The 57,671-nt window shown below is 59.6% G+C and carries 57 protein-coding genes (1 of these 57 only partly in view); 9 read left to right on the forward strand and 48 right to left on the reverse strand.

Annotation, left to right across the window (positions count from 1 at the left end):
* Window positions 1–66: 66 nt before the first annotated feature.
* Entirely contained in the window at window positions 67–837 is a 771-nt protein-coding gene (locus DW211_RS05455) for a hypothetical protein (RefSeq protein ID WP_117716874.1), read from the reverse strand.
* The gene (locus tag DW211_RS05460) at window positions 834–1,562 is read right to left on the reverse strand and encodes a lantibiotic protection ABC transporter ATP-binding protein (protein WP_118259719.1); all 729 of its coding nucleotides are present in this window, start codon (window positions 1,560–1,562) and stop codon (window positions 834–836) included. The genes DW211_RS05455 and DW211_RS05460 overlap by 4 nt, the downstream gene beginning before the upstream one ends.
* A 396-nt stretch (window positions 1,563–1,958) precedes the next feature.
* Here DW211_RS05460 and DW211_RS05465 point away from each other — a divergent pair, with 396 nt between their 5' ends.
* From DW211_RS05465 to DW211_RS05490, 6 genes are all read left to right on the forward strand, one after another.
* Complete coding sequence (locus DW211_RS05465) at window positions 1,959–2,663, forward strand: CDP-alcohol phosphatidyltransferase family protein (protein WP_089573364.1); 705 nt, start codon at window positions 1,959–1,961, stop codon at window positions 2,661–2,663.
* A gap of 66 nt (window positions 2,664–2,729) precedes the next feature.
* On the forward strand, window positions 2,730–3,164 hold the full coding sequence (locus DW211_RS05470) for an FHA domain-containing protein (RefSeq protein ID WP_199573636.1): 435 nt from the start codon (window positions 2,730–2,732) through the stop codon (window positions 3,162–3,164).
* A 3-nt stretch (window positions 3,165–3,167) separates the two neighbouring features.
* Window positions 3,168–4,052, forward strand: a complete 885-nt coding sequence (locus DW211_RS05475) for a MerR family transcriptional regulator (RefSeq protein WP_117759889.1) — start codon at window positions 3,168–3,170, stop codon at window positions 4,050–4,052.
* 36 nt (window positions 4,053–4,088) lie between these two features.
* Entirely contained in the window at window positions 4,089–4,619 is a 531-nt protein-coding gene (locus DW211_RS05480; RefSeq protein ID WP_199576696.1) for an adenine phosphoribosyltransferase, read from the forward strand.
* 32 nt (window positions 4,620–4,651) lie between these two features.
* Window positions 4,652–5,773, forward strand: coding sequence for an NlpC/P60 family protein (locus tag DW211_RS05485; protein ID WP_118259722.1), 1,122 nt, complete (start codon window positions 4,652–4,654; stop codon window positions 5,771–5,773).
* 175 nt (window positions 5,774–5,948) lie between these two features.
* Entirely contained in the window at window positions 5,949–6,815 is an 867-nt protein-coding gene (locus DW211_RS05490; RefSeq protein ID WP_118259724.1) for a DegV family protein, read from the forward strand.
* A 73-nt stretch (window positions 6,816–6,888) separates the two neighbouring features.
* Here the strand turns inward: DW211_RS05490 and DW211_RS05495 are convergent, their stop codons facing one another.
* Entirely contained in the window at window positions 6,889–7,500 is a 612-nt protein-coding gene (locus tag DW211_RS05495; protein WP_199570263.1) for a DUF1836 domain-containing protein, read from the reverse strand.
* 154 nt (window positions 7,501–7,654) lie between these two features.
* On the reverse strand, window positions 7,655–8,593 hold the full coding sequence (locus tag DW211_RS05500) for an NAD(P)/FAD-dependent oxidoreductase (protein WP_117736843.1): 939 nt from the start codon (window positions 8,591–8,593) through the stop codon (window positions 7,655–7,657).
* A gap of 118 nt (window positions 8,594–8,711) precedes the next feature.
* Between DW211_RS05500 and DW211_RS05505 the strand changes: the two genes are divergently transcribed.
* On the forward strand, window positions 8,712–10,013 hold the full coding sequence (locus DW211_RS05505) for a glycosyltransferase (RefSeq protein WP_118259725.1): 1,302 nt from the start codon (window positions 8,712–8,714) through the stop codon (window positions 10,011–10,013).
* Between the two features lie 394 nt (window positions 10,014–10,407).
* Here the strand turns inward: DW211_RS05505 and dut are convergent, their stop codons facing one another.
* Genes dut through DW211_RS05520 form a run of 3 tightly spaced genes read right to left on the reverse strand, consistent with a single transcriptional unit; the run spans window position 10,408 to window position 11,800 of the window.
* Window positions 10,408–10,851, reverse strand: a complete 444-nt coding sequence (dut, locus tag DW211_RS05510; RefSeq protein WP_118259727.1) for a dUTP diphosphatase — start codon at window positions 10,849–10,851, stop codon at window positions 10,408–10,410.
* A gap of 4 nt (window positions 10,852–10,855) precedes the next feature.
* Complete coding sequence (nrdR, locus tag DW211_RS05515; protein WP_022093781.1) at window positions 10,856–11,299, reverse strand: transcriptional regulator NrdR; 444 nt, start codon at window positions 11,297–11,299, stop codon at window positions 10,856–10,858.
* A 51-nt stretch (window positions 11,300–11,350) separates the two neighbouring features.
* On the reverse strand, window positions 11,351–11,800 hold the full coding sequence (locus DW211_RS05520; protein ID WP_158551612.1) for a LysM peptidoglycan-binding domain-containing protein: 450 nt from the start codon (window positions 11,798–11,800) through the stop codon (window positions 11,351–11,353).
* A gap of 163 nt (window positions 11,801–11,963) precedes the next feature.
* Here DW211_RS05520 and lexA point away from each other — a divergent pair, with 163 nt between their 5' ends.
* Together lexA and DW211_RS05530 are read left to right on the forward strand one after the other, a co-directional pair.
* Window positions 11,964–12,608: a transcriptional repressor LexA gene (gene lexA, locus DW211_RS05525; RefSeq protein WP_035138488.1), complete on the forward strand. Its 645-nt coding sequence runs from the start codon at window positions 11,964–11,966 to the stop codon at window positions 12,606–12,608.
* Window positions 12,608–13,312 carry a heparan-alpha-glucosaminide N-acetyltransferase gene (locus tag DW211_RS05530; RefSeq protein ID WP_117800112.1) on the forward strand — a complete coding sequence of 235 codons (705 nt, stop codon included), beginning with the start codon at window positions 12,608–12,610 and terminating at the stop codon, window positions 13,310–13,312. The genes lexA and DW211_RS05530 overlap by 1 nt, the downstream gene beginning before the upstream one ends.
* Here DW211_RS05530 and hflX read toward each other — a convergent pair.
* The 41 genes from hflX to DW211_RS05735 form a co-directional block, all read right to left on the reverse strand.
* On the reverse strand, window positions 13,297–14,586 hold the full coding sequence (gene hflX, locus DW211_RS05535; RefSeq protein WP_118227244.1) for a GTPase HflX: 1,290 nt from the start codon (window positions 14,584–14,586) through the stop codon (window positions 13,297–13,299). The genes DW211_RS05530 and hflX overlap by 16 nt on opposite strands.
* Window positions 14,586–15,524: a tRNA (adenosine(37)-N6)-dimethylallyltransferase MiaA gene (gene miaA / locus DW211_RS05540; RefSeq protein WP_118259728.1), complete on the reverse strand. Its 939-nt coding sequence runs from the start codon at window positions 15,522–15,524 to the stop codon at window positions 14,586–14,588. Before miaA ends, hflX begins: the two co-directional genes overlap by 1 nt.
* Window positions 15,524–16,894 (reverse strand): tRNA (N6-isopentenyl adenosine(37)-C2)-methylthiotransferase MiaB, encoded by a 1,371-nt coding sequence (gene miaB / locus DW211_RS05545; RefSeq protein ID WP_118259730.1) that lies wholly within the window; start codon window positions 16,892–16,894, stop codon window positions 15,524–15,526. The genes miaA and miaB overlap by 1 nt, the downstream gene beginning before the upstream one ends.
* A gap of 45 nt (window positions 16,895–16,939) precedes the next feature.
* On the reverse strand, window positions 16,940–17,257 hold the full coding sequence (locus DW211_RS05550; protein WP_006235982.1) for a stage V sporulation protein S: 318 nt from the start codon (window positions 17,255–17,257) through the stop codon (window positions 16,940–16,942).
* 74 nt (window positions 17,258–17,331) lie between these two features.
* Window positions 17,332–18,417, reverse strand: coding sequence for an ATP-binding protein (locus DW211_RS05555; RefSeq protein ID WP_118259731.1), 1,086 nt, complete (start codon window positions 18,415–18,417; stop codon window positions 17,332–17,334).
* A gap of 1 nt (window position 18,418) precedes the next feature.
* Window positions 18,419–19,969 (reverse strand): ribonuclease Y, encoded by a 1,551-nt coding sequence (gene rny / locus DW211_RS05560; protein ID WP_117629182.1) that lies wholly within the window; start codon window positions 19,967–19,969, stop codon window positions 18,419–18,421.
* Between the two features lie 257 nt (window positions 19,970–20,226).
* Window positions 20,227–20,919 (reverse strand): regulatory protein RecX, encoded by a 693-nt coding sequence (locus DW211_RS05565; RefSeq protein WP_118259733.1) that lies wholly within the window; start codon window positions 20,917–20,919, stop codon window positions 20,227–20,229.
* Window positions 20,920–20,930: 11 nt separating this feature from the next.
* Complete coding sequence (recA, locus tag DW211_RS05570; RefSeq protein ID WP_022094695.1) at window positions 20,931–22,079, reverse strand: recombinase RecA; 1,149 nt, start codon at window positions 22,077–22,079, stop codon at window positions 20,931–20,933.
* Window positions 22,080–22,336: 257 nt separating this feature from the next.
* Entirely contained in the window at window positions 22,337–22,867 is a 531-nt protein-coding gene (locus DW211_RS05575) for a CinA family protein (protein WP_117736850.1), read from the reverse strand.
* Between the two features lie 12 nt (window positions 22,868–22,879).
* Complete coding sequence (pgsA, locus tag DW211_RS05580; protein WP_229071689.1) at window positions 22,880–23,428, reverse strand: CDP-diacylglycerol--glycerol-3-phosphate 3-phosphatidyltransferase; 549 nt, start codon at window positions 23,426–23,428, stop codon at window positions 22,880–22,882.
* Between the two features lie 99 nt (window positions 23,429–23,527).
* A complete protein-coding gene (gene rimO, locus DW211_RS05585; RefSeq protein WP_118259735.1) occupies window positions 23,528–24,877 on the reverse strand; it encodes a 30S ribosomal protein S12 methylthiotransferase RimO in 1,350 nt (449 codons plus the stop codon).
* Between the two features lie 27 nt (window positions 24,878–24,904).
* Complete coding sequence (locus DW211_RS05590; RefSeq protein ID WP_118259737.1) at window positions 24,905–25,402, reverse strand: YajQ family cyclic di-GMP-binding protein; 498 nt, start codon at window positions 25,400–25,402, stop codon at window positions 24,905–24,907.
* Window positions 25,403–25,428: 26 nt separating this feature from the next.
* On the reverse strand, window positions 25,429–26,940 hold the full coding sequence (locus tag DW211_RS05595) for a helix-turn-helix transcriptional regulator (RefSeq protein WP_118259739.1): 1,512 nt from the start codon (window positions 26,938–26,940) through the stop codon (window positions 25,429–25,431).
* Window positions 26,940–29,714 carry a DNA translocase FtsK gene (locus tag DW211_RS05600; protein ID WP_233540957.1) on the reverse strand — a complete coding sequence of 925 codons (2,775 nt, stop codon included), beginning with the start codon at window positions 29,712–29,714 and terminating at the stop codon, window positions 26,940–26,942. Before DW211_RS05600 ends, DW211_RS05595 begins: the two co-directional genes overlap by 1 nt.
* A gap of 1 nt (window position 29,715) precedes the next feature.
* Window positions 29,716–31,386, reverse strand: a complete 1,671-nt coding sequence (locus DW211_RS05605; protein WP_117654800.1) for a ribonuclease J — start codon at window positions 31,384–31,386, stop codon at window positions 29,716–29,718.
* A gap of 640 nt (window positions 31,387–32,026) precedes the next feature.
* On the reverse strand, window positions 32,027–34,273 hold the full coding sequence (locus DW211_RS05610) for a polyribonucleotide nucleotidyltransferase (protein WP_117639884.1): 2,247 nt from the start codon (window positions 34,271–34,273) through the stop codon (window positions 32,027–32,029).
* 150 nt (window positions 34,274–34,423) lie between these two features.
* A complete protein-coding gene (gene rpsO, locus DW211_RS05615) occupies window positions 34,424–34,702 on the reverse strand; it encodes a 30S ribosomal protein S15 (protein ID WP_035138510.1) in 279 nt (92 codons plus the stop codon).
* A 138-nt stretch (window positions 34,703–34,840) separates the two neighbouring features.
* Window positions 34,841–35,590, reverse strand: coding sequence for a DNA repair protein RecO (recO, locus tag DW211_RS05620; protein ID WP_118259741.1), 750 nt, complete (start codon window positions 35,588–35,590; stop codon window positions 34,841–34,843).
* A gap of 15 nt (window positions 35,591–35,605) precedes the next feature.
* A complete protein-coding gene (gene era, locus DW211_RS05625) occupies window positions 35,606–36,664 on the reverse strand; it encodes a GTPase Era (protein ID WP_233540958.1) in 1,059 nt (352 codons plus the stop codon).
* A gap of 12 nt (window positions 36,665–36,676) precedes the next feature.
* Window positions 36,677–37,054, reverse strand: coding sequence for a diacylglycerol kinase family protein (locus tag DW211_RS05630; RefSeq protein WP_099431794.1), 378 nt, complete (start codon window positions 37,052–37,054; stop codon window positions 36,677–36,679).
* A 9-nt stretch (window positions 37,055–37,063) separates the two neighbouring features.
* The gene (ybeY, locus tag DW211_RS05635; protein ID WP_118259743.1) at window positions 37,064–37,573 is read right to left on the reverse strand and encodes an rRNA maturation RNase YbeY; all 510 of its coding nucleotides are present in this window, start codon (window positions 37,571–37,573) and stop codon (window positions 37,064–37,066) included.
* On the reverse strand, window positions 37,570–38,556 hold the full coding sequence (locus DW211_RS05640; protein WP_118259745.1) for a PhoH family protein: 987 nt from the start codon (window positions 38,554–38,556) through the stop codon (window positions 37,570–37,572). The genes ybeY and DW211_RS05640 overlap by 4 nt, the downstream gene beginning before the upstream one ends.
* A complete protein-coding gene (locus DW211_RS05645; RefSeq protein WP_118259747.1) occupies window positions 38,537–39,829 on the reverse strand; it encodes a MiaB/RimO family radical SAM methylthiotransferase in 1,293 nt (430 codons plus the stop codon). Before DW211_RS05645 ends, DW211_RS05640 begins: the two co-directional genes overlap by 20 nt.
* 9 nt (window positions 39,830–39,838) lie before the next feature.
* Window positions 39,839–40,987 carry a molecular chaperone DnaJ gene (dnaJ, locus tag DW211_RS05650; RefSeq protein WP_099431798.1) on the reverse strand — a complete coding sequence of 383 codons (1,149 nt, stop codon included), beginning with the start codon at window positions 40,985–40,987 and terminating at the stop codon, window positions 39,839–39,841.
* Between the two features lie 81 nt (window positions 40,988–41,068).
* Window positions 41,069–42,172, reverse strand: a complete 1,104-nt coding sequence (locus tag DW211_RS05655; RefSeq protein ID WP_199576703.1) for a DnaJ domain-containing protein — start codon at window positions 42,170–42,172, stop codon at window positions 41,069–41,071.
* Between the two features lie 58 nt (window positions 42,173–42,230).
* A complete protein-coding gene (hemW, locus tag DW211_RS05660) occupies window positions 42,231–43,463 on the reverse strand; it encodes a radical SAM family heme chaperone HemW (protein ID WP_118259749.1) in 1,233 nt (410 codons plus the stop codon).
* A 2-nt stretch (window positions 43,464–43,465) separates the two neighbouring features.
* Window positions 43,466–44,509, reverse strand: a complete 1,044-nt coding sequence (gene dusB, locus DW211_RS05665; protein WP_118259751.1) for a tRNA dihydrouridine synthase DusB — start codon at window positions 44,507–44,509, stop codon at window positions 43,466–43,468.
* 4 nt (window positions 44,510–44,513) lie between these two features.
* Window positions 44,514–46,325, reverse strand: a complete 1,812-nt coding sequence (gene lepA, locus DW211_RS05670; protein WP_118259753.1) for a translation elongation factor 4 — start codon at window positions 46,323–46,325, stop codon at window positions 44,514–44,516.
* A 96-nt stretch (window positions 46,326–46,421) separates the two neighbouring features.
* Window positions 46,422–46,688 (reverse strand): 30S ribosomal protein S20, encoded by a 267-nt coding sequence (gene rpsT / locus DW211_RS05675; RefSeq protein ID WP_118259755.1) that lies wholly within the window; start codon window positions 46,686–46,688, stop codon window positions 46,422–46,424.
* Window positions 46,689–46,821: 133 nt separating this feature from the next.
* Entirely contained in the window at window positions 46,822–47,784 is a 963-nt protein-coding gene (gene holA / locus DW211_RS05680) for a DNA polymerase III subunit delta (RefSeq protein ID WP_118259757.1), read from the reverse strand.
* 78 nt (window positions 47,785–47,862) lie between these two features.
* Window positions 47,863–50,166 carry a DNA internalization-related competence protein ComEC/Rec2 gene (locus DW211_RS05685; RefSeq protein ID WP_118259758.1) on the reverse strand — a complete coding sequence of 768 codons (2,304 nt, stop codon included), beginning with the start codon at window positions 50,164–50,166 and terminating at the stop codon, window positions 47,863–47,865.
* Complete coding sequence (locus tag DW211_RS05690; protein WP_118259760.1) at window positions 50,163–50,876, reverse strand: ComEA family DNA-binding protein; 714 nt, start codon at window positions 50,874–50,876, stop codon at window positions 50,163–50,165. The genes DW211_RS05685 and DW211_RS05690 overlap by 4 nt, the downstream gene beginning before the upstream one ends.
* A gap of 213 nt (window positions 50,877–51,089) precedes the next feature.
* The gene (gene thiI, locus DW211_RS05695; RefSeq protein ID WP_006235944.1) at window positions 51,090–52,334 is read right to left on the reverse strand and encodes a tRNA uracil 4-sulfurtransferase ThiI; all 1,245 of its coding nucleotides are present in this window, start codon (window positions 52,332–52,334) and stop codon (window positions 51,090–51,092) included.
* Entirely contained in the window at window positions 52,335–52,616 is a 282-nt protein-coding gene (locus DW211_RS05700; RefSeq protein WP_118259762.1) for a DNA-directed RNA polymerase subunit omega, read from the reverse strand. It abuts the gene before it with no gap.
* Window positions 52,617–52,621: 5 nt separating this feature from the next.
* On the reverse strand, window positions 52,622–53,191 hold the full coding sequence (gene gmk, locus DW211_RS05705; RefSeq protein WP_117797771.1) for a guanylate kinase: 570 nt from the start codon (window positions 53,189–53,191) through the stop codon (window positions 52,622–52,624).
* The gene (mihF, locus tag DW211_RS05710; protein WP_006236130.1) at window positions 53,192–53,500 is read right to left on the reverse strand and encodes an integration host factor, actinobacterial type; all 309 of its coding nucleotides are present in this window, start codon (window positions 53,498–53,500) and stop codon (window positions 53,192–53,194) included.
* Between the two features lie 240 nt (window positions 53,501–53,740).
* Complete coding sequence (gene pyrF, locus DW211_RS05715; RefSeq protein WP_118259763.1) at window positions 53,741–54,457, reverse strand: orotidine-5'-phosphate decarboxylase; 717 nt, start codon at window positions 54,455–54,457, stop codon at window positions 53,741–53,743.
* Complete coding sequence (locus DW211_RS05720) at window positions 54,451–55,359, reverse strand: dihydroorotate dehydrogenase (RefSeq protein ID WP_199408852.1); 909 nt, start codon at window positions 55,357–55,359, stop codon at window positions 54,451–54,453. The genes pyrF and DW211_RS05720 overlap by 7 nt, the downstream gene beginning before the upstream one ends.
* 14 nt (window positions 55,360–55,373) lie before the next feature.
* Window positions 55,374–56,141 (reverse strand): dihydroorotate dehydrogenase electron transfer subunit, encoded by a 768-nt coding sequence (locus DW211_RS05725; RefSeq protein WP_117637284.1) that lies wholly within the window; start codon window positions 56,139–56,141, stop codon window positions 55,374–55,376.
* A 116-nt stretch (window positions 56,142–56,257) separates the two neighbouring features.
* Window positions 56,258–57,547 carry a dihydroorotase gene (locus DW211_RS05730; protein WP_117637247.1) on the reverse strand — a complete coding sequence of 430 codons (1,290 nt, stop codon included), beginning with the start codon at window positions 57,545–57,547 and terminating at the stop codon, window positions 56,258–56,260.
* Window positions 57,531–57,671: the final stretch of an aspartate carbamoyltransferase catalytic subunit gene (locus DW211_RS05735; RefSeq protein ID WP_035138537.1), read on the reverse strand. Its footprint extends 804 nt past the window's final position; 141 of the gene's 945 nt are visible here — the last part of the coding sequence; its start codon lies off the right edge, out of view; its stop codon occupies window positions 57,531–57,533. Before DW211_RS05735 ends, DW211_RS05730 begins: the two co-directional genes overlap by 17 nt.

A 57,671-nucleotide genomic window follows, 5' to 3' on the forward strand; every position in this document is an offset into this window, starting at 1 on the left:
CCTCGGAGAGCAGGGCCCGCGGGAGAGTCATGCGCGGCGTCGGGTCGGAGAGTCGTGTCATGGCCATCACCTCTCCTCGGAGCGCGCGAACCAGGCCGCGCCCGCCGCCGTGAGCGCGGCGAACGCGAGCGCGCAGACCGCAAGGCCCGCCAGCGTGAGCATGCCGTCCGCCATGAGCGCCCCGCCGAGCGCCATGTCCGCCGCGAGCGGCTCGCCGCTCGGCAGCACGGGGATGAAGCTCGTGGGGATGACCATGTTCGCCGACGGCGGAAAGAGCTGCGGCAGCGGCACCAACGACCAGGCGAACCCACCTACGAGTTGCGCGGCGAGCGGGCAGAAGATGCCCGCGAGCATGCCGAGCCGCGCCGTGAGGAAGAGCCCTGCGGGGATCATCCACGCCGCGGTCACCGTGTTGGCGAGCGCGCAGAGGAGCATCGTGAGCGTGCCCGCGGCCGTGAGACCCTGCGAGGAGAACGCCGATCCCGCGAGGTAGATGCCGAAGACCACGAGGTTCGAGAGCGTGCAAAGAGCGAGGCACCAGAGCGCCTTAGCCCACCAGGCTCGCCCGAGCGGGAAGCCCAGGCCCAGAAGCCCCCGCATCCGCGTGCGAGCGTCCGCCCGCGCGACGCACGCCACCACAAGCGATAGAGACACGGGCAGGAAGAGCGCGTACCAGTAGTTCCACGCGCTAAAGATCTGCACGCCCCGGTAGGGCATCGCGCCGAGCAGCGGCATCGGCAGCGCCATGAGCACGGCCAGGCGAACCGGTGCCGCGTGGCGCGACTTCAGGGCCTCGGCGCGCAGGCCCGCGAGCAGGCCGCCTTTCTCACCCGTCATGCCGCCACCTCCCCGCGCGCTCGTCGCCCTTCCCGGCAGAAGCTCATGAAGAGTTCCTCGAGGTCCTGTCCGGGACGAAGCGCATCCTCGTAGGCGAGGCGCCCCCCGCAGATGATGCCGATGGTGTCCGCCATCTGCTGCACCTCGGAGAGGATGTGGCTCGAGACGATCACCGTCGTACCCGCCGCCGCGAAGCCGCGGATCTGGTCGCGCAGCTCCTCGATGCCGATGGGGTCGAGGCCGTTGGTGGGCTCGTCGAGCACGAGCAGGCGTGGCCGGGCGATCAGCGCCAGTGCGAGCCCCAGGCGCTGCCGCATGCCCATCGAGAAGCGCCCGGCGCGCTTCTTCCCGGTGTCCGCGAGGTCCACGGCGGCGCGCTCCTCATCTATGCGGCTCTCGGGAAGGCCCAGCAGCGTGGTGCGCACGCGCAGGTTCTCTCGCGCGGTGAGGTTGGGGTAGAGCGGCGCCTCCTCGATGAGGCTGCCGATTGCGTAGAGGTCCTCGCGGCGCCAGGCGTGCCCGGCAAAGAGGATCTCCCCGGCCGTCGGCCGCAGCATCCCGCAGATCATCTTGAGCGTTGTCGACTTGCCGGCGCCGTTGGGACCGAGCAGCCCGTACACCTCGCCCTCGCGGATATGAAGGCTCACATCGGCCACGGCGTCCTGCGCCTGGTCGCCGCGGCCGAAGCGCTTGGTGAGCCCACGCGTCTCGAGCATGTAACCCATGGGTTTATCCTTTCTCTTCCGGGAGCGCGGGCCGAGTCACCGTGCCCGCGCGCCTTACCTTTCGGGTTCACCATCCATGGTGGGGCGCGTTTCTAACGAAGCCGTAACGGCCGTTGGGCTCTTTTGGCGCCAACCCTTCTCGACCCGCACATCATGATTAATTTGCTTAAGGCAACAACTTTCCCGATCGATGTAATCACCGAATCAAAACGTGTACATCAGCCATCAAAGATGCCGAAAAATGTCATATTTGGAGGCTGATGTACACAAATGCAGAATCCCGCACAACCCAGTAGCATCCTCCATATGTCTGGACTCTCTATGCATACGCTGGATAGACATCGCCGGAACGGGTATAGTATCGAAAGTTTTGTCGTTAACCAGCGGGGGAGTCCTGTGGGCATCAAAAAGAAGATCAAAAAGGAGCTTATCGGCACTTCCGATTACCCGTCGAATAAGATCTTTACGATCTCCAATTTCATCACCTTTACGCGCCTGATCCTCACCCTGGTATTTCTGTACCTGTTTGTGACGGATAACAACCGCGTCATCGCCATCGTTATCTACGCCGTTGCCGCCTCTACCGACTGGATGGACGGTCAGATCGCCCGCATGACCAAGACGGTCTCGTGGCTCGGCAAGGTCATGGATCCCATCTGCGACCGTGCGCTGCTGTTCACCGGCGTACTTGGGCTGGTGGTCCGCGGAGAGCTGCCCATCTGGGTCTGCGTGCTCATTATTGGCCGCGACATCTATCTGGGCATCGGCACGCTTATCGTGCGTCATTATCACCGTCGCCCCATCGATGTCGTCTTTCCCGGAAAGATTGCCACTGCACTGCTCATGACCGGCTTCTCGCTCATGCTGCTCGGGTTCCCCGTTATTGACGGCCTGCATCTTTTACCTTCAACCCTTACGGCCTTCCCGGGCCTCAACGGAAGCTCGGTGCCCCTCGGCATCTTCTTTGTGTACGGCGGCGTGATCTTCTCCATGCTCACGGCTGTCATCTATTCCATTAAGGGCGGAGTGGCCATTAAACAGGCTCTCGCGCATCCCGAGGACGAGGACATCGACTTTCTGAACCCTGAAATCGAAGACTGATTCGTTGGGGTATGATTACGTACGGTTCATTATTTGCGGCACGTCCGCGATAAGTTAGGGGTTGTCATGGACAACATGGTTAACAATATGCCTCAGAATGATAAGACTGCTGACGCTACCTGCGTATTCCGCGTGCCTTCAAGCGACGTCACCGTTCCCGACCTCATGGCCAACGTGCGCATCACCGCACCCGTTCTGTCCATCGTCAAGGGTCCGCAGACTGGTGCCGCCTTTGAGCTCGAGGACGATGTGACCACCATCGGCCGCGATCCCGCGAACGGCATCTTCCTCAACGACATGACTGTCTCGCGCAGCCACGCACGCATTATTCGTGAGGGCCTGGGCGCCCGTATTGAGGATCTGGGCTCGCTCAACGGCACCTGGGTCGACGGCGCCATCGTCAACGGAGCTCCGCTACACGACGGCTCTTCCGTTCAGATCGGTACGTTCACGCTCATCTACCACGAGAGCACGCCGGAGCGCATCGAAACCGGTGAGTAGGTAATGGCCGAACGCAACTATCTGAGTATCGGCCAAGTCGTCAACCTACTTCGAGGCGCATACCCCGATCTATCGAACTCAAAAATTAGATTTCTAGAAGATGAGGGGCTCATCACCCCTCATCGTACGCCTAAGGGGTATCGCCAGTACTCCAAGGAAGACGTTGACCGTCTCGAGGTCATCCTGCACCTGCAGAAGACCCGCTACATGCCGCTCAACGTCATTAAGCAGCGCTTGGAAAACGCAACGGACCTGTCCACTTTGGCTTACGAGGTGGGTCTTCTGTCCGATGTTCCGCTTAAGACGGAGCCCAAGGAGACCAAGCAAAAGCTGCACCCCATCGAGACGATCCCCGACATGCTCGGTGTTGAGATTTCGTTTATCCGCTCCCTTGCCGAGAACGATCTTATCCGCATCATCAAGAGCCCGCAGAACCGCGAGCTTGTCGATGGCCGAGATTTCCCGATTATCCGTTACTGCTCGGAGCTGTCGCGTTTCCACATTGAGCCGCGCAACCTGCGTCAGTACGTATCGTCGGCAAACCGCGAGTCTTCGATGTTTGAGCAGGTTCTCGTGAGCATGCTCGGCATGGATACCTCTGATGATGAGCGCGACGCCAAGCTCGAGCGCGCTTTTAAGAAGCTGCACGACCTCACCGAGGGTGTGCATACCGCGCTCCTTAAGAACCGTGTCTTTGAGTCGCTCAACGCCGTGGTCGAGGACGCCGACATTGATGCACTCGATGAGGAGATTGCACGTTCCGAATCCACCAAGGCTAAAAGCGATGGGGCAAGCGTCCCCGCGGTTGCCGCGCACGAGGAGTCGCTCGTGCAACCGTCCAAGGTCGTCGTCCCCTCGCATAACCCGTCTGCTAACACGGGTAAATAATCGCCGTCCACCCGGCAATCCATGAAAGGTCACGCCATGTACGACTTCGAATCTCATATCGTCGATATCCCCGACTATCCCGAGCCCGGAGTCGTCTTTAAGGACATCACACCGCTCTTTGGCAATCCCGAGGCCCTGAGGGCCATGGTGGATGCCCTTGCCGAGCACTTTGCCGGCATGGGGATCACCAAGGTCGTGGGTCCCGAGGCCCGTGGCTTTATGGTTGGCGTACCGGTGGCTGTGGCCCTTGGTGCCGGCTTTGTTCCCGCACGTAAACCGGGCAAGCTACCCCGCAAGACGGTGAGCCAGAGCTATGAGCTCGAATACGGCACCGACTCTATCGAGATCCATGCCGATGCCATTACCTCTAAAGATACCGTGTTGATTCTGGACGACTTGGTCGCGACGGGCGGAACCGTCGAGGCAACAGGTAAACTGGTGCGAGATATGGGCGCAAAGCTTGTGGGCTACGGGTGTATCCTTGAGCTTGCGTTTCTCAACCCGCGCGAGAAGCTCACGCCGACTGACGACGATGTTGAGCTCTTTAGCCTGGTGACGGTGGACTAGCCGTTACCCTTAGTTACTGGAAAGGAAGCTACATGCGCACAGCAAACACGCACAAAAACATGGCACGCTGCGCTGCTACGGCAACCCTCGCTTGTGTTTTGGGCTTGGGCCTCGCGGCTCCTGCCTACGCCGATACCGCATCCGACCTTGCCGCTGCTCGTACGAAACTCGAGCAGATCGGCACCCAAACCCAGCAGATTTACGATGAGCTCGCCACGCAGACGCAGGCGCTCGATCAGACTGCCGGCGAGATCACGCAAAAGCAGCAGGAGATCGCCGATGGTCAGGCCAAGCTCTCGACCTATGTCGCCGGCGAGTACAAAACCGGCGGTCTGAGCCTGCTTCAGGTTTTGACGGGTGTCGATGATCTGAGCGATATGCTCAACCGTCTGTTCTACTACGGCAAAGTTTCCGATAAGCAGGCTCAGACCATTCAAGAGGTAAAGGAGCTTAAGCAGCAGCTCACCGATAAGCAGGCCGAGCAGGAGAAGAACGTCGCCACCACGCAAAAGAAGGTCGACGAGCTTAACGCCCAGCAGGCTGAAGCCCAGAACGTCGTAAATTCCCTGGATTCGCAGCTGCAGGCCGAGCTTGCCGCCGAGGCCGAGGCCAATGCCGCGCTGCAGGCCGGCATCAACGCTAGCACCGCCGAGAAGGCCACGGTGAGCAACGACACCGCCGGTACGAGCGAGAACACCAACAAGGGTGGCGGTACGACCAACGACGGCGGCGGAAACACGCCCGCGCCCGCTCCCACTCCGCAGCCCCCGACGCCCGCTCCGGCTCCGGCTCCGGCTCCGACGCCTTCCGCACCGAGCCAGTCCGTTGACGGCGGTTCCGTTGTTTCGCGTGCCTATAGCAAGCTCGGATACGCTTACTCTTGGGGTGGCATTGGGCCGAACAGCTTTGACTGCTCCGGTTTTGTAAGCTATTGCCTCACGGGACGCTACTGCCGTCTGGGCACCACGGTCGACTTCATGGGTTGGACCCGTGTGTCCGATCCGCAACCCGGCGATGTTGTGGTTAACTCCTACCATACCGGCATCTATATCGGTAATGGTCAGATGATCCATGCTTCCGACTACAAAACGGGCGTCATCATCAGTTCCGTCGCAGCCGGTATGAACAACAACTACATTTTCGTGCGCTACTAAGTCACTCTGTATAGCGAACGAAGGTGAACCTCGTGGCCTTTGAGCTGCGAGGTTCATTTATTTATGACCGTGCTCCATACATGATCCTAATGTGCTAGTTTTCAATACTAGATGCACGCTTCATCGGTGAGCAATATAGCTATAATGATTGAGAAGCATATAGAAAGGACCCTCTATGAGCTGGGCACTTATCTCCGATTCGAGCTGTAACCTCCGCGATTGGCAACCGACCGCGCCCCATACCACCTTTGCATTTGCACCCCTCAAAATTCGAGTGGGGGAGCGCGAGTTCGTCGATGACCTCACGCTCGACGTTCACGAACTCAATTGCGCCGTGCAGGCGGAGTCGAGCGCTTCTTCGAGCGCCTGTCCGAGCGTAGGCGAGTGGACCGAACTCTTTAGGCTTGCCGACAAGACGATTTGTATGCCCATCTCGGAGGGCGTATCGGGGAGCTATAACGCCGCCGCCACGGCACGCGATTTGGTTCTTGCCGAGGAGCCGAACCGTCAAATTCATTTGGTCAATTCACGCGGAGCCGGCGGCAAAATGGACCTGATCTTACTGCTGTTCGACCGGTATCTTGCAAGCAATCCGGATGTCTCATTCGAGGACGCTTGCGCATACTTCAATAGCCTTGAGCAGAACAGCAAAATCCTCTTCAGCTTGTGCAATTACGAAAACCTGGCCAAAGCCGGACGTATCCCTAAGGCAGCCGGCGTCATTGCCAACAAGCTCAATATTCGCATTTTGGGCACGGCGAGTGAGGCCGGTAAAATCGAACTCGTCGGACACACGCGTGGCGAAAAGAAGATGTTCAACAAGATCATCGACACCATGGAAGCCGAGGGTTTTACGGGCGGCGAGGTCGTCATCGACCATGTCGAGAATGAGGCAGGCGCCCAGGCACTTGCCAGCCGCATTGTGGAGCGCTGGCCCGGCTCCAAGACTATCATCATGCCCTGCAACGGCCTGGATTCCTATTACGCCGAGATGCACGGTCTTATTATCGGCTACGGCATGGACGTGGCTTCGGGCCAATAAAGTCCAACCAAGCAAAAATACGGGCGGGACAAAGTGACAGATGACCCTTTGCTCCGCCCGTTTTATACGTCGGCTAGCTATTAAACCCATTAAACTTTAGATAGCTCATCAGGTACGCCTTCGAAACGAAGGATGAAACCGCACTGCGCACAAGCAGCGACTCACGCGTTACCTGATGCGCCGTATCGGGAACCGGCGTCTGCTCGACGGAAAACGCCGAACGAATCGATGCCTCGAGCTGATCGACCACATAATCGAAGGCCGTCGGGGCATCGTAGCTCAAACGCTGAATGTTAAAGAGTGCCTGCACCGCAGCAATAGGTAACACCTGCTTAAAGAGGCAGATAGCGATCAGGCGGGCAATCTGCTCGCGGCCATATTGCTTTTTGACCGGAGCAGGCACCAGGCCGACCTTCACGTAGTTATTGATCATCGATGGCGTAATGACAGGGTGCTCAACGCAAATGGACAGCGGCTCCATCCACAGCGCAACATACTCAATGACCTGGTCGCGGTAGAGCGTCACATTGGGCAACTGGTTATAGCGCGGCAGACTCAACGTATTGAGTTTACGCACGATATCGGACTGAATGAATGCATCGGGTAGCACCGTGGGCTGAATATCCTCAGGCTTAATACTGACCGACGAATCGGACATCGGAATAACGTGTTTAACGTGGTTCATAAAGGTCCTCCGTTCATTTTCTATATTGTATTCTAGGTTATCTAGTTTTGCATACCACATAGCCGGCAAGTAAAAGTGGTTGGACAACACATTGATGCATCGTCCAACCACTTTGTGTAAAGATAGCAACCTTACATAAGATATATTATCGTACTTATCCACGGAGAAACGCGTATGCGCTCGTTGCCGCTATGGCTCCATCCGAAACAGCGGTCACAACCTGGCGTAAACGTTTGGAACGGATATCGCCAGCGGCAAATAGACCTGGCGTGCGGGTCGCCATGGATTCATCAGTCAGAATGCCGCCATCAGGCGCCAGATCGACTAGATGCTCAACAAGCTCGGTATGGGGCTGCGTTCCGGTAAAAACAAAGATGCCAAACGAGCCGGGCTCAAATGACTCGGTATGAGTCTCGCCGGATGCATTGTCCTTAAAGGTAATCGTCGTTGGCATGGCTTCGCCCGATAGCTCCACAATACTAGTTTGGTACCTAACTGTAATATTGTCCTTTGCGAGTACTTTCTGAACAACACCATCGGGCGCACGGAACTGGTCGCGGCGCAGCACGATGGTCACACTGTTGGCAATGTCGGACAGGAACAGAGCCTCTTCGCATGCCGAATTGCCACCACCGATTACAAAAACCTGCTTGCCGCGGAAAAACATGCCGTCACATGTTGCGCAATATGAAACGCCACGACCGCGATACGTATCCTCGCCTGCGAAACCTGCCGGACGCGGCGTGGCACCCATGCAAGCGATAACGCTCGGGGCCAGCGTATCGCCCATATCGTGATGCACCGTAAACAACGCTGCATCGGCATCGTAATCGACACCCGTAACCATGCTCCATGCAACCTGTGCTCCCAGGCCCTCTGCATGCTGCTGAAAACGCTCGCCGAGTTCGGCGCCACTCAGGAGCGAGATACCCGGATAGTTCTCGACCTCATTGGTTGTGGCGATCTGCCCTCCCGACATGCCCTGCTCAATCACGGTCGTCGTCAGGTTAGCACGCGCAGCATAAATGGCGGCAGCATAGCCCGCGGGGCCGCCACCGATAATCGCAACATCGATCGGCTTATCGGTAGTCATGAAGCGTCCTTTCGTCGAAACGTTGTCGTTCTTTGCGCTCATACCCAAATTTACGTGAACGTGACACTCATGCACTACAATGATAAATCCGTATTACAAAGCTGAAGGGGAGTTATCGATGGACCAGGCGCAGACGAGTGACGACGCTCCCCTGCTCACGCACAGCACTCCCCAATCGGAGCAAACCACGCTCCTGGCTCAGCAAAAACCTCTCGTGACCATCGTGCACGCCTCCGTTGGCTCGGGCCACAAGGCCGCCGCAAATGCGATTGCGCAGGCATTCGACCTCATCCGCGGCACCAATGGCATCCCCGAGGATATTGAGATTGAAGTGCTCGATATCCTTGATTTTGGACGTATTAAATTCGATGGCAATAAAACCGCGGCTTCTTTTACGGGAGCCACGCGCCCCATTTACGACCTAACCTGGCGATATACGCTTACGGGGCATCTGCTCTGGGGTGGCGGCACGGCATGGTCGCGAATTATGTTCCCCGCCTTCAACGAATATATTCGTAGCCGCAGGCCCATAGCCGTGGTCGCAACGCACATCACGGCAGCCAATGTTGCCGTGGGCGCTCGCATTATTACGGGTATCGATTATCCGGTCATCTGCGTACCGACCGACTACGAAGTCGAGGGCTGGTGGCCCCACAAGGACACCGATCTATTCTGTGTTGCCAACGAATTTATGGCCGAAACGCTGCGTCCGCGCAAGGTGCCCGAGACAAAGATTCGCATTACCGGCATTCCTATTCGCGCCGGATTCGACACGGATTACGATCGCGAGGAAGAGCTAGCCAAGTTCAACCTCCCAACCGACAAGACCATCGTGCTGGTAATGGCCGGTGCCAGCTTGCCTCAACCGTACGTTCGCTTTCGCGCGGAGATGGACCGCACCCTCCCCTTCCTACGCAGCTTCGAAGACATGCACTTTGTCTTTTTGCCGGGCAAAGACACCGAATATGCCACCCGCCTCAAAACGCTCTTCGACGCCATGAAGCTCGAAAACGTCACGGTTCTGGATTATATCGATGATATGGCAGCGCTTATGCACGGCTGCGACCTGGCAATTCTCAAATCGGGCGGACTCACCGTCACCGAGTGCCTATGCGCACATCTGCCGATGATCCTGCTGGGCAAGTCCTATGGCCAGGAAAAGGCCAACACCACCATGCTCACCGGCATGGGCGCCAGCATGCATGTCACCACCGCACGAGAGCTCATCGTTACCCTACGTCACTTGCACGACCATCCCGAATCACTCAAAGCCCTACTCATCAACGGCGAAGTTCTACGCCGCCCCCACGCAGCCGAAGACATAGCCATCGCAACCATGGAGCTCGTAGGCAAACCCCAAAAGCGCAAAAGAGCCTTTTGCCGCTTCTACTGGGGCGGAAAACCCGCGCATATCCGCTAGCGTCTTTATGTCCGCTTACCTGCGGGAGGCCCCTATATATCATCCCATGCTCAAACATTCTCGCTTCGCTGCGAAACTGCGCGTGGGACGATATATAGGGGCCTCCCGCAGGTAAGCTGCGTTTACGTACTAGCAGCTATACCAGATTCCCCACCACTAGAACCTTCAAAGGCGAAACCGGAAAATCTAAATACAGTAAGCCAATGCGACAAAGGGATTGTTCCTTTGTCGCATTGGCTTACTAGAATGTAAATATTTTTTCAAGCGAGTAGCCGCCCGCCTGCCTCTCACACATATCGTTCCACGCGCAGTTTCGCAGCGAGCGAAGCGACGCGAGAATGTTTGAGCATGGAATGATATGTGTGAGAGGCGGGCGGGAGGGATAAGAGCGTCCCTAGGCGACGCCGCTGGAGCCGAAGCCTCCTTTGCCTCGGTCGGTTTTGTCTAGTTCTTCTACTTCTACGAGGTTGACCGTGGGGACTTCTTGGATGACGAGCTGGGCGATGCGGTCGCCTTTGTTGATTTGGATGTCGTTGGTGGGATCCAGGTTGATAAGGATAACCTTGAGTTCTCCTCGGTAGTGGGCGTCAATGAGGCCCGGCGTGTTGACTATAGACAGGCCCTGCTTGATGGCCAAGCCGCTGCGGGGCTGGACGAAGCCGGCGTAGCCGTCGGGCAGGGCGATGGCCAGCCCAGTAGAGACCAGACGGCGTTCGAAGGGCTTCAGGACGCAGTCCTCGTTGGAGCGCAAATCCAAGCCGGCATCGGTGGGATGGGCGTATTTGGGAAGCTCGACGGTGGGATCGAGACGCTTTATGTTGACGGTAATGTTGGGCATGGAATCACCTTAGCTTGTCGAGCTCTTGCAGAAACTCATCGACGTCTTTGAAATCACGGTAGACCGAGGCAAAACGGATGTACGCAACCTTGTCGATCTTGGCCAAGCGCTTGAGCACCATGTCACCCAACTCATGGGACGTGACGGCCGTCAGCGTGCGAGAGCGAAGCTCGACCTCGATGTCATCGATAATCTCATTGAGCTTCTTAGTGTCGATATCGCGCTTGATGGTGGCGCGCATCAAGCCGACGAGCAGCTTATTGCGATCGAACCGCTGCTTGGTTCCGTCTGACTTAATGACCTCGATTGGGTCTTCGCATCGCTCGAACGTTGTAAAACGATAGTTACACGAGCAACATTCGCGGCGGCGCTTAATGGTGTTATTTGACTCCTGCATACGGGAATCAACGACGCGGGTATGTGCCTTGCCGCATTTGGGACAGCGCATGGTACCTCCTCTTAAACGATAACAAGGGTACCATGCGCAGCGCGATAATGATTACGAACGATCAGGAACCTTAAGATGCGCACCGGCGGCGAGCGAACCATGCTCCAGATGATTGACGCTACGGATCATGTCGGAAGTCTCTTGCGTGGAAAGGCCTTCGATTGGATATTCTTCGGCAAGCGACCAAAGAGAATCGCCAGGCTGAACGCGAATGGTCTCGTAGGTAATGTTGGAAACGGACTCGGCATACGCGGCGTGACGAGCGCTAAAGACCGACATAGCGAGGACAAAGAAGAGCGTAAGCGCAACGGCGACGGCGACAATCGTCGGAACCTTCGGGGCAACGCGGGCCGGCGCGACTACAGCCTGCTGATTGCGCGCAGGCTTTACGGTCAAAGGCTGAAAGCCGGAGCGGCCACCCTGAACAACCGTAAAAGTGGGTTCTGCAGGCGTCTCGAGCTTAAGGGCGAGGTTTCCCTGGACCATATTCGTTACGTTCATCATGTTCTCCTCTCGCGTGTTTTGCTGAGAACAGTTTTATCAAGCCGCGCGGACAAAAATGTCTAGCGCGAGAACGAATGTTCGGTTATTATTATCTTCGAACAGTTGTTCCTGTCAAGCAAAATTCGAACATTTGTTTGACATGGGTAGAGAGGATGCCCTGATGGCTCGCAAAATTACCAAGCGTCAGCAGCAAATTTACGACTTCATCAAGGAATATCAGCAGGAGAAGGGTTATCCGCCCAGCGTGCGCGAGATGGCTTCTGCCGTGGGCCTTTCCTCCCCCAGCACCGTGCACGCCCATCTCTCTGCCCTGGAGGCGCGCGGGCTACTCAAGCGCGATGCCACCAAACCGCGCGCCCTGGAACTCTTTAACGAGGATGGTTCCTCTGTCTCAATTTCTAAATCTGACGAGCCCACCGCACCTCGCGGAACGGTCTCGCTACCGCTCGTTGGTCGCGTCGCGGCTGGGATTCCCATTCTGGCCGAGCAGAATATCGAAGACACGTTTACTATCCCGACCGAAATCGCCACTGATCAGGGTTCCTTTATCCTTGAGGTGCATGGGAGCTCAATGATCAATGTCGGCATCTTCAATGGCGATTACATCATCGTCCGTGAACAAAAGAGTGCCATGAACGGCGAAATTGTCGTGGCCATGATTGATGGTTCGGCGACCGTCAAGACGTTCTACAAGGAGCAGGGGCGTGTGCGCTTGCAGCCCGAGAACGACACCATGGAACCTATCTATGCAACGAATCCCATTATCCTGGGCAAAGTCGTCGGCTTGATGCGCCGGTTCTCGTAATGCAAAAACGCATAACCATATTTGATACCGTCCGCGGGTTTACGATGATTTCTATGGCAGGTTTTCACGCTTGCTATGATCTCGCCTACCTGTACGGCTGGGATATGCCCTGGTTTACCCAGTCAGCCTTTCAAGACATCTGGCGCGCCAGCATCAGCTGGGTATTTTTGTTTATCGCCGGTTGGATGTGCACCCTTTCGCGCAACAATATCAAACGTGCCGCCAAATACGCCTTAGCAGCACTCGTTGTCTGGTTGGCAACAACACTTGTCTCAGTCGACGATTCGGTTAATTTTGGCATCATCTATTGCATGGCCGCATGCACCGGCATCGTGGCGTTGACCGATCCCGTCCTTAAGAAGATAACGGCGAGATGGGGCATGCCCCTATGCCTTATGTTGTTCGCAATCACCTGGAGCATCCCCAAAACGATCTACCCTGTCCCCTACCTGGCGTGGCTGGGATTTCCGAGCCCTGGGTTTATCTCAGGTGATTACTACCCCATCATCCCGTTTATCTTTATGTATCTTGCAGGATACTTCGCCGCACACATAGCGCAGGGAATCGATAAGACCGTCCCTAGCTGGGCCTACGCCAACCCCCTGCCGGCGCTCGCCAGCCTTGGACGTCACGCTCTCCCCTTTTATCTGCTGCATCAGCCCATCATTCTGGGCATTTTGGAGCTCGTCTACTCGGTGCGATAACGCTCGAGCCGCGGTGCAATACGAGCCGGCAACTTCGCCACAATGCGAACGCCGTCCTCGAGATATTCCTCATGCAGAAGGGTTCCCTGCTCATGCACCAGCGTGATGAGAGCGCCCTCACGATACGGGATATCAGCGGAGAGCAACACATCGGTGGCAGCTGCCTCGCGAGCAATCCGGTCGACGAGATCGTCGAGCCCCTCGCCCGTTTGGGCCGAGAACAGAACGGCCTCCGGATAGCGACGACGGAAACTCAATCGATCGACGCTATCGAGAAGATCGATTTTATTGAATACGGTCAGCGTTAAACGCTCTCCGGCGCCGATCTCATCAAGCACGCGGTCGACAGCCTCCAGCTGCCGCTCATAGTCCTCGTCAGACGCATCTACGACTTTGAGAATTAGATCGGCACCCAAAACCTCGGACAGCGTCGATTTAAAGGCATCGACCAGACCATGGGGCAGCTTTTGAATAAAGCCAACGGTATCGGTAATCGTCATGCCGCGACCGCCGGGCAGACGATACGAACGCGTCGTCGGGTCGAGCGTAGCAAACAGCTTGTCCTGCGAAAGTACCGTAGAGCCGGTCAGACGATTGAGTAACGTCGATTTACCGGCATTGGTATAACCGGCTAACGCGACGCGAAACGCCGGTGACTCAATGCGACTCTTGGATTGAACATCGCGACGCTGTTCAACCTGCTTGAGCTCACGACGAAGCGCAGCGATCTTATTACGAATGAGGCGACGGTCGACCTCGAGCTGACTTTCGCCCTGACCAAAACGTGAGCCGATGCCGCCGCGCGTCTGCTCCTTGGCGAGATGGCTCCACATGCCACGCAGGCGAGGCAACAAATATTGAAGCTGTGCCAGCTGTACCTGCAGGCGTCCCTCACGCGTCTGAGCATGCAGGCCAAAGATATCCAGGATCAGTGCTGTGCGATCGATAATCTTTACCGGCTCGCCCACGGCTTTCTCCAAATAGGATTGCTGCGAGGGGGTCAGGTCGTCGTCAAAAATAACGACATCGGCATCCATGCGATGCACCAGGCCGCACAGCTCTTCAACCTTACCGGAACCGATAAACGATTTAGGATACGGCTTTACCAAACGCTGCGACAAGCGTGCCACGCACCGGGCACCAGCTGTGTGGGCAAGACGCTCCAGCTCATCAAGCGAGCGATCGAGCGGCCATGCATTGTCGCGCCACTCAACACCAACTAAAATGGCACGCTCGGGCTCGGGTGCCGTGGGAACAAGGGGGAAACGGGCCATTAGGCAGCCTCAATACGATGCAGGATAACCTCAACGACCTCATCGATCGTACATTCATCCATATCAAACCACACGATACGGTCATCGCGCTTAAACCACGAAAGCTGACGCTTGGCATAACGACGCGAACGCATCTTAATGAGTTCGCGGGCCTCATCCATGCTCATCACGCCATTGAAAGCATCAATGATCTCTTTATAGCCAATTGCCTGCATCGACGTCAGGGCATCTCCCAGACCCTGGGCCATAAGACCGCGGACCTCATCGACAAGACCCTGCTCAAACATCAGATCGACGCGCAGATTAATGCGCTCGTAGAGCACCTCGCGATTACGCGTCAGACCAAACCAAAGGGCATGATAATGCTCGCGCGGAACACTAAACTGACTTTTTTGCTGTGCATAGGAGATACCATCATCATGCATCTCGAGCGCACGAATCACACGCCGCACGTTATGGGGATGAATAACAGCAGCTGATTCTGGATCGCGCTCGGCAAGCAGGGCATGCAGTTCTTCCTCGCCAATACGCTCGGCAAGCTCCTGATAGCCCGCACGGCGATCGTCCTCAAGTTCACCCGAGGGAAAGTCCATCTCATCGAGGGCAGCCTTGAGATACAGCCCCGTACCTCCGCAAAAAACCGGCAGGCAACCCGAACCAAGGAGACGTTCAACATGCGCGCGAGCGTCAGCCTGATAAAGCGCAGCAGAATATGCCACACCCGGCTCTACAATGTCGACGAGATGCAGCGGCGCCGTACACTCATCGGGCGCCATCTTTGCGGTACCGATGTCCATGCCGCGATAGATTTGCATCGCGTCGCACGACAGCACTTCGGACGAAAGACGGGCTGCCAAACGGTCGGCAACATCGCTCTTACCAACCGCCGTCGGACCGACGATTGCAACGGCGGAAAGACCTGCCCCGGGAGCAACCATTAGCGAGGCTCGCCCACAACGGAGCCGGACAAATACCAGGTCTTGGCGACGTCAACGTCAACATCAACGATCTTGCCAACAAGCTGATCGATGCTGTAACCCTCGGGGATAGGCGCGTGCACAGTCTGATTCTTGGGACTCTTGCCCAGCAGGACCGCGTCGTTCTTTTTACTCGTTCCCTCAATGAGCGCCGGAACCACAGTATGAAGCGCACCCTGGTTATACTCGTGTGCCGTGGTCTCGATAACCTTAACCAGGCGGTTGAAACGCTCGAGAATAACCTCATGCGGCGTAGGATCGTCAATCTCGGCGGCCGGGGTACCGGCGCGCTTGGAATAGATGAAGGTATAGGCCTGAGCATAGCGGACCGTCTCGGCAAGTGAGAGCGTCTGCTCAAAGTCTTCTTCAGTCTCGCCCGGGAAGCCAACGATAATGTCGGTCGAGAGCGCGATATCGGGCATGCGGTTGCGAATGCGATCGACCAGGCTCAGATAGTCCTCGCGTGTATAACGGCGATTCATCTCTTTGAGGATCCGCGTCGAACCGGACTGGACGGCCAAGTGCAGCTGCGGCATAACGGCAGGCGTCTCGGCCATGGCGTCGATGGTCTCGGGCAACAGGTCCTTGGGATGCGAAGACGTAAAGAAGATGCGCTCCACGCCCGTATCGCCCACGGCACGCAGCAGATCGGCAAAACGCGGCTTGCCAAACAGATCGCGACCATATGAGTTAACGTTTTGGCCCAGCAGCGTAATCTCACGCACGCCCTGGCGCACCAAACCGGTCACCTCGTCGACAATCTCCTCGAAGAGGCGGCTCTTTTCGCGACCGCGCACGTACGGCACGATGCAATAGGTGCAGAAATTATTGCAGCCCGTCATGATGGGCACCCAGGCGTGATACTGAGTCTCGCGATGCCACGGCATGCTCATGGCATCCGTATCCTCATGCTCATTGGTGCGGATATGACGCTTACCATCAAGGAACGCCTCGGCAATGAGCTCGGCCACATGTGCAATGGAATGCGTGCCAAAGATGACATTGACGTTATCGACATTGGTGAGCAGGCCCTCGCCATCGCGCTGCGCGATGCAACCGCCAACGGCAACCACGCGCTTGCCCGAAGGCGAAGGCGGCAGGCTTTTGCAGGAATTGCACTGACCGTACAGGCGAGTATCGGCGGCCTCGCGCACGCAGCACGTCATGAAGACAACGATATCGGCATGCGCGGGATCGAGCGCCATGAGGCAGCCATACGAATCAAGCAGACCGCTCACACGCTCGGAGTCGTGCTGATTCATCTGGCAGCCAAAGGTGCGGATAAAGTAGGTTTTACCGGCAAGAATATCGCGTACGGAACGCTGGTCCATGTGCATAAGTCCTAACGATGGGGAGCGAAACGAGGCAAGCAGAAGCTATGCCACAGGCTTAACATCATCCATGACGACGTTATCCATAGCAGCTCGATTGATCTGGTGAACGTAGATAGAAAGGCGGATGGCCGTGCGCGACTCCCCGTTAATGAGGATGTCGGAGAACACGGGCGCGCAGGAAATATCAAAACCGGTTGGAATCAAAAAACCGCGCGCGATAGCAACGGCCTTAATGGCCTGGTTGACGGCACCGGCGCCGACACACTGGATGTTGACGGGTACACCATCCTTGACCATGCCGGCGATGGCGCCGGCAACGGACGCGGGCGATGATTTGCTTGATACCTTCAGGCAATCCATGAAGAAACTCCTGCATTTAAAAGTACGTTTTAACTGCAATAACTGTATCGTACCGAGTGGACTCGGTAAAGGCACTATTCCTCTTTGGCAAGATCAAAGGTCACGGTGATTCGATCACGCGAAACACGGATCTTTGGGTCGCCGCAAAGGTTGAGATAGTACCGGGCGGCAAGGTCATTAAAGTCGCGTTCCACAGCGCGCGAAAACTGTGCCATGTCATCCTTGGCAATACGTAGCCCGCGACGATCCTTCGCGAGATCGACAGGAGCCGGCGCATGCGAGGACGAATCACGCTCGCGCAGCAGACGCGCGGCCACACCGCGAACGGGCTTAATCTGCCCCGCCAAAATGCGATGGGCCGTGCGCTCGGACATCTCAAGACCCAAACCCGAACAGATACGGATAAAGTCCTCGGCATCAGAAGCAAGGCCTAAACGATCGACAACCGGAAGCTCGCTCTCGTCATCAATGAACAGGAGACGAGACGTATCAAGCCGGCTTGACGCCTGAGCATAAAGGGTCGCGGCAATCTCAGACGGAGAACCAAGATAGACATCGCAACCACGCAACTCCTCGAGCGCAAACTCACATGCAGCGCGAATAATATTATGCGGACCGCGAGCACAGACATAACGTCCGTCCTCATCCTTGACGGCCTGGGGCCAGCTGGACTGATCGGCACGCTCACTGAGGCGGTCGGCCGCGACGCTCACCTTAAAGGCTGAACCAAGATCGACACCGGACGTGACCACACGGGCCTCATCGGTGTTCTGCTTGATCGAAAACAATGCCATGCCACGACCGTGAACACCCCAACGGTCCATCTTCATGCTCTCGAGCTTGGAGGTAACGCGGGCATCAAAGATTCGCTCTTGCATATCCTGCGGAACGCCAGAACCGTTATCCAGAAAGACAAGCGTGCGGACGCCATCTTCCTTGGTCGTGGCGAGATAGACCTTGTCGGCGCCGGCATCGCGAGCATTACGGAGCATTTCGATGACGATGTCCTCGACATGCTGAATGTCGTGCTTAGCCTGGCGCCGCTCGGCCTCCGAAACGCGGAGGCGGACATACCCCTCGCCAAGGTTCTCCTCGACGCGAAGGTTGCCCTCCCCCGACATCGACGCGATAAATGAGATGAGCTCGTTCGCGTCGCTCATGTTATTTAGCGATATCGACAGCGCGGCTCTCGCGAATCACGACGACGCGCACCTGACCGGGATACTCCATCTCTTCCTCGATCTGATGGGCGATATCGTGAGCCAGAACCGTGGACTGGGCATCGGAAATCTTGTCCGGCTGGACCATGACGTGGACCTCGCGACCGGCCTGCATGGCATAGGTACGTTCGACGCCGTCATGGGAGTTGGCGATCTCCTCGAGCTTCTCAAGACGCTTGATGTAGTTCTCGGCAGACTCGCGACGGGCACCGGGGCGAGAGGCAGAGACAGCATCGGCGGCCTGCACCAGGACATCGAGCACCGTGTTGGGGTCGACATCGGCATGGTGAGCCTCAATAGCGTGGACGATAACGGGCTTCTCGCCATAACGGCGGGCAAGCTCGGCGCCGATGACGGCATGCGGGCCCTCGACGTCGTGGTCGATTGCCTTGCCCAGGTCATGAAGCAGGCCGGCGCGCTTGGCGGTCACAACGTCCAGGCCAAGCTCGGAAGCCATCACGCCGCACAGATCAGAGACCTCGAGGGAATGCTGAAGCACGTTCTGACCAAACGAGGTACGGTAGCGCAGGGCACCAAGGGTCTTGACGATCTCGGGGTGCAGATCGTGGATGCCGGTATCGAAGGCAGCCTGCTCGCCAGCCTCGCGCACGCGCTGCTGAACCAGGTCGGCGGCCTTGTGATACATCTCCTCGATACGGGCAGGGTGAATGCGGCCGTCGGCGATGAGGTTCTCGAGGGCGACACGGGCGGTCTCACGACGGACCGGGTCGAAGCTCGAAAGAACGACTGTCTCGGGCGTGTCATCGATCACAAGGTTGACGCCGGAAACCTGCTCGAAGGTCCGGATGTTGCGACCCTCGCGACCGATGATACGGCCCTTGAGGTCATCAGAGGGAATGTGCACGGAGGTAACGGTGACCTCGGCAGTGTGGTCGGCAGCGCAGCGCTGAATCGCCAGAGACAGAATCTCCTGGGCGGTCTTGTGGCACTCGGCGCGAACCTGCTGCTCGGACTCGCGAATGATCGTGGCGGCCTCGTGGGTGACCTCGCCGCGAACCTTATCGAGGAGCTCCTTGTGGGCGTCCTCGCGGGTAAGGTCGGCGATACGCTCGAGCTCGGAGGTCTGCTTTGCGCAGAGCTCCTCGAGCTCACGGGAGCGCTTCTCGACCTGACCGGCCTGGCTGGACAGCTGATGCTCGCGCTTGTCGAGAGCGTCGTTGCGGCGATCGAGGGATTCCTCGCGCTGCATCACGCGGTTCTCGAGCGTACGAATCTCGTTCTTACGCTGCTTGTCCTCGGCCTCGGCGGCCTGCTTGTTCTTGATGATCTCCTCTTTAGCCTCGAGCAGAGCCTCTTTTTTGAGGGTCTCGGCCTGACGCTTAGCATCACCGATCAGGGACTCAGCCTGTGCGTGTGCCGACTGGATCTTTTCGTCGGCCTCGTGAAGACTACCCTGCTTGGCGGTGCGCATGTAGGCAATGGCGGCGATGGCACCCAAAATGATGCCAACGAGCGCTGCGATGATAGGCATGCTCACTCCTTTTTATGGATTCGTTACACAACAAAGCGAACCGTCCTTACGAACGGCTCGCGACATTTGAGTAATATGGGCGCAGCTTATGCGGGTCGGATACAGATAAACATATAAACAAACTCATCACAGATGAGCACATATCACAAAGCAAATGACAGTGTTTATCGTACGTTGAACCACAACAACTGTCAAATAAATGGCCCCAGCACGGCGGCTAAAACGCGGTGAACGGCAGGGCCACAAAACGCATACGCCTAAACCGCACATTCCTCACGTTCGGCATCGAGACGTGCCTTAACGGCATCGGCGGCGATGTGATACGAGAAGCCCTTGCCCATCAAAAACCGAACCAGTTTTTCGAATCCGCGCGTCTCTGGAACACGCCGCTTGGCGAGCAGGGCTGACGCACGCGCCAAATCGTCTTCGACGGCAAAATAATCCTCGGGATAACCGGGAATGTCATCGAGCACGACATGACGGCGCTTGAGCTCGGTCTCGATTTTACGCTGTCCCCAACCGCGCCGCTTGCGTTCCTCGATAAAGTACGAGCAAAAGCGGTTCTCGTCTAAAAAGCGATACTCGGTGGCACGCTCGACGGCGAAATCGATCGCGGGCTGGCGAAAGCCGTAGCGTGCCAACTTGTCACGGACCTCACCCGTCGCATGGTCGCGTCGCGATAGCATCTCGGTCACCATGGTAAGTGCACATTTACGCTCGATGAGCTGCACCGCTTCACGAAAGTTATCCCAATCACAGGGAAGATCGGGGCGATTTTTGACATACAGGCGCGCGACCCGCACGGGAATCCAAATGGACCGCTCAAAACCGCCCTCAAGCTCACAATCGATCTGTGCGCAAGGCTTTTTGGACGCATACCCGCTCGAGAACGAGGAGGCCGCCTTCTTATCGGGAAAGACGACCGTGGCCTCGGTCACCGTATACGACATGAGCGTAACCGCTACTCGTCGTCATCATCGAGCATGGCGGAACCATCGATGGCGTAAAGCTCGTCAAACTCCTCAGGCGCAGGCTGATCGGTCAGCTCGACCTCGGACGGAGCATCGTCATCAAACTCAAGCCCGCAGGCAAGGCGGACCTTATGCTCAATCTCGTCGGCGCAATCGGGGTGTTCGCGCAGGAACGCCTTGGCGGCCTCGCGACCGTTGCCGAGCTTGTCCTCGCCATAGGCAAACCAGGAGCCCATCTTCTTGCAAATGCCGCACTCGACAGCCATGTCCAGAATCGAGCCCTCCTTAGAGATGCCCGTACCGTACATGATGTCGAACTCAGCAGAACGGAACGGAGCTGCCACCTTGTTCTTAACGACCTTGGCGCGCACGCGGTTACCGATAACCTCATCCTTAAGCTTAATGCTGTCGATGCGGCGAATGTCGATACGCACCGAAGAGAAGAACTTAAGGGCGCGGCCGCCCGTCGTGGTCTCGGGGTTGCCGAACATGACGCCGATCTTCTCTCGCAGCTGGTTAATGAAGATGCATGTCGTGTTGGACTTGGACAGCGAGCCGGCGAGCTTGCGGAGCGCCTGACTCATCAGACGAGCTTGCAATCCGACCGTGGTATCGCCGATCTCTCCCTCGATCTCGGCACGCGGGGTCAGCGCGGCGACGGAGTCGACGACGATGGCATCGATGGCGCCGGAACGCACGAGCATGTCAACAATCTCGAGCGCCTGCTCACCCGTATCAGGCTGGGAAATCAGTACCTCGTCGATATCCACGCCAATGCGCGCGGCATACGTGGGATCGAGCGCGTGCTCGGCATCGATAAATGCCACCACGCCACCCATTGCCTGGGCTTCGGCCAGGATCTCGAGCGAAAGCGTCGTCTTACCGGAGGACTCAGGACCGTAAATCTCGACGATACGGCCGCGCGGCACACCGCCGATACCCAGAGCGGCATCGAGTGCCAGAGCGCCCGTGGGGATAGCCTCAACCTCAAGCTCGGGGCCGCCGTCACCATACCTCATGATGGAGCCTTGACCGAACTTCTTCTCGATCTCGGCCTTGGTGGTGGCGATCATCTCATCGCGCTCTTTACCCGTCGTGCGAGCATGAACGGTACGTACGGGACCTGAATTCTTGGCCATGAATAGCCCTCCTCTTAACAACCTGCATCGATAATAAACGAACGGCTGTTCGTGGTCAACCGTTCAGGCCAATCATATGCAGGCAGTCTTTCCAAAACCCAACCAAACGCCGACCAAACACTGACCAAATGCTTGACCACAAAGGGGCAAATAAGAACAAGAAAGGCAAAAATACACCTATGACCAGCGCAAACGCTAAATTCGTCAGGGATCCCTATCTCCACAATTAAGGGGCCCGAAGGCCCCTTAAAACACGTCTATTCCATAGAGTTAAGCACAAGGGCAATGCGCCCCAATGCCTCCGCGACCGCATGGGCACGAACACACGAACGGTCGCCCTCATAGTGGCAGCGCACAGAGTCCACGACCGGCACTTCCCCATCAGCCGCGCGATACGCCCAGCCAATATAGAAAGTGCCAGCCGGATCGTCCTCAGTGCCGCCGCCGGGGCCGGCATAACCCGTTGCGCTCACTGCAATATCGCTCTGGTACAGCTCCAGCGAACGCGCCGCCATCTCGCGCGCGGTCTGATGCGACACCGCGGTATAGCGGTCGAGCGTCTCCTGATCAACACCCAAAACGCGATGCTTGATCTCATCGCAGTAGGTCACCGCACCGCCACGCAGCACCGCCGAGGCGCCCGGGATATCGGCAATCGTCGAGGCGATCATACCTGCTGTCAGCGACTCAGCCGTCGAAACCGTCACGCCCCGAGCGCTCGCGCGCTCGACAATATGACGCGCCAGCTCCTCGTTATGTGCGGAAATCTGCTCAAAAGAGTCCGTCATACCCACCAGAACCTAGACCGAAAAGACGATCTTGCGGCAGTTCCAGAAGTACTGGGCGCCCGAGATAACGGTCAGGACAACGGCAACGGCGTACAGGAAGCGCGACACCGAGTAGATGCCGAGCGTCAGCGCCAGCGGGCCAAGGTGCAAGCCGGCCATCGCAAAGACGCACAGGTAACCGCAGATGGAGACCATCGTGGTCGCCGTCTTGTACTTGCCAAGCTTATCGGCGGCAACGACCACGCCGGCGGCACTCGCAACCATGCGTAGGGCGCTTACCAGCAGCTCGCGGAACAAGATGATGAACACGGACCAAACCGACACGGCACCAAAGTCCAAGAATAGCAGCAGGGCCGAGAATACGAGCAGCTTGTCGGCGATGGGGTCCAAGAATTTACCGAAGTCGGTAATCTCGTTGCGCGAGCGCGCCAGGTAGCCGTCAACCTTATCGGTGCACGACAGGATGACGTACAGAATGAAGGCAGCGGCGGCGAGCGGGCCGTCGAAGGTGCTCCAATCTGTACCGGCAACACTCGTGTGAGAAAGCGCCGACACAATCATGAACACCGGGATAAAGACGATGCGAACGCACGTCACGATGTTGGCGGGCGTCCAAACACTCGTCAGTTCCTTATTGCTCTCGTTTGCCACGACGCTCTCCTACTCCACAACATGGCCGATAAGCTCATAGCAGAAGCTATCGGTAAACTCGACCGTCAGAATATCGCCCACAGATGCCTCGCTGGCATCCAGATGCACCGCGCCATCGGAATCAGGCGCCTGGAACCAGGCATGTCCGATCAGCTCGGCGCCGTCCTCGGTCTCTTCGATACCGTCGACAATCACCTGGGCGCGCTCGCCCACATGTGCGGCAGTTGCAGCAAAACCGAGCGACTCGGCCAGGTCCATGGCCTCCTGGGCGCGCTCGAGCTTGACCTCTTCGTCGACCTGGCCCTCCATCTTGGCGGCCAGGCTGCCCTCCTCCTGCGAGTAGGCAAAGACGCTCGTGTAGTCAAAGCCGACGGTGTCCATAAAGTCGATAAGGTCGCGGAACTCGTCGTCGGTCTCGGTCGGGAAGCCGACCATGGCCGTGGAACGGATCACGATGCCGGGGATGCGCTCACGCAGATCGCGGAACAGGTCCTCGAGCTCCTGGCGCGAACCAGAACGGCGCATAGCCTTGAGGATGCGCGCGTCGCAGTGCTGCACGGGGATATCGATATAGGGCAGCACCTCGGGCGTATCACGAATGGTCTCAATGAGCTCGTCAGTCATGCCCTCGGGCTGCAGGTAGAGCACACGGATCCAGACGTTCTGCGGACGCACGGCCTCGGCGACGGCGCGCAGCAGCTGCGCCAGATTGCGCGGCGAGCCATCGGTGACGTCTTCGTCGGCAAAGTCGGTGCCCCAAATACCCGTGTCCTGGCCGATCAGCACGATCTCTCGCACACCGCCGGCAACCAGGTCGCGTACCTCGGAGATAATGCTCTCGGCATTGCGCGAATGATAGCGACCGCGAATATAGGGGATCATGCAGAAGCTGCAGAAACGGTTGCAGCCATCGGAAATCTTGACGTAAGCAACGGCGCCCTCGACAGTACGCTTGACTTGCGGAATATAGGCAGCGATCTCACGCTCGACACCCAGCACGCCATCGATGACCGCCACGATGCCGTCCTCCTCGTCGGCCTTCACAAAGGCAGCGACCTCGGGCAGCTCATCGGGCAGGTCGTCGCCATAGCGCGACGGCACACAGCCGCACATGACGATGGGACAAGAACGAACGCCGTCCTGAACCTCGTTGGCGAGCTCGAGCGTGGTCTCGATGCTCTCGGACGTTGCGGAGGCGAGGAACGAGCATGTATTGACGATGGCGATATCGGCATCCTGTGGGTCGAATGCCTCCTCGTAGCCCGCGGCGGTCAAAAGAGAACGCATGCGGTCGGTGTCAACCTCGTTCTTAGCGCACCCGAGGGTGATGTAGAGCACGGAGCCCAACGGTGTATCCATGTTGAAGAGCAGTCCTTTCGAATGATATTAGCGGTAGTTGGTGAACTGCAGCGGCTGGCCGTAGTCCTGGTCGCGCAGGAATTGGATAACGGTCTGCAACGCGTCCTTCGAAGCAGAGGAAACACGCAGCTTCTCGGCCTCGATGGTCACCTTGACCTTGAGCTTTTGGTCCTTGATGTTCTTATTGATCTTCTTGGCGGTCGCCTGGTCGATACCCTCGACGATATGGCCGAGCACGCGCACGGTGCCGCCCGATGCCGCCTGCGGAGCATCCCACGAGACAGCCTTGAGGTCGATGCCGCGCTTGATGAGCTTGGAGCTCAGGACATCGATGATCTGCTTGGAGACAAAGTCGGCCGGGGCGTTGATTGTAAAGAGCTTGTCGCCCTTCGAAAGCTCGATCGTGGCGCCGGAATCCTTCAGGTCATAGCGCTGGGAAATCTCGCGCGTGGTCTGCTGGAAGGCGTTGTCGACCTCTTGCATATTGACCTCGGACACGACGTCGAAGCTGGAATCTTTAGCCATGATGTTTCCTTTCGCGTACGAGCGGCTTAGTAGCTATCGTACGAATAGTCAGTAGAATCGGTGGGCGTCTGGCCGTCAGTTGCGGTATCGGCGCCATCCGTGGACTGGGCATCGGTGCCGTCGGTGGTGTCGGTACCATCGGTGGTGTCGGCACCATCAGAACTTTCACCATTCTCGGAATCAGTCGTCTCCTTCTTGGGAACGGTGATCGTCACGCGCGCCACGCCCGAGGTCTTGGTATCGTAACGGACCTTTTCGCCGTTCTTGGTAACGGTGACATCGGAAGGCTTAGACGTGGTGATCTCGATCGAGGACTCGGGCGTGTACTCCTGCTCAAAGGGGCCAGTCGCCTGGGCGCCATAGACCGACTTGCCGTCGACCTTGACCTCAATCCAAGCAGTCTTGCCCTTGGCAACGGAGATCTTGACCTTCGTTACCTCGTTCTCTTCCTTTTTAGCCGTCGTCTTGGAGGCGTCCGAATCAGTCGACTCGTCAGTCGGCTCATCGGTGTCCTCATCCTCGTCGACGATTTCGGTCTTCTTAGAAGACTTCTTGGTCGTCGTCTTGGTAGCAGTGGGCGTCTCGGGCGTGGTCTCGGGCGTCGAAGATGCGCAGCCGCGCAGAAGTACCACGATGAGCACGATCAGCAGCAACGCCACGGCACCGATACCGGCGTAGACGATACGCGGATCGAGCCCGTTGTTTTGAGGAGCACGGGAACCGCCGCGTCCACGACTGGAACTGCTGCGGCCGCCTCCCTGAGGCATACGGCCACGATGGCTATCGGAACGGCCGCGATAGCCACCCTGGCCCTGAAGGCTGCGCTGACCCGATCGGGGCGCAAGTTCACCGCGGCCTTGATAGCCACGCTGGCCCGCACGCGGAGCCGAAGAGCGCTGGCCATACGGCTGTGATTGAGAGCGAAGACGCGGCGTCACCTGCGTGGTATCGGCGTCCGCATAGCCGCCGCGAGCACGACCGGCAGAGATACCACGGTGACCGCGATCGGAATAGCCGCCGTCGCCGTAGCCGGCACGAGGGTCACGCGCCACGCCGCGGGCAGCGGGAAGTGCACGGTCCTCGGGCATCGGCGTACTGCGGAACCGGTCACGCTGCGAGCGAATCTCCTCGCCCGAACCCGTCTCGGTAATATAACCGGCCTGCTGAGGACGCTGTCCATAGCGAGTCGAACGACCGCCCTGAACCATCAGGAAGCGCCCGTTATCGACAGAGGAACGCGAATTGACGTAGCCGGCGGCGTCCTGGAAACGACCGCCCTGCTGCGACGTCTCGCGTTCGTATGCCATCAGTTCGTCAAAGTAGGCATTGACGACCTCGCGCGGATTGAGGCCCAAAAAACGAGCATAGCTCGAAATCATGCCCTGCGCATAGCCGCGCGGCGGCATCGAAGCAAAGTTACCGGTCTCGAAAAACTCGATGATTTGCGGCCTGATTTTGATGGTGTTGGCGACCTGCTGAATGGAAAGGCCCATTCGGCGACGCTGCTCGAGCAGCATGTCACCAAAGCGTGCAGCCATCAGAATCCTCCAAACTCACGATCTTCACGTGCCATCTCGGCGTCGACAGATTCCAGCGCGGCAAGCCCTTCCTCGTCCAACAGGACCTCGCGCGGCTTGGAACCGTCGGGCGGGCCGACGACACCCTTTTCTTCCAGCATGTCCATAATACGCCCGGCACGCGCATAGCCAACCTTCAGGCGGCGTTGCAGGCCAGATGTGGAGCCCAGCTGCGATTCCACCACAATATGGGCGGCTTCCCAAATGAGCGGATCATCGTCTTGCGGCTCGGCGACTCCGGTGCGGACAATGCCGCCACCAGCCATGGACATGGAAGCGGGCGCCACGGCGGACAGAATCTCCTCGTGGTAGTCGGGCTCGCTCTGCGACTTGACGAACTCGACAATCTCGTTGATTTCGTCGTCCGAGACAAAGCAGCCCTGGATACGGCGGGGCTTGCCCCAGTCGACCTTGGAGAACAGCATGTCGCCCAAACCGGTGAGCTTCTCGGCACCCATCTGGTCGATGATGACGCGCGAGTCGATGCCCGTGGCGACGTTAAAGGCGATGCGGTTGGTGATGTTGGCCTTGATGAGGCCCGTCACCACGTTGGAGCTGGGGCGCTGCGTGGCAACGATAAGATGAATACCGGCGGCACGGCCCAGCTGTGCAATACGCACGATCGAGGCCTCGACATCCTTACCGGCGACCATCATCAGGTCAGAGAGCTCGTCAATGATAATGACAAGGTAGGGCATCTTTTGCGGCGGATTGTCGTAATGCTCAAACTCGCCAGCAGCCTGCTTTTCGTTGTAGGTCGAGATCTTACGCACGTTGAGACGCTCGAAGACCTTCAGGCGACGCTCCATCTCGGACACAGCCCATTGCAGAGCGCTCGCGGCCTGCTTGGGCTCGGTCACCACGGGCACATAGAGATGCGGCAGACCGTTATAGCCCGCAAGCTCGACGCGCTTGGGGTCGACCATGATCAGGCGAACGTCCTCGGGAAGGGCGCGCATGAGCAAGGTCGTGATGATGGAATTGATCATCACCGACTTACCAGAACCGGTCGTACCGGCAATCAACAGGTGAGGCATCTTGGCGAGGTCGGCGACAACCGGCGTGCCCTCGGCGTCGCGGCCGATGGCGAGCTCGAGCGGACCGCCCTTCACATAGGGCAGCACGTCGCCCAGATTGACGTTCTGGCGCTTGCGGTTGGGAATCTCGATGCCCACGAGCGAGGTGCCGGGGATCGGGGCAAAGATACGCACCGACTGGGCAGCGAGCGAAAGCGCGATATCGTCCTCGAGGCTCGAGATTTTGCTCACACGCTCGCCCTCACCGGGCTGCAGCTTAAAGGTCGTCACCGTGGGGCCGGCGATCCAGCCGACCACGCGGGCACTGCGGCCAAACTCAAGCAAGGTGGATTGCAGTGACTCAGCGGTCTGCTCCAGCTCCTTGTCCGAAGACGCGGCGGAAGCCGACTGCGGGTTGGCATGCAGGATTTCGAGCGGCGGAAGCTTGAGGCCGTCCTCCTCTTCGCCCTCGTTATCTGCGGCGCCGCCGTCCGCTCCCCCATCACGAGCCGCAGCCGATTCGACAGCACTCGTGGCAGGCGCATCGGCAACCTTGGGATGCTTCAAGAAGTCGGGAATCTGAGGTGCGGCTGAAACAGGGTTCACGGCAAACGGCGGCTCTGACTCGTCAACCTTGTCCGGATCGTCCTCCATCGAAAGCTGTCCAATGACCTGCCCGCGCTTGGCGTGGCGACGCGGCAGCAAGGTTGTCTTGGCGGTCTCGAGCGGAGCCTCGTCGTCCTCGTCGTCACCCTCGGTGAGCTCAATCTCGCTATCGGACCAAGACGGGTCGGGCTCGCTTGTGTTGAGCTTGGGCGCAGCCTTGCCCTTCTTGGCATGGCGGCGCGGCAGCAGCGTGGTCTTGGCGCGCTCGGCTTCAACCGACTCGGATACGTCGACAAACGGGTCATCGTCCTCGTCGTCATCCAAAACCGGGTCGACATCGCCACCCATGACCGTGGTCACCGCGGCGTCAGTCCCCTTCTGGCGCAAAATGCTCAGGTGCGGACGAGCGACGCCGGGAACAGACAGGGCCTCTTCATCGCCCCACGGGCTCGCATTGACATCGGCACGTCGACGCTCGGCAAAATCGGCAGCGCGATCGCGTGCGGAGCGCAAAACGCCACCCACCGAAAAGCCGATAATGACCAAACCAACGACGACAAGCCCCAGCAGGACAACCATGGCGATAGGTTTACCCAAGGCGTTTTGCAAGGCACTTGCGATAAAGGCGCCAATGTAGCCGCCCGACACGGAAAGGTTCTGCGGCGTAAACATAAGGTCGCACGAATCGCTCGTGCCCGGCACCATCAGCGAAAGAATGGAGACGACGGCGATAAAGACCAAGGCGCCGCCCGCAACAGAGCGCACGTTGAGCGGCGAGTCCTCACCCAAAAAGAGCGTGGCGGCAAACAGCAAGATGACGATCGGCAGCACGTAGGCGCCCAGACCAAAGCCCAGGTGGTAGAAACCGGCAACCGCAGCCGTCACGGGCGCTGTTGCCGGAGAGATCACGGCAATGAAGGACGCGATCGCCAAAACGGCGATGACCACACCGGCGATATCGCGATTGGCCGAAGGCTCGACCAGGGGCTCAAACTCATCAAACTCGGACTCGTGGCCCTTATTGGCACGCAGATGGGAACCGGCACCCTTAGCAGATGCCGGTTGGTTATTGGCCTTATTGCCTTTGGCGTTTTTTGCAGATCCGCGCGCCAAACTAAACCTCCATGACGACCGGGATGATCATCGGACGGGTGCGCGTACGGCTCCAGATAAAGTTAGAGAGCGAATCGCGCACGGCCTTGCGAATGGCATCGGAACCGCTGCTGGTAAAGCTAAACTTACCCTTCTCGATCGTCTTCATAATGGACGCGGAGGCATCCTCGGAGAACTGGTCGTCGATGGCAAACGAGACGCCGCGGCCCGAGAACTCGATGGCCTCGATCTTCTTGTGTTTGAGGGAGACAATGGCAACGGCCGTGACCATACCGTCGTTGGCGAGCTTCTGGCGATCGCGCAGGACGATGGGGTCGGTATCGCCGATACGCAGGCCGTCGACGTAAACGACACCGGACTCGACGGGCGTACCGCGCTTGACGATACCACCGCGCATCTCGAGCGTGTCGCCGTTATCGAGGATAAAGATATGATCGTCCTTGATGCCCATCTTGCGGGCCAGCTGCGCATGGGCGCGCAGATGCACGGCCTCACCGTGAACCGGCATAAAGTACGTGGGCTTGGCCATGGCCATCAGGAGCTTGAGCTCCTCCTGGCTACCGTGACCCGAGACGTGGACGAGAGCGCGGTTCTTATCCCACACGTCGCAGCCGAGCTTGGCCAGGCTGTTGACGACCTGCTGGACGGCCTTCTCGTTGCCAGGAACGGGAGTTGCCGAAAGGATAACGGTATCGCCCTCGTGGATGGAGAGCGTCTTGTGCTCGCCATTGGCCATGCGGGACAGGGCCGACAGCGGCTCGCCCTGCGAACCGGTGCACATGACGACAATCTTATCGTCGGGCAGGTTATCGATATCGAAGGCATCGATGATATCGGCGTCATCGATGTTGAGGTAGCCCAGCTCACGCGCCACGCGGGTGTTCGTGAGCATGGAGCGACCGGTCACAACGACCTTACGGCCGCACTTGCGGGCGGCATCGCAGATCTGCTGCAGACGATGGATGTGGCTCGAGAACGACGCGACGAACACGCGACCCGGGGCGTTCTTGATGGCGTGCAACAGGTTGGGACCAACCTCGGCCTCGGACTTGGTAAAGCCGGGAACCGTGGCATTGGTGGAGTCGGAAAGCAGCAGGTCGATGCCCTGCTTGGCAAAACGGCTGATAGCGGCATAGTCGGGCGTGACGCCGTCGATGGGAGTCTGGTCGAGCTTAAAGTCGCCGGTGTGCATAACGGTGCCCTGATTGGTGCGGATGAACACGCCCAGAGCGCCGGGGATGGAGTGCGTCATCGAGAAGAAGTCGAGCGAGATGCCGCCGAGGTTGACATGGCTGCCGCCCTTGACCTCGCGGAACTTAGGCGCGCGGATGCGGAACTCGGAGAGCTTGCCCTCGATAAAACCGAGCGTCAGCTTGCTCGAGAAGATGGGCACCTTGTTGTTGAGGTCCTGCAGCAGGTACGGAAGCGAACCGGTGTGGTCCTCGTGGCCGTGAGTAACGATGATACCGCGGAGCTTCTCCTCGTTCTCCAGAACATAGGTGTAGTCGGGAAGCACCAGGTCGATACCGGGCTGGGAGTCATCCGGGAACATAAGACCGGCGTCGACGAGCACCATGTCGTCGCCGCACTCGAAGACCGTCATGTTCTTGCCGATGCCATCAAGGCCGCCGAGCGGGATGATCTTCAAGGGAGATGATTTTTTAGCTGCCATAGGTGAGTGTGGTTTCCTTTCTTCGAAACGGGTCTGGAACAACCGACGGGGCGCTTCTGGCAAACCGACCGCCGGGAACGTACAAACATGCATCGCAGAGTCGATGCAATAACCACAGTATGATACCCATTTGCACAACAACAGACCACCCATGCATGAAAGCCCCATCCAAACCGGTCTATCCCGCCGGTTTCCCGTGGGGCGGGCACTGATGAAGTTTCCTGCTCTACAGTCCTGCTCACGACGGAGGCCACATTAAGTGGCCTCCTGTTCGTGCGGAACTCGCGATAAACTTCATCAGTGCCCGCCCCACGGGAAACCTGCCAAAAAGGGACAGGTTTATTATGGTCGGTTTTATCTGGGAAGATGCTGCTGCGGCTATCTACAGATCTGAAATCTGACTACTGAATAGACTGTCTAACTAAATAGCGAGCGGCACTAACCAGTCCTTTTGCTTGCGCCCGGGAGGGCCGCATATGAAGTTTATCGCGAGTTCCGCACGCAAAGGAAAGCACTTAATGTGCTTTCCGTCTTGCGCAGGACTGTAGAGCAGGAAACTTCATATGCGGCCCTCCCGGGCGCAAGCAAAAGGGCGACCCCTGTCCGGAGTCGCCCTTGCGGTGCTGGTTATGTACGGCTGTTACTCGGCGTCGTGGTGACGGCGGGGCTTGCGGCCTCCGTTGTCACCGGGACGGCGCGGACGGTCGCTGCGCTCAGAGCGCTCGCGACGCGGACGCTCACGGCGCTGGAAATGCTCGCCGTCGCCCTCGGAGGCACCCTCGGCACGAGCCGGGGCCTCGGGCTTATCAAGACGATCGAGCGAGATCTTGCCGCGATCGTCGACCTCGATGACGACGACCTTGACCTCGTCGCCCACGTTGAGGACGTCCTCGACCTTCTCCACGCGGCCCTTGGCGACGCGGGAGATGTGCAGCAGGCCGTCCTTACCGGGCAGCAGGTTGACGAAGGCGCCGAAGGGCTGGATGGAGACCACGCGACCGGTGTACTCCTCGCCCGGCTCGGGAACCTTGATGATGAGCTTGATGCGCTCGACAGCCTGGTCGACGGACTCGCCGGTGCCGCCGACAAAGACGGTGCCGTCCTCCTGGATGTCGACCGAAGCGCCGGTCTCGTCCTGGATGCCGCGGATGACCTTGCCGCCGGAACCGATGACGTCGCGGATCTTATCGGTCGGAACCTGGATGGAGACGATGCGAGGAGCGGTGCTGCGCGTGGTATGACGCGGCTCGGGGATCACATCGAGCATCTTCTGCAGGATGAAGGCGCGACCCTCCTTGGCCTGCTGCAGGGCGCGGGCCAAGATGTCGAAGGTGAGGCCGGTGGCCTTGTTGTCCATCTGCAGGGCGGTGATGCCCTCGGTGGTGCCAGTGACCTTAAAGTCCATGTCGCCCAGGAAGTCCTCGAGACCCTGGATGTCGGACAGGACCACGGTCTTGCCCTCCTCCTGGATCAGCCCCATGGCGATACCGGAAACCGGGCGCTTAATGGGCACGCCGCCGTCCATAAGGGCAAGCGTGGAGCCGCAGGTCGAAGCCATCGAAGAGGAGCCGTTGGACTCCATGACCTCGGAGACGACGCGGATGGCGTAGGGGAACTCGTTCTCGTCGGGAAGCACCGGAAGCAGAGCGCGCTCGGCCAGATTGCCATGACCGATCTCGCGGCGCTTGGGGCTGCCCATGCGGCCGGTCTCGCCGGTGCAGAAAGGCGGGAAGTTGTAGTGGTGCATGTAGCGCTTGCCCTCGGTGGGCTCGATGGTATCCAGACGCTGGCCCTCGTTAAGCATGCCGAGCGACAGGACGGAGAGCACCTGGGTCTGACCGCGCTGGAACAGGCCGGAGCCGTGAACGAGCGGCAGATAGTTGTCCTTCACCATGATGGGACGGATCTCATCGGCGGCACGGCCGTCGACGCGCTCGCCGGTCTCGACGACCATGGTGCGCATGGCCTTCTTCTCGAGCTTCTTGAGCGCCACGGGGATCTCGCGCTCCCAAGCGGCCTGCTCCTCCTCGGTGAACTCGGCACGGATGGACTCCTTCAGAGCCTCGACCTTGCCGATACGGGAGAGCTTGTCGGCGTCGCGAAGGGCGGCTGCCATCTCGTCGTAGTGGGCGAAGATGCGCTCCTGGACCTCCTCGACGGGCTGGTCGAGCGGGTACTCCTTCTTGACGATGGCGCCGTTGACCTGCTCCCACTCGGCGACAAACTCGTCCTGAGCCTGGCAGAAGGCAGCAAGGGCCTCCTGGCCAAACTTCATGGCGGCGAGCATGTCGTCCTCGGAGATCTCCTCGGCGCCGGCCTCGACCATCGAGATGAAGTCGGCAGAGCCGCCCAGCTCCAGGTCCAGATCGGAGTTCTCGCGCTCCTCATAGGTGGGGTTAACGATAAACTCGCCGGTCTCCACGTTGCGGCCGATGCGCACGCAGGCAAGCGGGCCCTCGAAGGGCACGCCGCCGAGCGTCATGGCCAGGGAAGCACCCATGACGTTGATGACGTCAAAGGGGTTGACCTGGTCGGCGACGAGCGAGGTGGCGACGATGTGCACCTCGTTGCGGAAGCCGTCCGGGAAGCTCGGACGAATCGGGCGGTCGATCATGCGCGCGGTGAGCGTGGCCTTCTCGCTGGGACGGCCCTCACGCTTGAGGTAGCCACCCGGGATGCGGCCGGCGGCGTACATCTTCTCGTTGAAGTCGACGGTCAGCGGAAAGAAGTCGTAGTTCTTACGCTCCTTGGAGACGACCACGGTGTCGAGCATCGTGGTGTCGCCCTGCTTGACCAGACAGGCGCCGGTGGCCTGCTTGGCAAGCTCGCCGGACTCAAAGGTGTAGGTCTTGCCGTACAGCTCAAAGGTCTTGGATACGAGTGTCATTGTTCTCCTTTACCCCACAGGCCCCTTGCCTGCGGGCTTCTCATGTGACGCGGGCCCCCTGCCCCCGCCACGCTTCAGAGCGTGATTGTTCACGCCCTTACACAAAAAGAGCGCCCCGCTGCGCAGGACGCTCTTAGCATGTACAAATCCTTACTGGATGTTGTCGCGGATGCCCAGAGCCTTGATGAGCTCACGGTACTCGACGATGTCGTTCTTCTTGATGTAGGAGAGAAGACGACGACGACGGCCGACGAGCATGAGCAGGCCACGACGGGTGTGGAAGTCCTTCTGGTGGGACTTCATGTGCTCGGTCAGCTCCTTGATGCGCTCGGACAGGATGGCGACCTGAACCTTGGGGTTGCCGGTGTCGACCGGGGTGTTACCGAACTGGGCAGTCAGCTCAGCCTTGCGCTCTTTGGAAACAGTCATTGTTTCACCTTTCGTTTCTTGTCGCCCGCGGGCGACACTATTCGCCTCGGACTGGGAAGCCGCCGGTGGAGCGAGCATCCAAGGTCGAGGTACCAACAGGTCGGTATGTTACCACAAGCAACCCGCGCCTGCGCATCATCACCGACCCAACATGAATTCCATCGCACGGAGGCGCTGATCGGTGTGCGTCGCAGCCCACACATGCGAAAGCCCGAGCAAGAACGCCGCCGTATGCGGATCGATTCGCTCGACCATGAGTGCATCGAAGGTCATGGACATGAGGGCGCGCAGCCACGCGACCTCACCGGTCGACACCAGCTCGGCACCCGGAACGCTCGACGCGCACGAACCGCACATGAGCCCGCCCGCCTGGGGCGAAAAGTACGACAGCATGGGGTCTCCGCACAGCACGCAGGCCGAAAAATCGGGTCGATAGCCCACGTGCGACAGCAGTTTAAAGACAAAGGCCGCCACGAGCAGGTCCATATGTGCCGTGTCGAGCCCGCTGCCCACCAGGGCAAGCGCTCGCTGCGTGATGGCAAAGGTAAACGGGTCCTCGGCGTCCTCGAACGAGCACACGCGCGCAACCTCGGCGATCGCGCTTGCGGCGCAGGTCGTCTCGTAATCGGGCGCAACGCCGAGCGGCGCCTCCATAAGCTCGGCCTGGGAAACCACGTCGAGCGAGCGTCCATGTGCGAGCAGCATATCGACGGTACAGAATAATTCGCAGCGCGCCGCCAAGCGCCCACCGGGTTTGCGGGCCCCCTTTGCCACGGCACGAACCTGGCGACCCCGCTCGTCAAGCATCGTCAGAATCAGATCGGTCTCTTTGAGCTTGGTTTTGTCGAGCACGAGCACCTTCGTGCGATATGTCCGGGAGCCTGCCATGCGCGCTGCGCGTCCTTAGTCCTCGGCGTTGTAGCCAAAACGGCGAATCTGAGCCTCGTCGTCGCGCCAACCGGCCTTGACCTTCACGTCCAACTCCAAAAAGACCTGCGTGCCAAAGATGCGCTCAAGATCGCGACGGGCGTCGATACCGATATGCTTGATCATCTCGCCGCCCTTGCCGATGATGATGCCCTTTTGGCCCTCACGCTCGACATAAATGGTGGCGTGCACACGCAGCACCTTCTTGGTCTGCTCGAGCGCATCGCAAATAACGCCAACGGAGTGCGGAATCTCATCACGGGTGCGGCGCAAGACCTTCTCGCGCACAAACTCGGCAACGAGCGTCTCATCGGAAGCGTCGGTACCCATGTCCTCGGGGAACCAACGCGGACCCTCAGGCAAAAAGTGCGCAACGGTCTCGATAAATGCATCGACGTTGAAGTTCTTGACCGACGACGTCACGATCTCGTCGTCATATTCCATGAGTTCGTGGGCTGCCTTAAGCTGCTCCATGACCTGTGCGGGGTCGGCCTCATCGGCCTTGGTGAGCACCAGGACCTTCTTGGAACGAGCGTTCTTGACGCGCTCGGCAACCCAGGCGTCTCCCCTGCCGATCGGTTTGGTGGCATCAATCAAAAACGCGACAACATCAACATCGTTCAGCTCGAACAACGCGCTCTTGTTGAGCTCGGATCCCAAGCCGTCCTTGGGCTTATGAATACCGGGGGTATCGACAAAGACCAGCTGATAGCCGGGGCGGTTGACGACGGCGCGCATGCGGCGGCGGGTCGTCTGGGCCACCGGCGAGGTGATGGCGACCTTTTTGCCATAGCAGGCATTAAGCAGCGTAGACTTGCCAGCGTTGGGACGACCGACCAGGGCCACAAAGCCGCTGCGGAAACCGGGCTCAACGTCACCAAAGCCCATAGGACCGTCGTCCTCGTCGCACAGGGCGTCGAGTTCCTCATCGCTCATGCCCTCAAACGGGTCGAACTCCTCGACTTCCTCGGTATCCACCGCGTCCAGGGACACGTCGTCCAAAATCTCATCGGTAGGCTGCATATTGTCGGACATGAGAATCCCTTTCTAAATAAAGCCGAGCGCGTGGGCAAATACCAGCAAGCCCACAATCGCGGCGGTGATGGAAAGAACGTATACAGAGGCGGCGGCGATGTCCTTCGCACGCTTGGCCAGCGGATGAAGCTCCTGGGTCGCCAGGTCGACGATGGCCTCCATAGCGGTGTTACACAGCTCGCCGTGAATCACCAGGCCACAACAGATGATAATCGTGGCCCACTCGGCAATATCGAGCCCCACGATGCAGCCGGCAATGACGGTGCACACGCCCGCCACGAGCATGACCTTGATGTTGCGCTCGGTCTTGACGGCAGTGACGAAGCCCTCCATGGCATAGGAGAACGACTTTAAGAAGGACGGATGGTCCTTGTTCGATCCGGGAATCATAGACGGCTCCTAGTCGTGGGCATGGTTGGTGATGGGGCCGACGTGGACTAGTTTGGGGTCCTCGCCGCGCTCGAGCGCCAGATCGCGCAGGATGGCGTCTTCGCAGGCCTCCATGACCTCGGCCTCATCGTCCTCGATGTGGTCGTAACCCAGCAGATGCAGCATTCCGTGCACGAGCATCAGTCGGCACTCATCGGCGGGGCTATTTCCAAAACCGGGAGCCTGACGGGCAATAACCTGCGGGGCCAAGATAATATCGCCGAGCTCGAGCGTCTCGTCGGCGGGAATATCCTCGTCAAAGGCCGAATCGCACTCAAACGAGAGCACATCGGTGGTGCGGTCGATACCGCGCCACTCGTGGTTAAGCTCGTGCATCTCGTCCTCGTCGACATATGAAAGGGAAATCTCGACCTCACGCTCAACGTCCTCGGCGGCAAGCACGACCTCGCAGATGTGCTCCACCTCTTGCGCGTCGAGCAGCGTATCGAGCTCGGCATCGTTGCTGATCAATACACTCAACGGGACTCCTTTCGGTCGCGCGAGCGCTGCTCACGCACGTCATCATAAGCATCGTATGCCTCGACGATACGACCCACCAAGGCATGGCGCACCACGTCGGCACGCTCGAGGTGAGAAAATGCGACATCGTCGACACGGCCCAAAATCTGCTCAACGTCGGCAAGACCGCCACGACGACCCACCAGGTCGCGCTGGCTCAGGTCGCCGGTAATCACGAACTTGGAGTTGAAGCCCAGGCGCGTCAGAAACATCTTCATCTGCTCGGGCGTGGTATTTTGCGCCTCGTCGAGCACCACGAAGGCATCGCTCAGCGTACGACCGCGCATGTAGGCGAGCGGGGCGATCTCGATCACACCACGCTCCATAAGCTCGTCGGTACGTTCACGATCCATCATGTCAAACAGGGCATCGTAGAGCGGACGCATGTAAGGGTCGATCTTTTCCTCGAGGGTGCCGGGCAAAAAGCCCAGGTTCTCCCCCGCCTCGACAACCGGACGCGTCAAGATCAAACGGCCCACCTCGTGGCGCTTGAGCGCGGCAACGGCAAGCGCCATGGCCAGATAGGTCTTACCGGTACCGGCAGGACCCAAACCAAAGGTGATGGTATGCGAGCGGATGGCATCCACATAGCGCTTTTGGCCGAGCGTCTTGGGGCGAATGACGCGGCCGCGATACGAAAGCAGCACGTCATCGCGAAGCGATGTGGCCTCATGCTCGCCGTCGCGCAAGACGGCCAGGCAACGTGAGACATCGTCGGAAGAAAGGGTACGACCGGCCGCCGCCTCGCGAAAAGCGTGTTCAAAATAACGCGCCACGAGTTCGACCTCATCCGGGTCACCGCTCACGGCGATGCTATCGCCACGGGCGACCACGTGAGCGCGAACCAAGCTCTCGAGCGCACGAAGGACGCCGTCGCCGACGCCCAAAACGCGCGAGGGATCAATTCCCTCGGGAACGGTAAGTCTAATCTTCGAGGCTTCCATGGACCTCCCTGCGCGCATGGACCAAGCCGGAATCATCGACTCCGATGATAGCAACATCGAGCAGACACGGGGCTGTAAGTCCACAGGTATCGTCAAGACGGGCATGATGGAACGAGCCGAGCGTCAGGTTGTCACCATACTCGAGCACGGCACGCTCGACGGTGCCCACGCGACGACGAGCATCGGCAATAGCGAGCTCCTGCGCCGCGGCTCGCATACGGCGGCTGCGCTCGGCCATAACCTCGGGCGGCACCTGGTCGGGCATGTCGGCAGCAAGGGTACCGGGACGCTTGCTGTAGCGGAACACGTGCATACGTGAGAAACCCACACGGCGGCACAGCGCCAGCGACTCCTCGAACTCCTCGTCCGTCTCACCAGGAAAACCGACGATGACGTCGCACGAAAGAGACGCCTGGGGCAAGTTGGCGCGAATCATACGCACCGTGTCCTCAAAGGACTCCGCACTATAGGGACGACCCATGCGATGCAAGGTTGCCGTACAGCCGGACTGCACGGGCAGGTGCAAAAACGGGGCAATACGCTGCGGATAGCGCGCCATAACCTTAAGCAGGCGCTCAGAGATATCCATGGGCTCGACCGAGGAAATGCGCACATGCGCAATAGTCGTGCGCTCCATGATGGCCTCGAGCAGCTCATCGATTTCGACATGCTCGTCGGTCGCGCTCTTGCCATCGTAGGCACCCAGGTTCACACCGGTCAGCACCACCTCGGGCACGCCGGCCTCCCGGGCCTCGCGAACTTGCTCAAGCACGGACTCGACGGGCACGGAGCGCTCGGGGCCGCGCGCCTTCCACACAATGCAATAGGTGCAGCGATGGTTGCAGCCGTCCTGGATCTTCACGCCCAGGCGAGAGCGACCGAGCGCATCGACCACCTCGCCATCGCTGCAGGCGGGAACGCTATCGGACTCAACGCCCAGCACCTCGCAGACACGTTCGGCGACATCGATCTTGGACGGCTCGGCGATCACGCGATCCGAAAGCTCCAACAGCTCCTCGGGATGCAAATTGACCACGCAACCGGTCACGAGCACATAAGGCTCGTTTGGATGGGCCAGCGCATGACGGACGGCCTTACGGGTCTTGGCCTCGGCCTCGCCCGTAACGGCACAGGTGTTAATGACGATCAGATCGGCATTCTGGGGCTCTACCATAGCAAAGCCCAAGCGCATAAGATCGGCAGTGATACGGTCAGACTCAACCCGGTTGACACGGCAGCCGAGGTTGACGACGGAAATATGGGGTGCGAGCACGCGGGCTCCTTAATCGAGGATATCGTCGAGGGCACTCTTGATACGGTCGGTCACCGACTTCTTACCGGAAGCGACGTCATCGCCCATCTCATCGGCAAAAGCACGGAGCAGCTCGCGTTGCTTATTGGAAAGATTGGTGGGAACGACCACGCGCAGTTGCACGATCAGGCGGCCACGCGAACCGCCACCGCCAATGCGCGGCATGCCGTAATTATTGACGCTCACGGTGTCGCCGTACTGGGCGCCGGCGGGAACCGTCACCTTAACGACCTCGTCGGGCATAATGCCCTCGACCTCGATCTCGCAGCCGAGCGCAGCCTGCGCAATCGAGATATCGCTCACCAGGTACAGGTCGTCACCGTTGCGCTTAAAGCGCTCATGGTCGGCAACGCGCACGTTGACAATCAGGTCGCCCGAAGGCTCGCCGCGAAGACCGGCCTCACCAAAGCCGCTCACACGCAGCTGGCGACCGGTCGAAACGCCGGCGGGAATATCGATGTCGATCTTTTCGTGCGAAGGCGTGCGGCCCTGACCGTCGCAGGTCTCGCAGGGATGGTCGATAACCGTGCCCTCGCCATGGCAGTCGGGGCAAGGCGAGGAAGACTGAACCTGGCCCAAAAACGATCGCTGAACCGTCGTGACGTAGCCCGTACCGTGGCAGCGGCCGCACTGCTTTTCCTGTGCACCCTCGGCCCTACCGGTACCGTTGCAGTCCTCGCAAGGAGCAAGGCGATCATAGCTGATCGTCTTTTTGCAGCCGAGTGCCGCCTCCTCGAGCGTCACCGAAAGCGAGATGGCCATGTCACGTCCGCGACGACGCTCACGACGGCTGCGGGCGCCACCACCGGCGCCACCGCCAAAGAACGACGAGAACAGGTCGTCCATGCCCATGCCACCAAAGATATCGTTGATGTCGACATAACCAGAGCCACCGGGGCCGTCCGCGGTGCCGTAACGGTCGTAGTTAGCACGCTTCTGCTCATCGGAAAGAACGGAATAGGCCTCGTTGAGCTCCTTGAACTTGGCCTCGGCCTCGGGATCGTCCGAAACATCCGGATGTACGGTACGGGCCTTCTTTAAAAACGCACGCTTAATCGTCCGCGCGTCGGCATCCCTGTCGACGCCAAGCACCTCGTAGTAATCCCTATTTTCCGACACGACCGAATCCTTCCAACTTTCATTATTGTCACAGTGCGTCCTATACCCAAGCTGGGCCGACCGCAAACAAAGGGTTTGATGTTATTGCATTTGATACGGCGAAAGCATGGCCCGTTGCGAGCAGCTCGCGAACCAAACCGACACGAGCGCGAACATGAAGCCGTTGGCAAAACCGTTGGCAAACTGCATCGCACCGCGCTTCCACCACAGCAGGCTGCGATGAAGCACACCGTCCGAAAGCACCATGAACAGGCCCATGGTAAACGGAATAAAGCACATCACGGCAAAGGCCGAGAACACGCCCGAGATGGCCGACAGCACCAAAAACGGCGCCACAATGCCCATCAAGTAAAAGCCAGTACGAGCTTTGCCTTCCAAGCGCTCGGCCTCAACATGGGCGCGGCCGACCAGGTCGCCGCCCGCGGCACCGTTGGTGCCAGCATGACCCATGCCGCCAATGCGGACCTCGTCGCCGTCATGCGTGCCGGCAGGAAACTCAATCGTCTGCTCGGAGGTCACACGGGTTCGCCCGCTGCCACCGCAATCGGGGCAGGGGTCGGCCACGACCTTACCGGAACCGCCGCACTCGGGGCAGACCGACTGGAACGTGCCCGCACCAAACAGGAAGGACAGGTCGACGTCGATGTGGCCGCGGCCACCGCAGCTCGGGCAGGTATGTGCATGCTCGGACGAAACAGAGCCCGAGCCGCCGCAGTGACCACAGGTATCGAAGCGCGTGTAGCGGACGGTCTTGCGGGCACCGCCCTTGGCCTCCTTGGCGTCGAGTTTGATATCGACGACCACGTTGGCGCCGTTCTCGGGATTGTAGGCAGCCTGGCCGCGACGCTGCTGGCCCCAAGCGCTACCAAAGGGAAAGCCGCCCTCAAAGGGATTGCCATAGCCCGTGCTGCCGGCGTAGCCGCCACCATAGGGCGAAGCCGTAGGAGCACCGGCAAAGGGATTGCCAGAACGCATGGCGTCGTAGCGCGCACGTTTTTGCTCATCCGAAAGCACGGCGTAGGCCTCGGAAACCTCTTTAAACTTTTCCTCGGCATCCGGCTCTTTATTGACGTCCGGATGGAGCTTACGGGCCTTTTGCTGGAAGGCCTTTTGAATATCACGCGAGGTGGCGTCCTTGGAGACACCCAGAATCTCGTAGTAATCTTTTTCGTTCATCGTCGCCATGCGCGGCAACCTCCTGCTCACAGCAGCGTATATATTCCGGTAATTCTACCCGAGCGGCCTAAGCTAGATCCCAAAACAGCTCGAACAGAACATTTCCATCGAGCCAGCCCAGATGGGTCGGCGCCAGACGAGCTCGAACATGGCCCGCGACGACATCTGCCGAAGTGAAGGGTCCCTCATGACCCCAGAGTGTCTCGGGCACCCAAGTGGCAAGACCCAATTCGAGCGAGCGATCGCAGGCAGCTGCCAGCTCGCCCGTTGGGATGACGCACGCTGCACGAACCAACAGGTCGGACGCGACACCGCGCGTCATGCGACAAGCGAGCATCAAGTCTTCGGCGACAGCCTCGCGCTGCGACAGATATTCGGCCTCGAACGCCGTCGCGTCATCGTCACGTTGCACCAGACGCACGCGGTACGCATCGCCTCGAGAAGACACGCCGGGGAACAACTTAGCCAGGCGATCGAAATCCTCAGCATCGAGCATGCCCGCGGCAGAGCGTCCTAGACCCAAATAGCCCTGTCCAGTCCAGTAGGCAATGTTATGGGCGCACTCATGGCCGTCGAGCGCGTAGCTTGCCACCTCATACGGATGATAGCCGGCCGTACCCAGGCGCTCACGCGCCGCGTCCATGCACGAAGCCTGAAAATCCTCGTCGGGCTCGAGCGACTCGTCGCGGCACGCCATGCGATAAAGGGGCGTCCCCTCCTCAAGCGTGAGCGGGTAGATCGACACATGATGCGGCGCCGCCGCCAGCACGCCATCGAGCGTGCTCCGCCAACTTGCGGCCGTCTGCCCGGGAAGGCCGCACATCAGGTCGCACGACACATCGAGGCCAGCGTCCTTCACCGTCGCGATAGCCGCAAGTGCCCGATTGGCATCGTGAATGCGGCCAATAGCAGCCAGCTCGGTATTGTCGAGGGTTTGCACGCCCAGAGAGATGCGCGTGACACCCGCCTCGGCAAGCGCGGTGGCGAGCTCAGCGGTCAGGGACTCAGGATTGGCTTCGCAAGTATATTCAACGGGTTTGCACCACATGGAGATACGACGGGCAAGTTCCACCAGGCGCTCCCCAGCAAGTGACGGCGTGCCGCCGCCAGTATAGACCGTGCGGACCTGCGCAAGCGCCCCGGCGTCGCCAAAGGAATCGAGGCGCGCATACAACTGCTCAAAATACGAATCGAGCGCGGCATCCAGATCACACGCAGCAAAGCTGCGCGAGTCAAAGTCGCAGTACCGGCACTTTTGGGCGCAAAACGGCACGTGCACGTACAGCGCGGTAACGGCCACCGTTAGGCCTCCAGCGGATGAGCAGGCACCGACTCGCCGGCGGCAAGCGCGGCCTCGCAGGCCACCACGTCGCGCTCGATATCATCGACCAGCGCCATAAACTCCTCGTACGTAGAGCAACGCACCACCTGAGCGCGCCAGGCGGCGGAATGGGGCATGCCCTTTAAGTACCAGCTTGCGTACGTGCGAGCACGCGACATGAGCGGCAGAAGCTCATGCGTCAACGTCAGGTGCTCGCGCAGAGCCTCCAGGCGCTCGACCGAGGAGCGAGAAGGAACCGGCGTGCCATCGAGTGCAAGGGCTCGGGCATCGCCGAACACCCACGGATTACCGTAGATACCGCGCGCGATAAACACCGCGCTGGCACCCGAGCCGTGCAGATGCTCAGCAGCGTCCTCGGCCGAGAACACATCGCCCGAACCAATCACGGGAATCTCGACAGAATCGGCAACCTCATCGACGACCGACCAGTCGGCCTGGCCCGTGTAGAGCTGCGTGGCGCAACGACCATGCACGGCGACTGCGGCAGCCCCTGCGCCCTCAAGCATCTGGGCAAATGTCGCGGCATTGCGGTCCTCGGCATAAAAGCCCTTGCGAATCTTGACGGTCACGGGCACGTGCGCCGCGCCCACCGTGGCCTCGACGATCTTCTCCGCCAGGTCGGGCGTGCGCATGAGCGCCGAACCCTCGCCCTTGGTAACAACCTTGCGGGCGGGGCATGCCATATTGATATCGATGAGCGACAGGCGATCGCCAACGCGCTCCTCGACGGCGGCAACGGCGCTCGCAAACTGCTCGGGCTTGGAGCCAAAGAGCTGCACGCAAATCTGCTGCTCCTCGTCGGCCGGTAGCACCAGGCGCCAGGTCTTGTTGCTGGCATAGGCAAGGCCCGCCACGCTCACCATCTCGCTGTAGGCAAGGTTGGCACCGCGGAGGCGGCACATGATGCGGTAGGCAGGGTCGGTCACGCCCGCCATGGGAGCCATAAGGAACGGCTGCTCGGCATAAGCACCCAGCAGCCGCTTACTGTAATCAGAAAGCGCCATGGACCTACTCGTCCACCTTGAGGATCGCCATAAAGGCCTCCTGCGGAACCTCGACCGATCCGATGGCTTTCATGCGCTTCTTGCCCTCTTTCTGCTTCTCGAGCAGCTTGCGCTTACGCGAGATATCGCCGCCGTAGCACTTAGCAAGAACGTCCTTGCGACGCGCCTTGACGGTGGAACGGGCGATGATCTTGTTGCCGATAGCACCCTGGATGGGCACCTCGAACAGCTGACGCGGGATGATCTCCTTGAGCTTGTCGCACAGGCCACGGGCCAGGCCATATGCCTTGTCCTTATGGACGATAAACGAAAGCGCGTCCACCTCGTCGCCCGAAAGCAAAATATCGAGCTTCACGAGCTCGGAGGGACGGTACTCGTTGAACTCGTAGTCGAGCGAGGCGTAACCCTTGGTGCGGCTCTTGAGCTGATCGAAGAAGTCCAAGATGAGCTCGGCGAGCGGCATATCAAAGCGCATCTCGACCGATTTGCTCGTCAGGTGGATCATGTCGGTCGTGACGCCGCGGTGCTCGATGGCGAGCTGCATGACGGCACCCGTGTACTCAGGCGGGCAGATGATCTTTGCCTTGAGGTAGGGTTCCTCAATACGATCGATGCGGGTGGCCTCGGGAAGGTCCTGCGGACTGCGGACATCGATCATCTCGCCGTCGGTCTTGTAGACGTGATAGTCAACTGAGGGACTCGTGGCAATGAGGTCCAAGTTGAACTCGCGCTCCAGGCGTTCCTTGACGACTTCCATGTGCAGCAGGCCCAGGAAGCCCACGCGGAAGCCAAAGCCGAGCGCCACCGAGGTCTCGGGCTCCCACACCAACGACGGGTCGTTGACGTGCAGCTTATCGAGGGCGTCACGCAGGTTCTCGTAGTCCTTGTTGTCGATCGGGAACAGGCCCGTGTAGACCATGGGCTTGGCCTCGCGGTAGCCCGGCAGAGGCTCGGGGCAGGGGTTCGAAGCCCACGTAAGGGTATCGCCCACGCGCACAGCCTCGGGGTCCTTCAGACCCGTGACCACATAGCCAACCTCGCCGACGGTCAGAGCATCGACCGGCGTCTCGGCAGGGCGCTTGACGCCCACGCCGTCGACCAAGAAGTCACCCTTGGCCTGCATCATGCGCAGGGTATCGCCCTTTTTGATAGAGCCGTCAAAGACGCGCACCGTGGCGACGACACCACGATACTCGTCGAAGTACGAATCCAGGATGAGCGCCTTGAGCGGCGCGTTCGCATCGCCCTTGGGCGGAGAGATCAAAAAGACAATGGACTCCAGCAGATCATGGATGCCCTCGCCGGTCTTGCCCGAGACGCACACGGCATCATCGACAGGGATCGCCAGGTCATCCTCGATCTCGGTCTTGACCTCATCGGGGTGTGCCGACGGCAGGTCGATCTTGTTGATGGCCGGCACAATGTCCAGATTGGCGTTCATGGCGAGCGTCGCGTTGGAGACGGTCTGCGCCTCGACACCCTGGGTGGCATCGACGACGAGCACCGCGCCCTCGCAGGCGGCCAGAGAACGCGAGACCTCGTAGGTAAAGTCAACGTGGCCCGGCGTATCGATCAGATTGAACTGATACGTCTCACCATCGTCGGCGTCATAGGAAACGCGGACGGCATTGGACTTGATCGTAATGCCGCGCTCGCGCTCGATATCCATGGTGTCGAGCAGCTGCGACTCCATGTCGCGTTCGTCGACGGTATGGGTGAGCTCGAGGATGCGGTCACTGATCGTGGACTTGCCATGGTCGATGTGCGCAACGATCGAGAAGTTGCGGATGTGGGAAATGTCAATTGAAGTATTCATGCGGACTATCTTACCCGAGCGGTACAAAAAATGGAGCCTGTTCCATAAAACAGGCTCCATTTATGCGCGTAATCTGTGTGGTGTGAAATTTACAACTTAGGCGTTGATGCTGTTCACGAGCTTGGCAAGACCGGACTTGCGGTTGGAAGCCTGGTTCTTGTGGATAACATGCTTGGCGGCAGCCATGTCGAGACGCTTGGTGACGGTCTTGAGGGCAGTCTGGGCCTTCTCGGCGTCGCCCTCGGCGACGGCGGACTGGACGTGCTTGGTCAGCGTCTTGAGCTCGGACTTGACAGCCTTATTACGCATGCGAGCTGCCTCATTGGTGCGGATACGCTTCTTCTGAGACTTGATGTTTGCCACTTCTGGAGTTCCTTTCGAGTTCCTTGCAAAAAATGTATGACACCTCTGAGACACGGTGAGGTCATGCAAGCGCCTACTATAGCACGCTCCCTCTCAAAGGGATAGAACGAATTTGTCAAATAGGCAGGTATCATCACGATTTTCTCAAGATGTCCGTAATCCAGAGCAAAAGCGCCGTCTGAGAATCGGCCGAACCCTTGAGCGCGAGCTCCACATCAACGGCACCCTCGAGCGCTGCGATGAGCTCGGTCATCGAAAAACGACGCGCCCAGGTAAGGTGATTCTTGACCTGCCAGGACTGGAGCTTGAGCGTTGCGGCCAGCTCGCGACCCTGCCCACGCGCGTCGAGCGCCTTGGCGACGATAAGCTCGCGAATGCGACCGCACAGCAATGTGTAAGTCCACACGTAGCTCTTGGAGGGCAGGAGCTTAAAGAGCTCGAGCGAACGCCGCATATCGCGAGCCGAGACGGCGTTGAGGAAGTCCCAGGGTTGGACCTCGGCCGTACGTACAATCCAGCGCTCAACATCGGCAAGTTCAATCTGGGGCGACTCGACCATCTGGGCAAGCTTAGCCAAGTCGTTATCGAGCATGCGCGTGTTTTCGCCCGAACGCGAGACGAGCTCCTCGGCGGCCGCCGTCGAAATCGACTTACCGCGCTGCGTCGCCATCTGCTGAACACGGCGCGGCAGTTCCCAGCGCTTGGTACCCGAGCAATCGACGATAGCCTTCTTGTCGATCTTGGCGATTGCCTTATACAGGCGCGTATTCTTGGCAAGTGAGTCGGCGATGATGAGGCAGACCGTTGTTGGGCTGGGACTCGCCAGATACCCAACGAGCGGCTCCGAGACCGCCTTGGCGAGCTTTGAGCAGCCATCAAGGATTACCAGGCGAAACTCGCTGCCCATCGGAAAGGTGTTAAGCGATCCGATAATCGACTCGATATCGGGGTCCTTGGTCATGTCGCGCTCGTCGAGGTTGAACTCGACCATACCCGACTTTTCCAGACGCGCTTTCATACGCGAGACGGCGTGATCGCGCTTGACTCCGTCGGTACCGACGATCAGATATGCCGGCAGCAGACCGGTTTCGGACATTGCGCTCCCCTCTCGCAGACTCTCGAATTCGTACCGTGCCATTTTAGCCCAGGGGCCAGCCGCGCGCCAACGATGTCATCACGGTCGCTGGCATCGCATCGCAAAGCCCTTCGCAGTCGGCGTGACGGTAATGTCGCCGTGTTCGATGGTGCACGCGAACACACCACCCGCTTCCTTCACGGCATCAATGCAGGCATCGGACGGATGCCCGTATCGATTCCCCTCGCCCGCGCTCGCGAGGGAAAGCTCGGGCTTCAGGACGTCCAGCAACTTACCATCGACTGAAACCTTGGAGCCGTGATGCCCAAGTTTAAGGACATCGATATCCCCCACCTCCTGCACGAATTCCCGTTCTTGGTCGAGCTCGGCATCACCGGTGAGGAGCATACGCAGGCCCTTGCCTTCCTGAACATAAGAGAGCAGCAGGACAAGCGAGTCCTCATTTCCCTCGCCATCCACGGACTCGAATGGCCACATCACGCGGGCGCAAAATGAGCCGATGTAGACCGCATCCCCACGGCGCACCTGCCGATACTCCACGCCAGGTCGGTTCAATACCTCGGCAGGAGCATCCTCTAGCGCCTCGGCCGCAACGACAATCGTTCCAACCGAAAACTGTTCGAGCACATCGGGAAGACCACCCCAGTGATCCTCATCCCAATGTGTCACAAAGACGGCATCGATATGGTGCACGTTATTGCGAACCAAAGCCGCCACCACGCGCTCGTCGAGCCCGCAGTCGACGAGCGCTACTGCGCCGCCCTGGCGGATAAGAATCGCATCGGCCTGGCCCACATCGAGCACCGTCACCGAAGGCGGAGCGAATCGATCCCAGTAGACGTACGGAATCGCAGCCAAGAACACCAGACATGCAAGCCCCACCGCCATAGGACGTGCACGGGGACGCGGCCACCTGACCAGCAGAGCCGCCAGCAAACACGGCACTAGGTAAATCCACATGCTATCGGGCGGCACACTCACGGATGCACCCGGCACGGCGGCAAACAGCTGCTCGAAGAATAGCGCGCAACGGGCGGCAATCATGGGCACAACGAGCACCCAAGTCCGCAACGGTGCCACGAGCGAAAAGGGAACCAGCACGATCGACACAGCAAGCAGTACGCTCACCACCGGACCGATGACCGCATTTGCCAGCGGAGCAATGAGCGAGAACGTACCGAAGGCAGGAATGGTAATGGGAAGCGTCGCCAACTGCGAGCACAGCGTGACGGAAAGCATGCTGACAATGCCCGATGGCACACCCAGCTCACCCAAAGCGTAGGTGGCGTACGGGCAAAGGCACAGGATGGCAAAGACGCTGGCACATGAAAGCTGAAAGCCCATCTCGAACAGCACCGTCGGCCTCAGTAGCACAAAGATCGACATAGTTACGAAGAGAGCCGATGCGCCGTGCCGGCGACGCCCCGCGCCGTTTACGACAAGCGTCGCGAACACCATGCAGCACGCGCGCACGGCCGAGGGAGATGCGCCCGTAAAGGCAGCGTAGCCCACAAGCGTTATCGCCAATATCGCCCGCTGAAGACCACGTGAGCACCGAGTCTTTTGCAATACGCCCTCGATTACAAACCCAACGATAGCCAAATGGCTGCCCGAGACGGCGATAAGATGCGCCGTTCCCGTCATCGAAAACCAGTCGCCCGCCGGCTGGGCGCGCAGCTCGGCCGAACGACCGCAGACGACGCCGGCTATGAGCGCACGCGCCGGGTCGGTCGCAGGCGCGATGGACACAAGCAGCCCATTTCGCAGCCGAAGCAGCGGCCCCGGAGAGCCCTCATCGACGGACAAAATCCGAACGGCTTTAACCTTGCGCACCTCGCCTCGGAGTGCGCGCGATCGTCCATACGCATCGTTCTCAAAACGTGAAACGCGACCGATAACACGCACGTGCGCCCCGACCTTAAGCTCGCGGTCACACGATAGGCGAACCGTTGCCAAGTTCTTACCGTCCGCGCGTGCCTCGCAGGTATAGGAATACACGTCGTCGTTTATGGATGGATCACCCCGCACAACAAACTCGAGGCTGCTTGCCGCTCGACCGTTGAGCGCCTTCGAAGCGCTTAGCGCGCCCACAGCCCACCACGCCGAGACGACCGCTCCCGCCACGAGACCGACGGACGCGGCATACAGCCACCGCTTCCAAGGGGCAAGCCGCGCACAAGATTGAGCCAGCACAACGAATACCGCCGCCGCAACGGGAATGGCCCATAGCAGCCCGACCGCCGGCGCCTGTTCCCTCAGCAGCGCATCAGCGGCCACGTTGAGCACCAAGGCGCAGCTCATGCACATGCCGGCACACAGGGCCATCGTCCACGGCATCAGGGGCCGCGGAGGCATCACATGTTCGCGCTCGGTCGCACTCATACGCAGATGCAATCTTTGATTTTGGCAAGCTTCTTCTCGCCGATTCCCGACACACGCATCAGATCGTCAACCGAGGCAAAAGCACCGTTCTTTGTCCGTTCATCGATAATCGACTGGGCCATGGAGGGACCGATGCCCGAGAGCGTCTGTAGCTCTGCCGCGCTTGCCGTATTGATATTTACTAGGCCTGTTGCGCCACTCACGCCCGATGATGCGGAAGCCCCACCATCAACACCGGCTTCCGCAATGGACGCCTGCTGCTCCCCTACCGTTGGAACGTGAATCTTCTGTCCATCGACGACCCTAGATGCCCGATTGAGCCCCGTAACGTCTGCCTCGGGCGCAAGCCCGCCGGCGGCATCAATCGCCTGAGCCACCCGCGCACCGTCCTTGAGACGATATACCCCGGGCGACACAACGGCGCCATCGACATCGACATAGACCTCTGCCGCGGCAGAAGCCTTAGTCGAAGAACCTTCGGATGTCTTTCCGCTCGAGGCATCACCGGATCCCGGCTCCACCAACGAGCCCGAACCGTCGGTGCGCTCAAACGACACGCCACCGGCACCGCCGCCAAGGTTCGCCATCGCCAGTCCACTCGCCATCGCAATGACGACCAGTATCGCCATCACCACTGCCTTATGACCGAACAGCTTGTCCGCCAAGCGGTCCATCCGTTTGACTCGTTCGTGTTGTTCGCGCTGCGCCATAGCAAAACCTCCCAACACCATCGTGTCAGAAAAAGAGTCTTGCAACAGCCATGCTTCAAAAACGGTTATCGCGGTCAAACCAAAAGCCGACCAAAACCTTGCACAAATCTGTCCATTTATTCAGGCACACGTCAGCAAATGGACACTTAGCCGCAAAATGCCCAGATAGCAAAAGACCGACGATGCAGACGCATCGTCGGTCTATACACAAATTTACTCGTGATCTTGGTAAATCTCACGCGGAGCAAGCTCCGAATGTTTGCGTTTTAAGGTCTTAGGGGCCTTATACGTGTTGCTCTCGAAGTCGATGTACTCGGTCTGCTTGAGCAGGCGCTCGATCATCTCCTCGTGATCGAACAACTCCCAGGCCTCATGCACAGCATCGAGTTTAGCGTGCGTCTCGGGACGGCGCGGCATAAATAGCGTGCAGCAGTCGGGAGCGGCCTCAGTCGAAATATCGAACGTACCGATCTCCTCGGCGCGCGCGATGATCTCCTGCTTGTCCGAACCGATGAGCGGACGGAACACGGGAATCTTCACGGCCTCGTTGACGGCCATGATGTTCTCAAGCGTTTGGGAGGCAACCTGCCCAAGCGATTCGCCCGTAACGATGGCCTTGGCGCCCTCGATGTGTGCAATGCGCTCGGCAACCGAATACATAATGCGGCGATACATGATCACGCGAAGATTGCTGGGACAGGTGACCGAAATCTCACGCTGACAGTCGCCAAACGGCACCACGTATAGGCGGCCGATCTGGACACCCGGCTCAAGCGCACGGATGATGTCCTGCACCAAATACTCGCTCGTATCGGGCGTCTGCGGACGACCAGAGAAATGTACCGGCACGCACACCGCGCCGCGACGCGCGAGCATCCAGGTCGCCACCGGAGAATCGATACCCGACGACAAAAGCGTCACGACCTTGCCGGCAGAACCCACCGGCAGACCGCCCACGCCGCGCTCGGAGCGCGCGTACACATAAACGCTACCCTGGACCACCAGTACGTGCACCATCGCGTCGGGGTCGTGCATTTGAACCTTTTTATCGGGGAAGGCCTCACACAACACCTCGCCCACCTGACGATTGATGTCAATCGAGGTGAGCTCATAGTCGGTATTGGAGCGCTTAGCGTGCACCTTAAACGAATCGAAGGAACCAAACTCGCGCAGCGCCTTCACGGCGGCGGCACAGTACTCCTGAGGGTCCCGATTGGTGTGATACGCCAAAGACACGCGAGCAACGCCGGGAACGGTGCGAATGACACGCGCCGCCTCGTCGGCCTGATGCTCGTTAAAGGTCACGAGGATATAACCGGAAATTCGAGACACGGCATTCACGGAAAAGGCGGCCAAGGCCGCCTTGATGTTATCCATGAGGATATGCTCAAAATGTGCGCGGTTCTTACCCTTCAGTCCAACCTCGTGATAGTGGACCAGGCAGACGCGAGCCGCCATTTAGGCTTCAGCAACCTTGTGGCCGAGCGCATTCTCGTAACGGGCCTCGTCGTAAGAGATGTCGCCGTCGACAATCTCGTCCATAGCCATCGAGATGGTATCGGCACCGGAAAGCCCGATGGTGATGTCATCGACATCCTGGACGGCAAGCACGCGGTTGTGCTGGCCACGCAGCATGCTATTGATGTCGCAGGCGCGCTTGGAGGCAAGCGAAGCGAGCAGGAAGCGGTTGTGATCGGTCTTCTCCAGAAGATCGTCAATGCAAGGCTTTACAACGGACACGGACCTCAGATCCTTTCATGCATATCGAGAACGCGAACGAGCTCATCGGTCGCGCGGTCGAGATCGTCATTAACCACGACGTCGTCGTAGCGGTCGGCAAGGGCAAGCTCATCGGCGGCGTTTGCCATACGCAGCTCAATCGTCTCGGGCGTCTCGGTACCGCGACCGACTAGACGCTCGCGGAGCACCTCAAGCGAAGGCGGCTTGATAAAAATCAGCACGGCCTCGGGAAAACGCTCCTTCACCTGCAGGGCGCCCTGGACATCGATCTCCAAGATCAGGGACGAGCCAGAGGCGAGCTTGGATGTGACCTCGCTCACCAACGTGCCGTAGCAGTTACCGTGGACCTCGGCCCACTCAACAAACTCACCGTTTGCCACGCGGCGGTCGAACTCCTCGCGCGTCAGAAAAAAGTAGTTGACGCCGTCGACCTCACCTTTGCGTGGTGCTCGCGTGGTAGCCGAAACCGTCAGGCCGAGGTTCGAGCGGAGCTCGCGCACACGAGTGACGAGCGTGCCCTTGCCCGCGCCTGACGGTCCAGAAATCACAAAGAGCTTGGAATCCTGAGCGCTCACTTATTTGGTCAGCTGCTCGAGGAGCTGCTCGCGCTGACGGACGCCGAGGCCCTGGACGCGACGGGTAGCGGAGATACCGAGCTCCTCCATGATCTTGGCGGCCTTGGCCTTGCCATAACCGGGGAGAGACTCGATGAGGGTGGAAACCTTCATGCGGGAAGCGATGGGGTCATCGGAGTTGAGCACAGACTCGAGGGACTTCTCGCCCTTCTTGATCTGCTCGCGAAGCTCAGCGCGGGCGTGACGTGCGGCAGCAGCCTTCTCAAGAGCCTGCTTGCGCTGCTCGTCGGTAAGCTGAGGGAGTGCCATTCGAACCTCCAAATAGTTGGGTTATATCTGATGCAGTAATTGACATTTTAGCACGTCAAACGCACTAAATGCCCAATCGACGGCTCCATAGATTAGACGATACCTGCGAAAAGTGCAATATACGGAGGTCAAAGTTAAGCCCCTGACCTGCGATTCCACACAAAGGGTAGGAAAGTTTTCGCAGGTACAGGGGCAAATTTGTGCTAATGGAACCCAAAAGTGGTGACTTAGGGGAATCTTTTACGCGACGTTTTCGACCAGCTCGGCGACGATGGCGTCAAAGGCGGCAACCGGATCGTCGGCACCGGTGATGGGACGGCCCACCACAATGTGGCTTGCGCCACGCTCGATAGCCTGGGAAGGCGTCGCCACACGAGACTGGTCACCAAGAGCGGCACCCACCGGACGCACACCCGGAGTCACGATCAGGGCATCGGGACCCAGCAGCTCACGCATGTCGTGAGCCTCCATCGGCGAGCACACGATGCCATCGATGCCGTTGGCCTGAGCGAGCTTTGCCAGGCGGGCGGCCTCCTCGGCCACGGGCGACTCGACACCGATCTCGGTCAGCGCATCCTGGTTCATGCTCGTGAGCACGGTGATGGCAACAAGTTTGGCACAGTCCTCACGCGCCTCCTCGGCACCCTCGCGACACGCGGCGAGCATAGCGCCCGAACCCAAGCCGTGAACCGAAAGCAGGTCGGCACCGGCAAGCGAGGCCGAACGGGCGGCACCGCGAACCTGATGCGGAATATCATGGAACTTAAGGTCAAGGAAGACCTTAAAGCCCAGGTCCTTAAAGGTCTTGACGATCTCGGGGCCCTCAGCGTAATAGAGCGTCATGCCAACTTTGAGCCAAGCCGCATGACCAGAAAGCTCGTGGGCGAGCTCGAGCGCACGCTCACGGTCGCAGTCGAGGGCGACGATAACGCGGTCGCGGGCATCATTCTCTAGCATTCGAAAGCACCTACCAGCTCGTTGATATCCTTCACGCCCTGGGACTCTGCCCAAGCCTCGAGCTCGCGCGCGATCTTGATCGAGGCGCACGGATCGACAAAGTTGGCCATACCGACCGACACGCAGGTGGCGCCGGCCAGGATAAACTCGGCCGCATCCTCGCCGGTCATGACGCCGCCGACACCGTTGATGGGGATATCGACCGCCTGGGCAACCTCCCAGACCATGCGCACGGCGATGTGGTGGCACAGCGGGCCCGAAAGGCCGCCCTTGGGCTTGGCCACGCGGGACTTGCGGGTATGAACGTCGATGGCCATGCCCTGGATGGAGTTGATGACCGAAAGGCCGTCGGCGCCGGCGGCCTCGAGAGCCTTGGCAATCTCGGCAACGTTGACCGGAGCCATCTTTACGAACAGCGGCTTATCGGTCACCTTGCGGCAGGCAGCCATAACGGAAGAGGCGCCCTCGGGCGTTGATCCCATGGCGGCACCGCCGGCGGCAATATTAGGGCAGCTCACGTTGATCTCGTAGCCGGCAGCCCAGGGGCACAGCTCGACATACATCTCGAGTGCGCGGACAAACTCGTCAACGGAGTGGCCGGCAACCTGACAGATGACCTGGCAGCCGTCCTTGGACAGCTGTTCGAGCCAAGGACCGGACTCACGGGCAAAGGCGGCCACACCGGGGTTCTGAAGGCCCACGGAGTTGATCATGCCGCCCGGGATCTCGGCCATGCGAGGCGCGGGATTGCCGGGCCAGGGCTCGGCAGCGCAACCCTTGGTGGTGATGGCGCCCAGCTGGGAAACATCAAAGAAGTTCTGGAACTGCCAACCGTAGCCAAAGGTACCGGCTGCGGTGTTGATGGGGTTCTGCATCTTGACGCCGCCGAAATCGACGGCCATGTTCACGGTACCCACTAGAAGACCACCACCTTGGAAGCATCGAACACGGGGCCGCACATGCAGGCGCCCTTCATACCGTCGACCGTCTCGACATTGCAGGTGTTGCAGGCGCCAAAGCCACAGCTCATCATGCGCTCGAGCGACACCTCGCAGTACGCACCGGCCTCGGCGGCTGCGGCGGCGACCTTCTTCATCATGACGGCGGGACCGCAGCTGGCCACGTAGTCGTAGCCGCCCTCGCCAAGCAGCTCGGCGGCAGGATCGGTGCAAAAACCGTGCGTGCCCAGTGAGCCGTCGTCGGTGCACACGTTAACCGTGGCGCCCAGCGCACGGAACTCATCGACACCCACGACTTTGGAAGCGGTGCCAAAGCCCAGGCACACGTCCACATCAACACCCTGCTCGGCAAGCATGCCGGCAAGACACAGCACAGGCGGAACGCCGATGCCACCGGCGACGAGCAGTGCCTTCCTGGTGCCCTCGGGTACCATCCAGCCACGGCCACCGGGGCCCAACAGGTTAGAGGTGGAGCCAGGGCCCATCTGGGACAAACGGCGGGTATCGTCGCCCACGGCGGCGTACCACAGCTCGACGGTGCCGGCCTCGGCGTCGGCGCGGTAGAAACTCAAGGGCACACGAAGCAGAGAAGACGCATCGCCGGGGACGGCGATGTTCACAAACTGACCGGGCTTGAGCGCACTTGCAAGCTTGGGGGCCGAGATGACGAGCGAGAAGATGCCGTCGGCGATCTCCCGGTTCGAGACGACCTCGAAGTCGTGCATGCGTGCAGTGGAAGGTGTGGGCATAGACGCTCCAATCCCCCATGCGGTTGCATGGTCTAAACGAACAGAAAGCGCGGCACCGCAAGGGCGCCGCGCACAAAAGCGATAAGGCTATGCTAGCAGATGCAGCCGTCGGCGAGCGTCTGCTTGCCACCGACAAATACATCGGTGGCACGACCGGTGAGCGTGCGGCCGGCAAAACCGGAGTTCTCGGCGCGCGACTCGTAACCGTCCTCGCCAACCGTCCAGGTTGCGGAGGGGTCGAACACGGTCAGGTCGGCGACAGAGCCCGCCTTGACCTGAACCTGATCGAGGCCCAGAATCTCACGCGGCTTGATGGCCATGAGCTCGACCATGCGGCTCACGCTCATCTTGCCCGTGTTGACCAGCTCAGTGAGCACGAGCGACAGCGAAGTCTCGAGGCCAATCATTCCAAAGGGCGCGAGCTCGAACTCGCGGGCCTTCTCCCACGGGGTGTGGGGAGCGTGGTCGGTAACGATAGCGTCGACGGTACCGTCGATAACACCCTGACGGATGGCCTCGGCATCCTCGTCGGTGCGCAGCGGCGGATTGACCTTGAGCGAGGTGTTGTAGGTCTCGTCCAGGTCGTTCTCGGTCAGGAACATGTGGTGCGGGGTGGCCTCGCAGGTCACCTGGACACCGGCAGCCTTACCGGCACGCACGAGCTCCAGGCCATGAGCGGTGGAGATGTGCTGGATGTGCAGCTTGGCACCGGTCAGCTTGGCAATCTCGATGTCGCGGGCAATCTGAAGCTCCTCGCCGGCGGCCGGCCAACCCTCGAGGGCCAGACGGGTCGAGACCTTGCCCTCGTTGATCTGGCCGTGACCGACCAGGTCCTCGTCCTGGCAGTGGCTCATAAAGACCTTGCCGAACATCTTGCCGTAGTCCATGCAGCGACGGAGCATGCCCGCACCCTGCACGCCGCGACCGTCATCGGTGAAGGCGACGGCGCCGTGGGCGACCATATCGCCCATCTCGGACATAGCCTCGCCCTTAAGGCCGCGAGTCATAGCACCAGAAGGATAGACGCGGCAGTGGCCGACCTCGGCAGCGCGGGACTTGACGAACTCAACGACGGTTCCGTTATCGGTAACGGGGTCGGTGTTGGGCATGGCGCACACGCCGGTGAAGCCGCCCTTGGCAGCAGCGCGGGTGCCGCTCTCGATGTCCTCTTTGACCTCGTAGCCAGGCTCGCGAAGGTGAACGTGCATATCCACCAGGCCGGGGACGAGGTACTTGCCGGAAAGGTCGCGGACCTCGGCTCCCTCGACGGCGAGATTCTCGCCGACCTCGGCGATCTTATCGCCGTCAATCAGGACGTCAACGACACCGTCAAGCTCGACGGACGGGTCGACGACGTGGGCATTCTTAAGAAGCAAGGCCATTATCGGCACCTCCAAGCAGCAGATACAGGATAGCCATACGCACGCAAATACCGGCGTAGACCTGCTCCAGGATGACGGAGCGTTGCGGGTGGTCGGCCATATAGGAGTCGAACTCGACGCCGCG

Source organism: Collinsella sp. AM18-10, assembly GCF_003471585.1.
GTDB lineage: Bacteria > Actinomycetota > Coriobacteriia > Coriobacteriales > Coriobacteriaceae > Collinsella.

Coding starts and splice junctions, on each gene's coding strand:
- DW211_RS05455 (WP_117716874.1), bottom strand. CDS start 837: ATGACGGGTGAGAAAGGCGGCCTGCTCGCGGGCCTGCGCGCCGAGGCC.
- DW211_RS05460 (WP_118259719.1), bottom strand. CDS start 1,562: ATGGGTTACATGCTCGAGACGCGTGGGCTCACCAAGCGCTTCGGCCGC.
- DW211_RS05470 (WP_199573636.1), top strand. CDS start 2,730: ATGGACAACATGGTTAACAATATGCCTCAGAATGATAAGACTGCTGAC.
- DW211_RS05475 (WP_117759889.1), top strand. CDS start 3,168: ATGGCCGAACGCAACTATCTGAGTATCGGCCAAGTCGTCAACCTACTT.
- DW211_RS05480 (WP_199576696.1), top strand. CDS start 4,089: ATGTACGACTTCGAATCTCATATCGTCGATATCCCCGACTATCCCGAG.
- DW211_RS05485 (WP_118259722.1), top strand. CDS start 4,652: ATGCGCACAGCAAACACGCACAAAAACATGGCACGCTGCGCTGCTACG.
- DW211_RS05490 (WP_118259724.1), top strand. CDS start 5,949: ATGAGCTGGGCACTTATCTCCGATTCGAGCTGTAACCTCCGCGATTGG.
- DW211_RS05495 (WP_199570263.1), bottom strand. CDS start 7,500: ATGAACCACGTTAAACACGTTATTCCGATGTCCGATTCGTCGGTCAGT.
- DW211_RS05500 (WP_117736843.1), bottom strand. CDS start 8,593: ATGACTACCGATAAGCCGATCGATGTTGCGATTATCGGTGGCGGCCCC.
- DW211_RS05505 (WP_118259725.1), top strand. CDS start 8,712: ATGGACCAGGCGCAGACGAGTGACGACGCTCCCCTGCTCACGCACAGC.
- dut (WP_118259727.1), bottom strand. CDS start 10,851: ATGCCCAACATTACCGTCAACATAAAGCGTCTCGATCCCACCGTCGAG.
- nrdR (WP_022093781.1), bottom strand. CDS start 11,299: ATGCGCTGTCCCAAATGCGGCAAGGCACATACCCGCGTCGTTGATTCC.
- DW211_RS05520 (WP_158551612.1), bottom strand. CDS start 11,800: ATGAACGTAACGAATATGGTCCAGGGAAACCTCGCCCTTAAGCTCGAG.
- lexA (WP_035138488.1), top strand. CDS start 11,964: ATGGCTCGCAAAATTACCAAGCGTCAGCAGCAAATTTACGACTTCATC.
- DW211_RS05530 (WP_117800112.1), top strand. CDS start 12,608: ATGCAAAAACGCATAACCATATTTGATACCGTCCGCGGGTTTACGATG.
- hflX (WP_118227244.1), bottom strand. CDS start 14,586: ATGGCCCGTTTCCCCCTTGTTCCCACGGCACCCGAGCCCGAGCGTGCC.
- miaA (WP_118259728.1), bottom strand. CDS start 15,524: ATGGTTGCTCCCGGGGCAGGTCTTTCCGCCGTTGCAATCGTCGGTCCG.
- miaB (WP_118259730.1), bottom strand. CDS start 16,894: ATGGACCAGCGTTCCGTACGCGATATTCTTGCCGGTAAAACCTACTTT.
- DW211_RS05550 (WP_006235982.1), bottom strand. CDS start 17,257: ATGGATTGCCTGAAGGTATCAAGCAAATCATCGCCCGCGTCCGTTGCC.
- DW211_RS05555 (WP_118259731.1), bottom strand. CDS start 18,417: ATGAGCGACGCGAACGAGCTCATCTCATTTATCGCGTCGATGTCGGGG.
- rny (WP_117629182.1), bottom strand. CDS start 19,969: ATGCCTATCATCGCAGCGCTCGTTGGCATCATTTTGGGTGCCATCGCC.
- DW211_RS05565 (WP_118259733.1), bottom strand. CDS start 20,919: ATGTCGTATACGGTGACCGAGGCCACGGTCGTCTTTCCCGATAAGAAG.
- recA (WP_022094695.1), bottom strand. CDS start 22,079: ATGGCCAAGAATTCAGGTCCCGTACGTACCGTTCATGCTCGCACGACG.
- DW211_RS05575 (WP_117736850.1), bottom strand. CDS start 22,867: ATGACGGACTCTTTTGAGCAGATTTCCGCACATAACGAGGAGCTGGCG.
- pgsA (WP_229071689.1), bottom strand. CDS start 23,428: ATGATTGTGTCGGCGCTTTCTCACACGAGTGTTGCCGGTACAGATTGG.
- rimO (WP_118259735.1), bottom strand. CDS start 24,877: ATGGATACACCGTTGGGCTCCGTGCTCTACATCACCCTCGGGTGCGCT.
- DW211_RS05590 (WP_118259737.1), bottom strand. CDS start 25,402: ATGGCTAAAGATTCCAGCTTCGACGTCGTGTCCGAGGTCAATATGCAA.
- DW211_RS05595 (WP_118259739.1), bottom strand. CDS start 26,940: ATGGCTGCACGCTTTGGTGACATGCTGCTCGAGCAGCGTCGCCGAATG.
- DW211_RS05605 (WP_117654800.1), bottom strand. CDS start 31,386: ATGGCAGCTAAAAAATCATCTCCCTTGAAGATCATCCCGCTCGGCGGC.
- DW211_RS05610 (WP_117639884.1), bottom strand. CDS start 34,273: ATGACACTCGTATCCAAGACCTTTGAGCTGTACGGCAAGACCTACACC.
- rpsO (WP_035138510.1), bottom strand. CDS start 34,702: ATGACTGTTTCCAAAGAGCGCAAGGCTGAGCTGACTGCCCAGTTCGGT.
- recO (WP_118259741.1), bottom strand. CDS start 35,590: ATGGCAGGCTCCCGGACATATCGCACGAAGGTGCTCGTGCTCGACAAA.
- era (WP_233540958.1), bottom strand. CDS start 36,664: ATGTCCGACAATATGCAGCCTACCGATGAGATTTTGGACGACGTGTCC.
- DW211_RS05630 (WP_099431794.1), bottom strand. CDS start 37,054: ATGATTCCCGGATCGAACAAGGACCATCCGTCCTTCTTAAAGTCGTTC.
- DW211_RS05640 (WP_118259745.1), bottom strand. CDS start 38,556: ATGGAAGCCTCGAAGATTAGACTTACCGTTCCCGAGGGAATTGATCCC.
- DW211_RS05655 (WP_199576703.1), bottom strand. CDS start 42,172: ATGGCGACGATGAACGAAAAAGATTACTACGAGATTCTGGGTGTCTCC.
- dusB (WP_118259751.1), bottom strand. CDS start 44,509: ATGGCGCTTTCTGATTACAGTAAGCGGCTGCTGGGTGCTTATGCCGAG.
- lepA (WP_118259753.1), bottom strand. CDS start 46,325: ATGAATACTTCAATTGACATTTCCCACATCCGCAACTTCTCGATCGTT.
- holA (WP_118259757.1), bottom strand. CDS start 47,784: ATGTCCGAAACCGGTCTGCTGCCGGCATATCTGATCGTCGGTACCGAC.
- DW211_RS05685 (WP_118259758.1), bottom strand. CDS start 50,166: ATGAGTGCGACCGAGCGCGAACATGTGATGCCTCCGCGGCCCCTGATG.
- DW211_RS05690 (WP_118259760.1), bottom strand. CDS start 50,876: ATGGCGCAGCGCGAACAACACGAACGAGTCAAACGGATGGACCGCTTG.
- thiI (WP_006235944.1), bottom strand. CDS start 52,334: ATGGCGGCTCGCGTCTGCCTGGTCCACTATCACGAGGTTGGACTGAAG.
- mihF (WP_006236130.1), bottom strand. CDS start 53,500: ATGGCACTCCCTCAGCTTACCGACGAGCAGCGCAAGCAGGCTCTTGAG.
- pyrF (WP_118259763.1), bottom strand. CDS start 54,457: ATGCTAGAGAATGATGCCCGCGACCGCGTTATCGTCGCCCTCGACTGC.
- DW211_RS05720 (WP_199408852.1), bottom strand. CDS start 55,359: ATGGCCGTCGATTTCGGCGGCGTCAAGATGCAGAACCCCATCAACACC.
- DW211_RS05725 (WP_117637284.1), bottom strand. CDS start 56,141: ATGCACGACTTCGAGGTCGTCTCGAACCGGGAGATCGCCGACGGCATC.
- DW211_RS05730 (WP_117637247.1), bottom strand. CDS start 57,547: ATGGCCTTGCTTCTTAAGAATGCCCACGTCGTCGACCCGTCCGTCGAG.